Here is a 56,394-nt window from a genome sequence, read left to right on the forward strand (position 1 = left end):
CGGGGATAGTTGGTGCCAGCCAGCCCCCTCAATGCAGATGCAAAAGGTGCGGCTGGAGCAGGCCGAGCAGCGTCATCACGACGCCGGCGAGTGTCACGAGGCCGGACACCCAGGCCAGTGCGGCGATGCCGGTGATGATGGTCGCGGACGCCAGCACGATGGCGATCTGGAAGGCGGCGGAGGCAAGCTCGAAGTGATGATATTTCGCGGTGGCCTCGTCGCGCTCGTGCTCGGAGTGCTTGGCGCGTTCGGAGAGTTGCTCTGAACCTTCGCCCGTCTCCGGCTCCGAGCGGTAGCGTGCCGCGGTCTTCTGCCAGTCGTCGATCTGCTTCTGCAGCGCGGCCTTGGCCGCCTCGTCGGTGGTGGTCGCGAGGTTCAGCTTGCCCTGTTCGGCTGCGGTCTGCACCGCGGTGCGGCGGATGCTCTTGGCCTGGAAGAAGGCCCAGAGGTTGGAGGCTTCGACGTTCTTGCTGATCGATTCGGTCTGGGCGCCCTTGCCGAGCGTTTCCGAAAGCGCCAGGCAGAGCGCGATCACGGCGATCAGGAGGGCGATCTTCTTGTTTTCGCTCGACGCATGCTCGGCATGCTCCGCGTGCTCCATACTTTCTTGTGCGCTCATGATTCCCCCTCCGGATGAGACCGCGCCACGATTGCTGAATGCGGCGCACAAGGCAAGTGCCGAGCGATTTGTGGCAGCCGTATGAATATGAACGGCGCAAGATGAACGGCGCATTGATGCCGGCCCCGCGCCGTATTTTGAACCCAGGTCCGGGTGCTCAGCCGCGCGGGTGCGCGGAGCGATAGACTTCCAGCAGGCGCTCACTGTCGATGCCGGTATAGATCTGTGTGGTCGACAGCGATGCGTGGCCGAGCAATTCCTGGATCGCGCGCAAATCGCCGCCGCGGCTGAGCAGATGGGTGGCGAAGGAGTGCCGCAACGCATGCGGCGTTGCGCTGTCGGGCAGGCCGAGCGCGCCGCGCAGCCGCTCCATGGTGAGCTGGATGATGCGCGGGCTGAGTGGGCCACCGCGCGCACCGACGAACATCGGTCCGGTCGGGCCGAGCTGATGCGGACAGATCGCCGCATAGTCCGCGATCAATTGCAGCACGTTCTGCAGCACCGGCACCATGCGGGTCTTGTTGCCCTTGCCGGTGACGACCAGCACATCGCCTTCGCCGGGCTTCGGCACGTCGCGCCGCTTCAGCCCCAGCGCCTCGGAGATACGCAGGCCCGAACCATAGAGCAGGGCCATGACTGCGGCGTCACGCACCAGGATCCAGGTCTCGCGGTCCTCATCCGCGCGCTCGTCGGCGTCGGCAAAGCGCTTCGCGGCTTCCATATGGATCGGCTTCGGCAGGCTCTTCGCCACCTTGGGCGCGCGGATCGCCGAGAGTGCGCCGACCTTGCCCTTGCCTTCGCGTTCCAGGAAGCGTCCGAACGAGCGCAGGCCTGCCAGCGCCCGCATCAGCGATCGCCCGCCGATCTCGTCCGCGCGGCGCATCGCCATGAAGGCGCGCACATCGCTCGCCTCGAGCGCGGAAAAGGCCGCAAGCGTCACGCGCGCGCCCCAGTGTTCGGCCAGGAAGGCCAGGCATTGCCGTACGTCGCGGGCGTAGGCCTCGAGCGTCTTCGGCGACAGCCGCCGCTCGGCGCGCAGATGCGACAGCCAGCGCGTCATTTCCTGCGTCACTGATGTGTCGGCGCAGTCGAACTCGAGCGGTTGCATGGGCTGATCGGTCCGGGCCATCTGTAAAGGGCTATTGGCGCTGCTAATCTCCTGATTATATCGCACTGCCTTCGTTTACCGTTCGCTAAGAGAGCGCAGCGGTGCTAGCCCGGCTCAAAGCTCTGATTCCAAAGCTCTGATTCAATGGACCACACCGCGCGCCCCAGCCCAGCCTCTGCATCGACGACGGGGGTCGTCGACGTGCTGGTGCCTGTCGCGCTGAACCAGACCTATTCCTACCGTGTGCCGCGCGGCATGGAGCTTGCGCCCGGCGACGTGATCTCTGTTCCGCTCGGGCCGCGCGAGGTCGTGGCCGTGGTGTGGGCCGAGAATGCCAGGCCCGATCCGCGGCTGCACAACCGGCTCAAGGACGTCAGCGAGAAGCTCGATGTTCCGCCGCTCAGAGCGGAGCTGCGCCAGCTGGTCGACTGGGTCTCCAACTACACGCTGTCGGCGCGCGGCATGGTGCTGCGGATGACGCTGCGGATGGGCGAGAACCTCGGGCCGGAGCGGATGCGGCTCGGGGTGCGGCTGGTCGGCGAGCCGCCGCGGCGTCTGACCCCGGCACGCCGCAGGGTGATCGAGGTGCTGTCGGACGGCTTGCTGCACGGCAAGTCGGAGGCGGCGCGGGAGGCCGGCGTCAGTTCCGGCGTGATCGACGGCCTGGTCGACGAGGGCACGCTGACGGTCGAGGCGATGCCGCCGCCGGCCGCGCCGCCCGTTCCGGATCCCTCCTATGCGCAGCCGGATTTCTCGCGCGAGCAGCGCAGCGCGGTCGACGTGATGCGGACGCTGGCGGCGAGCGGCAGCTTTCATGTCGCGTTGCTCGACGGTGTCACCGGTTCCGGCAAGACCGAGGTCTATTTCGAGGCGATCGCCGAGAATATCCGCCGCGGCAAGCAGACCCTGATCCTGATGCCGGAGATCGCGCTGACCGGCCAGTTCCTCGACCGTTTCGCGCAGCGCTTCGGCGTGCGGCCGCTGGAATGGCATTCGGAGCTGACGCCGCGCACGCGGGCGCGAAACTGGGCCGCGATCTCCGAAGGCAAGGCGCCGGTCGTGGTCGGCGCCCGCTCGGCGCTGTTCCTGCCCTATGCCGATCTCGGTCTCATCATCGTCGATGAGGAACACGACCAGGCCTACAAGCAGGACGACGGCGCGCATTATCACGCGCGCGACATGGCGGTGGTCCGCGCCCATATCGCAAAGATCCCGATCGTGCTGGCATCGGCCACGCCGTCGGTCGAGAGCGAGGTCAATGCGCGCAAGGGGCGTTACCAGCGGGTGGCGCTGCCGTCGCGCTTCGGCGGCCAGCACATGCCGCACATCGAGGCGATCGACATGCGTCGCGCGCCGCCGCCGCGCGGGCGCTTCATCTCGCCTGTGCTGGCCGAGCAGATTCGCCATGCGATCGAGCGCCGCGAGCAGGCGCTGCTGTTCCTCAATCGGCGCGGCTATGCGCCGTTGACATTATGCCGCGCCTGCGGCCATCGCTTCGCCTGCACGATCTGCGACGCGTGGCTGGTCGACCATCGCTTCCGCCAGCGGCTGGTCTGTCATCACTGCGGTTTCTCGATGCCGCGCCCGAACATCTGCCCGCATTGCGCGGCCGAGGAATCGCTGGTCGCGGTCGGTCCCGGCGTCGAGCGTCTACAGGAAGAAGCCGCGAGTATCTTCCCCAAGGCACGCACCATGGTGCTGTCGAGCGATCTCATCACCTCGATCGAGACCATGCGCAGCGAGCTCAACGAGATCGCGGAGGGCCGCGTCGACATCATCATCGGCACGCAGCTGGTGGCGAAGGGGCACAACTTCCCGCGGCTCAATCTGGTTGGCGTCATCGACGCCGATCTCGGGCTGAGCAACGGCGATCCGCGCGCGTCCGAGCGCACGTTCCAGCTGTTGAACCAGGTGGTCGGCCGTGCCGGCCGCGAGCAGGGCCGCGGCGTCGGCTATCTGCAGACCCACCAGCCGGAACACCCCGTCATCAAGGCGTTGATCGCCAACGACCGCGAGGCGTTCTACGCCAGCGAGATCGACATCCGGGAGCGCACCGGCTACCCGCCGTTCGGCCGGCTGGCGAGCCTCATCATCTCCGCCGGAGACCGTCCGACGGCGGAAGGGTTTGCACGCAAGCTCGCCGCATTGGCGCCGCTCGATGAGCGGATCCAGGTGCTCGGCCCCGCCGAGGCGCCGCTTGCGGTCATCAAGGGTCGTTACCGGTTCCGCCTGCTGGTGAAGTCGCTGCGCAATGTCGACCTGTCGCAATATCTGCGCGAATGGCTGGAGGCCGGTCCGAAGACCAAGGGCAATCTGAAGCTCGAGGTCGACGTCGATCCGCAGAGTTTCTTGTAATTTCCACACCTGTCATTCCGGGACGCGCCCCTTGGCGCGGGCCCGGAATCCATACTCACGATCGTGGTTATGGATTCCGGGCTCGTCGCTTCGCTCCGCCCCGGAATGACGAGAGGGGGCAAAGAAAAAGCCTGCCGTCATTCGCGACGGCAGGCCTTTTGGCGCGAGGCAGGCCTCGCGGCCGTTACGCAACGCAACGCTTACTGAAGAGCTTAGGAAACGACCTCGGCAGTGACGCGGCCGACGCCGGCACCGGTCAGGCCGATGGCGCGGGCTGCGCCGGTGGAGAGGTCGAGCACGCGGCCGCGGATGAACGGGCCACGATCGTTGATGGTGACGACGACGCTGCGGCCGCCATGGGTGACGCGGACCTTGGTGCCGAACGGCAGCGAGCGGTGGGCTGCGGTCATGGCGTTCTGGTTGAAGCGCTGGCCGGAAGCGGTGCGGCTGCCCGACTCATTGCCGTAGAACGAGGCCATCCCCGAGAACGCGTGGCCGCCGGACGGCTGGATCGATGCATTGGCGTCGCGCCAGGACGAGCCTTCGGCGCGAGCGTGATGATGGTGGTGACGATGATGCCTGGACTTCGCGGACGCCTCGGTCACGCTGCCCCCGACCAGGATAGTTGCGGCGACAAACGCAAGCGCCGTACGCGACCGGGTGACATTGCCCAGTGTCGCCTTCTTGATATTCAGCATTGATAAGACCCTCAGACAGTATTGCCGCTAACGCAGCAAGTGGAACCCCCGTCCCTTCGTTGACCAAGGCCGTTTGGTTTCGCAATGAGGCACGAATTGGGCAGTAAATCCCGATTGTCTCGTGCTGAAATATCTTGTTACCGCTTTGGGGTATTCAAGCCAGGTTCCGTAACCTTGCTCGTTAACTGATTTTTAACCAAAGTAATACGGACCAATACTGATTAACCGGGCGGCGGTAAGTTTTAAGTAAGTAATCGCCAAATGAAACGATGGCGCGCGTCGGGTTCCTTGCGCGCTCGGCCATAGGCCCATGCAAATTTCGATGGAACAAAATCGCGACGGTGCGAATCGGTGCCCGTCGCGCTGAATTTCCGCGCGCCGAATTTCATGATTCGGTCGCCGGCCACGATCGCCGAAAACCACGTGCGACAAGGCGGCTCTCACGATGCCGTCATGTTGCACCTGCGCGATGGCTATGTTAGCAAAGCCGCGATTTTAACGATCCCGGCACGTCCTGTGCCGGTCGAAAATCGAAGTCCCGCTTGAATTCCAAGGGCTTGGATCGCTAGGCGCTGCTTTGGTGGCGACGGTTTTTCCCTTGCGAATTTGACAGCAAAAAAGAGCGAGCTCGTGGCTGCTGAAGATCCGTCCGTTTCGGGAGTGTCCGGTCGTTACGCAACGGCCCTGTTCGAGTTGGCACGCGACGAGCAATCCGTCGATCAAGTCAGGGCCGACCTCGACAAGTTCGAGGCCATGCTCAACGAGAGCGCCGATCTCAAGCGCCTCGTGCGCAGCCCGGTGTTTTCCGCGGATGCCCAGCTGAAGGCGCTGACCGTGGTGCTCGACAAGGCCGGTATCTCCGGCACGTCGGCCAAATTCCTCAAGGTGCTCACCGCCAATCGCCGGCTGTTCGCAATTGCCGATGTGATCCGCGCCTATCGCGCGCTGGTGGCGAAGTTCAAGGGCGAGGCGACTGCGGAAGTCACCGTCGCCGAGCAGCTCAGTGACAAGAATCTCGACGCCCTGAAGACCGCACTGAAGTCAGTGACGGGCAAGGACGTCGCGCTCAACGTGAAGGTCGATCCCTCCATTATTGGTGGCCTGGTGGTCAAGCTCGGCAGCCGCATGGTGGATAGTTCGCTTCGCACCAAACTCAATTCGATCAAGAACGCGATGAAAGAGGCAGGCTGATGGACATCCGCGCCGCAGAAATTTCTGCGATCCTCAAGGACCAGATCAAGAATTTCGGCCAGGAAGCCGAGGTCACCGAAGTTGGCCAGGTGCTGTCGGTCGGTGACGGTATCGCCCGCGTCTACGGTCTCGACAACGTCCAGGCCGGTGAAATGGTCGAGTTCGAGAACGGCACGCGCGGCATGGCGCTCAACCTCGAAACCGACAACGTCGGTATCGTGATTTTCGGCGCCGACCGCGAGATCAAGGAAGGCCAGACCGTCAAGCGCACCCGCGCCATCGTGGACGCGCCGGTCGGCAAGGGCCTGCTCGGCCGCGTCGTCGACGCGCTGGGTAACCCGATCGACGGCAAGGGCCCGATCCAGGCCACCGAACGCAAGCGCGTCGACGTCAAGGCGCCCGGCATCATTCCGCGCAAGTCGGTGAACGAGCCGATGGCCACCGGCCTGAAGGCGATCGATGCGCTGATCCCGATCGGCCGCGGCCAGCGCGAGCTGATCATCGGTGACCGTCAGACCGGCAAGACCGCGATCGCGCTCGACACCATCCTGAACCAGAAGCCGTTGAACGCCCAGCCGGACGAGAACCTCAAGCTGTATTGCGTCTACGTCGCGATCGGCCAGAAGCGCTCCACCGTCGCGCAGTTCGTCAAGGTGCTCGAAGAGCAGGGCGCGCTGGAATACTCGATCATCGTCGCGGCCACCGCGTCCGATCCGGCGCCGATGCAGTACATCGCGCCGTTCACCGCCTGCACCATGGGCGAGTACTTCCGCGACAACGGCATGCACGCCGTGATCATCTATGACGATCTGTCCAAGCAGGCCGTCGCCTACCGCCAGATGTCGCTGCTGCTGCGCCGTCCGCCGGGCCGCGAAGCCTATCCGGGCGACGTATTCTACCTGCATTCCCGCCTGCTCGAGCGCGCCGCCAAGCTCAACAAGGAGCATGGTTTGGGCTCGCTGACGGCGCTGCCGGTCATCGAAACCCAGGCCAACGACGTGTCGGCCTACATCCCGACCAACGTGATTTCGATCACCGACGGTCAGATCTTCCTGGAAACCGACCTGTTCTTCCAGGGCATCCGTCCCGCTGTGAACGTCGGTCTGTCGGTGTCGCGCGTCGGTTCGTCGGCGCAGACCAAGGCGACCAAGAAGGTCGCCGGCAAGATCAAGGGCGAGCTCGCGCAGTACCGCGAAATGGCGGCGTTCGCGCAGTTCGGCTCCGACCTCGATGCCTCGACCCAGCGCCTGCTCAACCGCGGTTCGCGCCTGACCGAGCTCTTGAAGCAGCCGCAGTTCTCGCCGCTGAAGATGGAAGAGCAGGTCTGCGTGATCTGGGCCGGCACCAACGGCTATCTCGATGCGCTTCCGCTCAACAAGGTGAAGGCTTTCGAGGATGGCTTGTTGTCGCTGCTGCGCGGCAAGCACGTCGAAATCCTGAACGCGATTCGCGACAGCCGCGATCTGTCCGACGACAGCGCCGCCAAGCTGAAGGCGGCGGTCGACGGCTTCGCCAAGACGTTTGCATAACGAATGGGGCGTCGCCCGGCTCGCTGCCGGGCGTGACGAACAGAGGCTTGCGATCTGACCATTGTGGTCGGATCGCCGGGGTGAACGAAGAATGGCGTCACTAAAAGACATGCGGGTCCGCATCGCCTCGACCAAGGCGACGCAGAAGATCACCAAGGCCATGCAGATGGTCGCAGCCTCCAAGCTGCGCCGCGCGCAGAACGCCGCCGAAGCGGCGCGGCCCTATGCCACCAAGATGGACGCGGTGATTTCCAACATCGCTGCCGCAGCCAATGGCTCGCCCGGCGCGCCGGCGCTGCTCGCGGGCACCGGCAACGACCAGGTCCACCTGCTTCTGGTCTGCACCGGCGAGCGCGGCCTGTCCGGCGCTTTCAACTCCGCCATCGTGCGCCTGGCGCGCGAGCGGGCGAACGCGCTGCTCGCGCAGGGCAAGGAAGTCAAATTCTTCTGCGTCGGCCGCAAGGGCTACGAGCAGCTGCGGCGGACGTTCGAGAAGCGGATCGTCGAGCATCTCGACCTGCGCTCGGTGCGGCAGATCGGTTTCGTCAACGCCGAGGACATCGCCAACAAGGTGCTGGCACGGTTCGAGGCCGGCGAATTCGATGTCTGCACGCTGTTCTATTCGCGCTTCCAGTCGGTGATCGCGCAGATTCCGACCGCGCAGCAGATCATCCCGCTCGAGGTCGCTGCGCCCGCGGCCAATGCGGCGCCCGCGACCTCGTACGAGTACGAGCCCGAAGAAGACGAGATTCTCGGCAGCCTGCTGCCGCGCAACCTCGCGGTGCAGGTCTTCCGCGCACTGCTTGAGAACAACGCCTCGTTCTATGGCGCGCAGATGAGCGCGATGGACAGCGCGACCCGCAATGCCGGCGAGATGATTCGCAAGCAAACCCTGATTTACAACCGAACCCGTCAGGCCCAGATCACGAAGGAGCTGATCGAGATCATCTCCGGCGCTGAGGCGGTCTAAGGCAGATTTTCGAAGGAGAACAGTCCATGGCTACAGCAGCCAACCAGATCGGTCGCGTTACCCAGGTCACGGGCGCCGTGGTCGACGTGCAGTTCGAAGGCCATCTTCCGGCGATTCTGAATGCGCTCGAGACCAAGAACGGCGGTAACCGCCTGGTGCTCGAAGTCGCGCAGCATCTCGGTGAATCGACCGTCCGCACCATTGCGATGGATATCACCGAAGGTCTGGTGCGCGGCCAGGAAGTGACCGACACCGGCGAACCGATCCGGGTGCCGGTCGGCGAAGGCACGCTCGGCCGCATCATCAACGTCATCGGCGAGCCGATCGACGAAGCCGGTCCGATCAAGTCCGAAGGCCTGCGCGCCATCCACCAGGAAGCGCCGAGCTATACCGATCAGTCGACCGAAGCCGAAATCCTCGTCACCGGCATCAAGGTCGTCGACCTTCTTGCTCCGTACGCGAAGGGCGGCAAGATCGGCCTGTTCGGCGGCGCCGGCGTCGGCAAGACCGTGCTGATTCAGGAGCTGATCAACAACGTCGCGAAGGCGCACGGTGGTTACTCGGTGTTCGCCGGCGTCGGCGAGCGTACCCGTGAGGGCAACGACCTCTATCACGAGTTCATCGAATCCAAGGTCAACGCCGATCCGCACAATCCGGATCCGAGCGTGAAGTCGAAGTGCGCGCTGGTGTTCGGCCAGATGAACGAACCGCCGGGCGCCCGCGCCCGCGTCGGTCTGACCGGCCTGACGGTTGCCGAGCACTTCCGCGACCAGGGGCAGGACGTGCTGTTCTTCGTCGACAACATCTTCCGCTTCACCCAGGCGGGTTCGGAAGTGTCGGCGCTGCTCGGCCGTATTCCTTCGGCCGTGGGTTATCAGCCGACGCTCGCGACCGACATGGGCGCGCTGCAGGAGCGCATCACCACCACCCAGAAGGGCTCGATCACCTCGGTGCAGGCGATCTACGTGCCGGCCGACGACTTGACCGACCCGGCGCCCGCCACCTCGTTCGCGCACTTGGACGCCACCACGGTGCTGTCGCGCGCGATCTCGGAAAAGGGCATCTATCCGGCGGTGGACCCGCTCGACTCGACCTCGCGCATGCTCTCGGCGCTGGTCGTCGGTGAAGAGCACTACAACACCGCGCGTCTCGTCCAGCAGATCCTTCAGCGCTACAAGTCGCTGCAGGACATCATCGCCATTCTCGGCATGGACGAACTGTCGGAAGAGGACAAGCTGACGGTCGCCCGCGCCCGCAAGGTCGAGCGCTTCCTGTCGCAGCCGTTCCACGTCGCCGAAATCTTCACCGGTTCGCCGGGCAAGTTCGTCGACCTCGCCGACACCATCAAGGGCTTCCGCGATCTCTGCGAAGGCAAGTACGACCATCTGCCGGAAGCGGCGTTCTACATGGTCGGCACCATCGAAGAAGCCGTCGAGAAGGGCAAGAAGCTCGCCGCCGAAGCGGCATAAGCTTTGGGATGTCGTCATCGCCGGACCTGATCCGGCGATCCATCGCACCAGAAGCATTTGACTGATGGACCCGCGGGCCGAGCCCGCGGGTGACAGCGCAAAGAACGGAAAGACCATGGCCACCTTCCACTTCGATCTCGTCTCTCCCGAAAAGCTCGCCTTCTCCGGCGAGGTCGATCAGGTTGACGTTCCCGGTGTGGAGGGTGATTTCGGTGTGCTCGCCGGACACGCTCCGGTCGTCGCCACGGTTCGTCCGGGTATCCTGACGATCACGACCGCCGGCAAGCGTGAGAAGGTGATCGTGCTCGGCGGCCTTGCCGAGGTGTCGGACAAGGGGCTCACCGTGCTCGCCGACGTCGCGACCGCGATTGCGGATCTCGATCGTGCGAAGTTTGCCGAGACCATCGCCGAGATGCAGGAAAAGCTCGCGGAGCACGAGGGCTCCGAGCTCGACCACGCGATCGAGCGGCTCGATCACTTCAAGAGCATCCAGCACGAGCTCAACGCAACGGCTATGCACTAGGGCGCGGTTGCTGACCAGCGATCGCGCCTTTGCGTCGAGTGAGCCGGCTCCCTTTCTGAAATCGCTCACACCTTTCCAGTCATCGCCTGCAGAGGCTTGAACGATTCAACGCCCGCCGCACCTTGCGGGCGCTGAATGCTTGTTGCGCCTGCGAGCGTCTGGCGGCATTCTCTCGGCATATTTTCTGGGTTCCGGGGCTGGCACTCATGAAGCGCAAGATCGCAGCGATCTTTGCGGCCGATATTGCAGGCTATAGTCGATTGGTTGCCGAGGATGAGGAAGAGACGCTGCGGCGGCTCGCCTCCTATCGGCAGGTCACCGACGACTTCATTGCAAAGGGCGGTGGCCGCATCTTCAACACCGCGGGCGACGCGGTGCTTGCGGAATTTCCCAGCGCCGTCGAAGCCGTGCGTTGCGCGATCGACATCCAGGAAAGCCTGCGCACGCGCAACATGGCCTATCCGCCGAGCCGGCAGATGTCGTTCCGGATCGGCATCACCATCGGCGACGTGGTCGAGCGCGACGGCGATCTGCTTGGTGATGGCGTCAATATCGCAGCAAGGCTCGAGGGCCTCGCCGAGGTCGGCGGCATCTGCGTGTCGCGCGCCGTGCATGAGCAGGTCGCCAACAAGCTGTCGGTGCAATTCGCCGATATCGGCGCGCAGGAAGTGAAGAACATCCCGACCCCCGTGCACGCCTACATGGTGGCGATGCGGCGCGAGGACGGCAGCTACGCGACGCCGCAGGTCAAGAAGCCGATCAAGGTCCCACCGCCGGGCGCGCCGGCATGGATGTGGCCCGCTGGTATTACCCTGGTGCTGTTGGCTGCGATCGGCGTCGGCGGCTTCCTCGCCTACACCAAGCTGGAAACTTCGGCGAATAAGCCTGCAGTCGTGGCCAGTTCCGTTCCGGCATCCGCGCCCCTGGTATCAGCTTCACCCGCACCGTTGGTCGCACCGGCGCCGTCTGCGAAGCCCGCGCCGACGCTGGTCGCGCCGGCATCCCCACCGCCGCCTTCGATCGCATCAGGTGACAAGCTCGCCACCGACATCATTCCGTTCGTCAGCGACCGCACCCGAAATGTGCTCGCGACCGAATATGCGCCCGCGAACGATTTCAAGGCGATTGCCCTCAACATCAACGGCTTCGTGGGATCGAGCGTGGCGCAGCCGAGCGAGGACGCGGCGAAGACGTCAGCCCTCGAGCAGTGCCAGAAGCGCGCCGACAATGCGGGCTCACCGCGCAAATGCGAACTGTACGCCGTCGGCAATACGGTCGTGTATGCCCATGGCCTGCCGCCGGTGCCGCCTCTGCCATGGGTCAAGCGCGATGCGCTGGTCGAGAAGCCGTACGCTACCAAGGACGTTCCGCTGCTGCGCGAGGCGGCCAGGGCCAGGCTCGACAGTCTGTTTGTGCCGGGGCGCAAGACACGAACCATCGCGCTCGGTCCGGGCGGTCACTACTTCTTCAACGCGGGCATCGATTCGCTGGAGGAATCGGCGCGGCGCAACCTGCAGGCCTGCGGCGCGGTCGCGGGCGTGCCCTGCACGATCGTCGCGGTCGACGACGTCTTCGTGGTGCCGGTTCCGGCCACGGTGCGCGTGACCGGCTTCTTCAAGGCGGCGGACAGCTCGGTCATCACGCCGGGCGAGCGCAGCGATGTCGCACGGAGGCTTGCCGACGCGACGGCAGGCTGGAATGCGGTCGCAGTCGGCACGCAAGGTCGGCCGGGATTGGGATTGAAGGCGGAGAACGAGCAAAGCGCCGTCAATGCTGCGCTCGCTGACTGCGCCAGGCGCGACAGCGATTGTCATGTCATCGCGATCGGTCCGTTCACGGTCGGCCCGAACTAAAGCGCGATCCGGAGAATGTGAAGCAGCTTACAGCGTGGATCGTGCACAGGTGACAAGCTGCGGCGCGATGACGAATCGACCTGGTCGCATCGCGATTTTACCACCGACATAACGGACACGATGCTGTGCTGACTTTCTCCACCGAGGCTCTCCGCCCGCAAGACCGATTTGAGCATTGGTGCGACGTGCGCGGCAAAAGCCTGTTCGGGGTCACCATCGAGCTCGATCGCGACAGGCGGCCCGATTTCCGCGGGCGCTTTTCCGCGACGCCGGTCGGCGATGCCATGCTGGCGGAAATGTCGGCGTCCTCCTACCGCGTCAGCCGGACCTCGTCCGACATCGCCCGCGTCCCGAGCAACAGCCTGCATCTCGCCTGGCAGGTGCGCGGCCCAGGCCACATGAATATCGGCCGCGACCGCGTTCAGTGGGTGGGCAACGGGGATCTGGTGTTCGGCCACTCCAATCTTCCGTTTGCGTCAACGCCCGACCGGACGGATGGCTTCCACTTCTTCAGCCTCAAGATTCCCGTCACCAGCGACTTCGTGCTTGGTGCGCGGATCGAGGACGTCCCGCCGGTCATGCTGGCGCGTGATGCGGGCCTGACGCGCCTTGTCGGCGCCATGTTCCGCTCCATGACACGCGATCCGGCGCAAGCCGGGCAGTTTGCCGGCGAGGTCACGCATATGGTGCGCCTGGCGCTGCTCGCGCGCGGGCGCTTGCGGCCGCGCCAGGATGAAATCCGCGCCGCGCTGCATGCGGGCTATCTCCATGCCGCGCACGAAATCCTGCTGCGCGATCTGCATCGCGCCGCGCTCACGCCGGCCGCGGTCGCCACCGAGCTCGGCATTTCGCTGCGGCAATTGCATGCGCTGTTCGAGCCGACCGGCCTGTCGTTCGCGCGGACACTGACGGCGACGAGGTTGCAGGAGGCGAGGCGGCTTCTCTACGCTGCGCAGGAGCGCGGCATCGACGAGGTCGCGTTTGCGTGCGGCTTCGACAGCATCGCGACTTTCTATCGCGTCTTCCGCGCGGCCTACGGGATGACGCCGGGCGATGCGCGGCGCGTTCCGCCGCCAGATCGGGATGACGTTTCTTCGAATCGTCATCCCGCCCTGGCTCTTTAATTTGAGCATGCTCTTTTCGGAAAACCGCTACACACTTTTCCGGATCATGCTCCAGATCAGCCGGCGAATTCCGCGAACCGGGTCGCGACCGTGCGATAGACGTCGCGGCGGAACGGCACCACGAGATCGGCGACGCGGTCGAGGCGCTCCCAGCGCCATTGATCGAACTCGGCCGGCTGGCCGTTGCGTGGCGTCAACGGGTCGATCTCCTCGTCGCGTCCGGTGAAGCGCAGCGCAAACCATTTCTGGCGCTGGCCGCGGAATTTGGCCAGCCGGTGCGATGTCGGTCCGTCATAGGCAGGGAATTCGTAGGTCATCCAGTCGGTCTCGCCGAGATAGTCGGCGCTGACCGCTCCGGTCTCTTCCCACAATTCGCGCATCACGGCCTGCCGCGGATCCTCGCCCGCATCGATGCCGCCCTGCGGCATCTGCCATTCGAGGCCGGGCAGCACGATCTCCGGACCGTCGTCCTTGATCCGGTGACCGATCAGCACGCGTCCGTCGCCGTTGAACAGCGCGATGCCCACATTGGGGCGATAGGGCTTATCTGATGACATCTCGATACGTGTGCGTCGTGGGTCTATTTGGCCGCCAGACCGGCGAATTCCTTCACGACGCGCTCATAGACCGGGCGCTTGAACGGCACAATCAGCTCCGGCAGATTCTTCATCGGCTCCCAGCGCCAGGTGATGAATTCGGCCTTGTGGCCGCCGCCGGGGTTGGCGACGTTGATCTCGTTCTCGTCGCCGGTGAAGCGCAACGCGAACCATTTCTGCCGCTGGCCGCGATAGCGTCCCTTCCAGGCCCGGCCGGCGACGGTGCGCGGGATATCGTAGATCAGCCAGTCCGAGACCTCGCCGAGCTTCTCCACCGACTTGATGCTGGTTTCTTCGTAGAGCTCGCGCCGCGCGGCCTGAAACGTATCCTCGCCGGGATCGACGCCGCCTTGCGGCATCTGCCAGACATGCGCATCGTCGACATGCTCGATGCCGCCCGCACGGCGGCCGATGAAGACCAGTCCGGCTGCATTCAGCAGCATGATGCCGACGCAGGTTCGATAGGGCAGGTCTTCATAACGTGCCATGCTGCCGCTACCTCGCAGTTCCCGGTGCCGCCGGACCCGGCCCCCCGGCAAGGTCTCGGACTGCACCAACAGATTGATCTCTAGCCCGATTTTGATTTCAGCATCGCCGTTGTCAATGGCACAAGCATAATGCCCTTGGAGTCCAGGGTCTTGAGCCAGGCGCCGAGCCGCTCGATCGAGACCGGCAGCGCCGAGGCGACACCCACGGCGGCGCCGCGTTCCTTGGCGATGGTTTCCAGCTTGACCAACGCACGGTCGATTTCCGCCGACGTCGGCACCGCGTCGATGGCGAAATCGGCCTTGGCGAACGGTAGTGACTGGCCCGCCGAGAGCGTCTGCGCGACGCTGCGCGGGGTGGAACCGTCGTCGAAAAAGCTCAGGCCGCGCTTGGCCGCCTCGCGCACGATGGGCTGCATCACGGGATCGGTCGCGACGAACCGGGCACCCATGAAGTTGGCGATCCCGGCATAGCCCTGCAGGCGGCTGAGGTGCCAGTAGAGGCGGTCGAGATTCTGCTCGCTGCTCAATGTGGTCAGCAGCGTCTGCGGGCCCGGATCGTTGTCGGGATAGTCGAACGGCTCCATCGGGATCTGCAGCAGGATCTCGTGGCGCTGCGTCCGGGCGCGTTCCGCAAGCTTGCCGGGGTCGGCGCCATAGGGCGTGAAGGCCAGCGTCACGGCCGGCGGCAGCTTCATGATGGCGTCGGTGGTCTTGGCGGCGCCGACGCCGAGGCCGGCGACGACGATGGCGACCACCGGCATCCGGGCGGCCTTGGTGCGGTCGGCCTCGGCCGCATAGACGGTGAACGGCTTCAGGCCATCGGCAACTGCCGGGATCATGCCGTAGCGCGATTTTTCCAGGAGGCGCGGGTCGATCCCGGTCATCGCGACCGGTGGCGAATCGCCATCCGCCTTCTCAGCGGGATCGCCGGCGCCGATCACGACGTCCTGGCGCTTGCCGCTGGAGCCGTCGATGATGGTGACGGTTTTGGCGTCGCTGGCTGCGGCCGGCGCCTTGGCGACGGATTTGACCGCCGGCTCGGCCGTCTGGCCGGCAGGGGCATGCTTGTCGTCGGTGGCTGCGGGCGGGGGATTACGCAGTGTGACGCGGGCCATCGGCTCGCCGCCGAGCGGGTTGTCGTTGAACAGCGCGACGCCGGCGAAGCCGACCAGCACGAGACCCAGCAGCACGGCGAGCGCCTGCATCGCCGTGAATGGCAGGCGGAAACGGCGCGTCCTGCCCAGGGTGTTCTGCCCAAGCGGCGTGCTCAGTTCGTCGGCCGCTTCTGCCATGCCCCTCCCCGAATCAACAGCGCGAACGATAGCACGATGCGGTGCATTCCCGCGCACCGGCCGCCCCGTCAAAGCACGGTTACGGGTGGACATCCGAAAACAGAAAGGGCGGCCCGAGGGCCGCCCTTTTCGCCGAATCGATTGGATTGGATTTAGTTCGCGGACTTGTTGGCCGGCTTGTCGACGGCGGCCTTGTCGCCGGGCGCCTTGTCACCGGACGGGGTGGCCGGTGCCGGCGTGGCGTTCGAGGTCGACTTGATGCCGTGCAGCAGGTCGTCGGCCATCTTCAGCGCCTTGTCGTCCTTGGCGTCCGGCGGGACGTAGGACTGCGAGCCGGTCTTCTCGTCGCCATCGTTCTTCAGATGGCCGCGCAGCGAGGCCTCGCCCTTGGTGTCGGTGCGCGCCTTCAGCTCTTCCGGCACGTCCTGCAGCACCTCGATATCGGGCACGATACCCTTGGCCTGGATCGACTTGCCCGACGGCGTGTAATAGCGCGCGGTAGTCAGGCGCAGCGCGCCGTTGCCCGAGCCGAGCGGGATGATGGTCTGCACCGAACCCTTGCCGAACGAACGGGTGCCGACCAGCGTCGCACGCTTGTGGTCCTGCAGCGCGCCGGCGACGATTTCGGAAGCGGACGCCGAGCCGCCGTTGATCAGCACGATGACCGGCTTGCCCTTGGTCAGGTCGCCCGGATGGGCGGCGCGGCGCTGGGTTTCCTCGGCATTGCGTCCGCGGGTCGAGACGATCTCGCCACGCTCCAGGAAGGAGTCGGACACCGTGACCGCTTCTTCAAGCAGGCCGCCGGGGTTGTTGCGGAGGTCGATGATGTAGCCCTTCAGCTTGTCGCCGATCTGGCCCTGCAGGTTAGCGACCTCCTTCTTCAGGCCTTCGGTGGTCTGCTCGTTGAACGTGGTGATGCGGATGTAGGCGATGTCGTCGGCCTCCACCCGCGCGCGCACCGAGCGGACGCGGATGTTGTCGCGCACCAGCGTGACGTCGATCGGATTGTCCTGGCCCTTGCGGATGATCTTGAGCTTGATCTTGGTGTTGACCGGACCGCGCATCTTCTCGACGGCCTGGTTCAGCGTCAGGCCCTGCACGGCCTCGTCGTCGAGGTTGGTGATGATGTCGTTGGCCATGATGCCGGCCTTCGAGGCCGGGGTGTCGTCGATCGGCGAAACAACCTTGATCAGGCCGTCTTCCATCGTGACCTCGATGCCGAGGCCGCCGAACTCGCCGCGGGTCTGCACCTGCATGTCGCGGAAGCTCTTGGCGTCCATGTAGCTCGAGTGCGGGTCGAGGCCGGACAGCATGCCGGAGATTGCGGATTCGACCAGCTTGCTGTCATCGGGCTTCTCGACATAGTCGCTGCGCACGCGCTCGAACACGTCGCCGAACAAATTGAGCTGGCGGTAGGTGTCCGACGTCGCGGCGCGCGCGCTCGATCCCATCAGCACAGCGCGGGGCTGCGTGACGAAAAGCGTCAGGGCCGCGCCGGTGGCGGCGCTAAGGAGAATTACCGAAGTCTTGCGCATCATCCGCGAACCTTTTCGCCTTCATTTGCGGCCCACCATGGACCTGGATCGATTGGAGTGCCGTCTTTCCGGAACTCGACATAAAGCACTGGCTGGCTCGCATTGGTCGCGAGAATGGATGCGACCTGGGATGTCGACCCCATGGTCGCGACCGGCTCCCCCGTAAGTACAAACTGGCCGATGTTTACCGAAATTCGCTCCATCCCGGCGATCAGGACATGATACCCGCCCCCGGCATTGAGGATCAAGAGTTGTCCATAGCTGCGGAAAGGACCAGCGTAAACAACCCAGCCGTCACACGGGGTTGTGACCTGGGCGCCCGGCTTGGCTGCCAAAGAAATGCCTTTTTGTACGCCCCCCGCGCCGTCGGAACCGCCAAATTCGCGAATCTTGGTGCCGTTTACGGGATAGGAGAACAGGCCTTTGGCCGAGGCGAAGGCGACCGCCGGGCTCATGCGGGCCGGGTCCTTCAAGGCGCCCAGATTCGGCTTGCCGTTAACCGTCGCCGGGGCCCCCTGGAGGCTGGCCGTGGCGGCTGCCTTGGCCGCGCTCTTGAGGTCCTGCTCCATCTTGGCGATCAGGCTCTGCAGGTCGGCGGCCTGCTTGGACAGCCCAATGGCGCGGGCGCCTTCGGCCTCCATGTCCTTCTCGGCCGTGCTCTGCTGCCGCTGCCGCTCGTCGACCAGCGCCGCAAGGCGAGTCTGGTCTTCCCTCAGCTTGTCACGATCAGCCGCCATGGCATCGCGCTCGGTCGAGATGGTCTTGCGCAGCGCGACCAGCTCGCCGAGATCGGCCGCAAGCTTTTCTGCGCGGACGCGCAACTCCGGCACCACGGCGCCGAGCAGCATCGCGGTGCGCAGCGATTGCAGCGCGTCCTCTGGCCGCACCAGCAGCGCTGGCGGGGTCCGCCGCCCGGCGCGCTGCAGCGCGGCCAGCACCTCGATCACTTCGGAGCGGCGTGAATCGAGCGAGCTGCGGATCTCGCGCTCGCGGCCATCGAGCGGCAGCAAGCGTGCCTCGGCATCCGCGATCCTTGTCTCGACGCCGCGTACCTGGCCGGCAATGTCGATCAGCTGCTGATTGAGCTTGCTGCGGTCCTGGCCCATCGCGGCGATGTCGGCCTTCAGCTTCTCCTGCAACTCGGTCGCCTTGCGCTGCTGCTCGCGTGCGGCTTCGAGCTCCTGCTCGCGCTGCTTGATGGCGTCGGGCGATGTCTCCGCGGTTGCGGCCTGCTGTGCCGGCGGCGCGGATTGTTGCGTTGATGGTGCCGCTTGCGCATGCGCCGCTGACTGTGGCTGTGCGGCGAGCAGGGCGACCGACAAGGGCAGCGATGCCAGCAGCCCGCGGCGGCGCGCGGTGCCGAAAAACGAAGCTGTGTCCCGCTTGTGCTGCATTCGCGTGCGTTCAGCGCTTTCGACTGTCCGTCACCGCGCCTCAAGCGCGATGATAGGGATGGCCGGCCAAAATGGTTGCGGCCCGATAAATCTGTTCCAGAAGCATGACGCGGACCATTTGGTGCGGCCAGGTCGCGGAGCCGAATGCAATACGCAACGAAGCCTTGCGCTGCAATTCCGGCGAAAGTCCGTCCGCGCCGCCGATCACGAAGGCCGTATGCGCCAAACCCTCGTCGCGCCAGCGGCCGAGCTGCTGTGCAAAGCTCGCGCTGTCGACGCTCTTGCCGCGTTCGTCGAGTGCCACCAGCGCGTATTTGTCGGGCAGCCGCGCCGAGATCGCCGCGGCTTCTTCGGCAATGCGTGCGGCCGAGTCGCGCGCGCGGCTTTCCGCAATCTCATGGATCTCAAGGCCGCGAAACCCGAGCTTGCGGCCGATATCTTCGAAGCGCTCGCGGTAACGCTCGGCGAGCTCCCGTTCAGGGCCCTGTTTCAGGCGGCCGATGCAGATGACGACAAGACGCATGAAAGCGTTTTCCGGCAAAGTGGAGGCCGGTTTGCCGCAGAAAACGCGTCAAGTCCACGGCTCGCGCGCTAGAAGCGCGCGTGCAAGCTATATGCGCTGCAGCCGATTCGCATCGGCTTCGATACGCCTTAGACCGCCGCGACCGCCGGGTTCTGAGTCCACAACCGCTCGAGGTTGTAGAACTCGCGCACCTCAGGCCTGAACACGTGCACGATCACCTCACCGGAATCGATGAGCACCCAGTCGCAATTGGGCAAGCCCTCGACATGGATGTTCTTGACCCCGTTTTCCTTGAGGCTCTTCGTCACATTTTCCGCGATCGCGCCAACGTGCCGGTTAACCCGGCCGGTGGTGACGATCATGTAGTCGGAATATGCGGATTTGCCGCGAAGGTCGATGGTGACCGTCTCTTCCGCTTTCATATCCTCGAGGCGGGAGAGGATCAGGCTCAGCGTCTTGGGGGCATCCGGTTTGTCGGCATCCGGTTGCGCCTGCAAGGCCGCGGTTTTCGTCGATGTTTTACGCGCAGTCTTTGGAACCTTGGGTAAAACAGACTTTGACAATACAGATGTGGCCAGGGACCATTCCTTTCACTGTATCGCGGGGGCCGAATCCTCGGCGCCCACGGACCATACTACGCATGTGGGGTTAATGGTTTCAATATTCCAGTAACCCTTTTGCGCTTCACGCCGTTCTCCAGCTCCCGTCCGGGTTCCGGAGTCCGGTCGAAGACAGATTGGATTTCATTCCTGTCAGGAAAACCCAGGCGGGCGCCCGTTGGTCCGCCAGCCGTGTCGCCTGATTTTCGGGCATGCGATAGCGCATGAGCGCCTGCGCCGCCGGTGCGGCAAGGGCACGGAAGCTTTGGGGCGGTCGGTCGATCACGGCAATCGGCACATCGGACGCGATGCGCCGCCAATCTTTCCAGCGATGAAATTGCGCGAGATTGTCAGCGCCCATGATCCAGACGAAGTGCACGCCGGAGACACGGCGGCGCAAGTGGATGATCGTGTCGGCAGTGTAGCGCGTGCCAATGACAGCTTCGAGACAGCTGATGTCGATGCGCGGATCGTCGGCAACGCGGCGCGCGGCGGCGGCGCGTTCGTTGAGCGCATGCAGGCCGTCATGGTTCTTCAGCGGATTGCCTGGCGTCAGCAGCCACCACACGCGGTCGAGCTGCAATCGCTTCAGCGCGAACAGGCTGATGGCGCGATGCGCGGCGTGCGGCGGATTGAACGAGCCGCCGAGCAGCCCGATACGCATGCCGTTGGTGTAGAACGGCAGGGCCTGGGCTGCGGACAACGACACGCGTGAGGCTTGCCGCAATGGTCTACCGTGCGCGTGCGATCGTGATCACGGCCGTGTCTGCCCGGTGCCGTGGACACGATACTTGATGCTTGTCAGCTGCTCGGCGCCGACCGGCCCGCGGGCGTGGAATTTGCCGGTGGCAATTCCGATCTCCGCGCCGAAGCCGAACTCGCCGCCGTCGGCGAATTGCGTCGAAGCGTTGTGCAGCACGATCGCCGAATCGACCTCATTGAGGAATCTTTGCGCGGCAGTCGTGTCTTCCGTCACGATCGCATCGGTGTGATGCGAGCCGTGATTTTGAATATGCGCAATCGCTTCATCGAGGCCGTCGACGATTTTCGCGGAGATGATCGCGTCCTCGTATTCGGTGTTCCAGTCCTCGTCGGACGCAGGCTTCACCCTGGCATCGGCGCCTTGCACGGTGTCGTCGCCGCGCACCTCGCAACCGGCGTCGATCAACAATGCGACCAGCGGTTTCAGCTTCGTCGCGGCAGCGTCGCGATCGATCAGCAGGGTCTCGACGGCACCACAGACGCCGGGACGGCGCATCTTGGCGTTGAGCACGACCGACTTCGCCATATCGAGCTTTGCACTGGCATCGACATAGATGTGGTTGACGCCCTCGAGATGCGCGAACACCGGAACGCGTGCCTCCGCCTCGACGCGCGCGACCAGGCTCTTGCCGCCGCGCGGCACGATCACGTCGATGCCGCCGTTCAATCCGGTCAGCATCAGGCCGACGGCCGCGCGATCACGGGTCGGCACCAAAGTGATGGCGGCCTCGGGCAGGCCGGCTTCGCGCAGGCCCTGCACCAGGCATTCATGGATCGCGCGGCAGGAGCGGAAACTGTCGGAGCCGCCGCGCAGGATCACCGCGTTGCCGGCCTTCAGGCACAGCACGCCGGCATCGGCGGCGACATTGGGCCGGCTCTCGAAGATCACACCGATGACGCCAAGCGGTACCCGCACGCGCTCGATGGTCATGCCGTTCGGACGCTGCCAGCTCTCGGTGACGGCGCCGACCGGATCGACAATCTCGCGCACGGTCGCAACACCGTCGGCCATCCCGTCGATGCGCCCCTGCGTCAGTGTCAGGCGGTCAACGAAGGCGGAGGTCATGCCGCCCGCGCGCGCCTCGGCAACGTCCTCGGCATTGGCAGCGAGGATCGCCGGCGCATTGGCGCGGATCGCGCGTTCGATTGCCGCGAGCGCCCGGTTCTTCTGCTCCGGCGGCGCCAGTGCCAGCACGCGCGCGGCAGCGCGCGCCTTGGCGGCGAGGTCGGTCATCAGGGCGGCGAGATCGGCGTTGCCGTCGATTGCCTTCAGGGGGGCACTCATGGAAGTCCCAGTCCTTGTTTGAGCATGATCTCTTCGGAAAACCGGTGTCCACTTTTCCGGATCATGCTCTAAGGCCATGTTCTAGCATGGCAATTGAGGGGTGGCGAGGCGCGGAACCGGCATGGCAGATGGGCGGCAGGCCGGATGTCGGCCCGGTGGGCGATTTGGGCCTACTTGGCCGGGATCGCCCCGGCCGGGCCGATCACGAGATCGTCGCGATGGATCATCTCGGACCGGCCGCTGATGCCCAGAATGGTCATCACGTCTGGCGAGGAGCGGCCCTTGATCTTCTCGGCGTTCTCGGCGTCGTAGGCCACCAGGCCGCGGCCGATTTCATGGGTGTCGGGGCCGCGCACCACCACGGCGTCGCCGCGGGCGAACTGGCCGTCGACCCGGATCACGCCGGCCGGCAGCAGGCTCTTGCCGGCGCGCAGCGCGGCCACCGCACCGGCGTCGATGGTCAGCGTGCCCTTCGGCTCGAGCGAGCCCGCGATCCAGCGCTTTCGCGCGGTGACGGGATTGGCCGGGGTCAGGAACCAGGTGCAGCGGCCGCCATCTGCGATCGCCTGCAAGGGGTGCTCGATCTTGCCGGAGGCGATCAGCATGTGGGTGCCGGCGGTGGTCGCGATCTTCGCAGCCTCGATCTTGGTGGTCATGCCGCCGCGCGACAGCTCGGAGCCGGCGGAGCCTGCCATCCCCTCGATTTCCGAGGTGATGCTTTCGACCACCGGGATCAGCTTGGCGTCGGGATCGACCGCGGGCGGCGCGGTGTAGAGGCCGTCGATGTCGGACAGCAGCACCAACAGGTCCGCACTCGCCATGGTGGCGACGCGGGCGGCGAGGCGATCATTATCGCCGTAGCGGATCTCTGTCGTGGCGACCGTGTCGTTCTCGTTGATCACGGGCACCGCGCCCCATTCGAGCAGCTTTGCGATGGTCGAACGCGCATTGAGATAGCGGCGGCGCTCCTCGGTGTCCTGCAGTGTCACCAGGATCTGCCCGGCGCCGATGCCGTGATGGCCGAGCACCTCCGACCAGATCCGCGCCAGCGCGATCTGGCCGACGGCTGCGGCAGCCTGGCTCTCCTCGAGCTTCAGCGGACCGCGCGGCAGCTTCAGGCGGCTGCGGCCGAGCGCGATCGAGCCCGACGACACCACCATGACCTCGCAGCCTCGCTTGTGGAGCTTCGCGATGTCCTCGACCAAAGCGGCCAGCCACGATGCGCGCACCTCGCCGGCCTGCGAGTCGACCAGCAGCGATGAGCCGACCTTGACGACGATGCGGCGAAAGTTCTTGAGCGCGGGGCGTTTCATGGGGTCGGTCTGGCAGGAAGGTGGAAGCAAGAGGCGCCACAATGTGGCTTGGGAAGTCTGGTTGCCGCTCAGCCCTGCGGCAGCGGCGTCGCCCACGGCTCGGCCTGGCCGCCCTTGGCCTTGTTGGACACCGGTGCCTCGCCGATCACCTCGACCAGTGCACGCAGCGCATCCTGCACGCCTTCGCCGGTCGCGCCTGAGAGCAGCAGCGGCGTCTTCTTCGCCGCCCGCTTGAGGCGGTCCTTCTGTTTCTTCAACTCGTCTGGCGTGACCGCGTCGATCTTGTTGAGTGCGACGATCTCGATCTTGTCGGCGAGCTGGCCTTCATAGGCTTCGAGCTCGGTGCGCACCGTCTTGTAGGCCTTGCCGGCATGCTCGCAGGTCGCATCGACCAGATGCAGCAGCACGCGGCAGCGCTCGACATGGCCGAGGAAGCGGTCGCCGAGGCCTGCGCCTTCATGCGCGCCTTCGATCAGGCCGGGAATGTCGGCGAGCACGAATTCGCGGCCGCCGTAATTCACGACGCCGAGCTGCGGATGCAGCGTGGTGAACGGATAGTCGGCGATCTTCGGCCGTGCCGCGCTGACCACCGAAAGGAAGGTCGATTTGCCGGCATTGGGCAGGCCGACGAGGCCGGCGTCGGCGATCAGCTTCAGCCGCAGCCAGATCCAGCGTTCTTCGCCTGGCGCGCCGGGATTGGCGTTGCGCGGCGCGCGGTTGGTGGAGGATTTGAAGTGCGCGTTGCCGAAGCCGCCATTGCCGCCTTCAGCGAGCACGAATTTCTCGCCGAGCTCGGTGAAGTCGTGCAGCAGGGTCTCGCGGTCCTCGTCGAACACCTGGGTGCCGACCGGCACCTTCAGCACGATGGGCTTGCCGTTGGCGCCATGGCGGTCCTTGCCCATGCCATTGGTGCCCTTCTGCGCCTTGAAGTGCTGCTGGTAGCGGTAGTCGATCAGCGTGTTCAGTCCGTCGACGGACTCGATGATGACGTCGCCGCCGCGGCCGCCATTGCCGCCGGACGGACCGCCGAACTCGATGAACTTCTCGCGCCGGAATGCGACGCAGCCGTTGCCGCCGTCGCCCGAGCGAATATAGACCTTGGCTTCATCGAGGAATTTCATGATTTTCACTAGTTAGGGCAGGGGGGCCGCGGCGGCAACCCGGAAAGGCCCTGACTTCAGCGAAAAGCCTTAATTTTCGGGCCTTTTTACGGCCCTCGCGGCTAAGTGGGCCGCCTCCGGACCAGGAATTTCTGCAACCCCTCCAGCACCAGCTCGCGGCGCTGGTTGTGCACGGTGGAGCGCAAGGTCACGACGCCGGTGGTCTTGCCCGGCGACAGCTCGATCACCTCCAGCGCGGGGTAGATGGTATCGCCGGCATAGACCGGCTTCAGGAACTTGCTCGATTGTTCCAGGAAGCCGACCAGCGACTCCTCGACGACATAGGGAAACAGCCCCGCCCCGGGCGCGGTATGCACCAGGGTCTGGAAGCCGTGCGCAAGCAGATCGGGCATGCCGCGCGTGCGGCAATATTCGACGTCGTAATGGATCGGATGGGTGTCGCCGCTCGCGGTCTGGAACGCGGCGAACACCGCCGAGGTCTGGGTCCGGCTCGGAATCACGAAGCGCTCGCCGAGCACGAAATCCTCGAACCAGCGCTGCGCCGGGACCATGCGATGCTGGGTGGGGTCGAAGTCGCTCATGCGGCGTTTCCTGCTCTGTTTTTTGAAGGGCTGGCCTACCGGTAGCGCAGGCGCCGGACTGCGACAATTGGTTCGATCTGCCGCCGCCGGGGTTGTCCTGCACCGCCACGTCGGTAAAACCGGCGATACGACCGGCCCGACTCAGAGGCGGCGACAACAAGACGACTAATGAGCCTGTTCGCAAAACTGTCCTCCTACGACGATCGATCGGCGCGGCTCGCCGGCATCGGCCTGATGCTGCTGTCGATCTTCATGTTCTCGTTCGGCGACGCGATGGGCAAATTCATCGTCGCCACCTATTCGGTCGGGCAATTGCTGTGGCTGCGGGCCTGCGCGGCGCTGCTCGTGCTGCTGCCGATCGTGTGGAAGCGGCGTGCGGATTTCCTGCATCTGGAGCGTCCGTGGCTGCAATTGCTGCGGGTCACGCTGTCGACGCTGGAAGTCGCGGCCTTCTTCCTGGCAACCGTCTATCTGCCGCTCGCCGACGTCATCACCTACTATCTCGCGGGGCCGATCTTCGTCACCGCGATGTCGGGCCTCGTGCTCGGCGAGCATATCGGCTGGCGGCGCTGGACCGCGATCCTGGTCGGCTTCTGCGGGGTGCTGATCGCGCTGCGGCCGTCGGCACAGACCATCAGCTGGCCGGCGATGATCGCGCTCGGCGGCAGCCTGTCGTTTGCGGTGCTGATGCTGATCACCCGATCGCTGCGCGCGACGCCTGATATCGTGCTGGCGACATCGCAATTCGGCGGCACGTTCATCCTCGGCCTCGTGCTCTCGCCGATCGGCTGGGTGACGCCGACCCCCGGCAGCCTCGTACTGTTCTTCACCGCCGGCATCATCTCGGTCGCGGCGCTGCTCTGCGTGAACCGCTCGTTGAAGCTCGCGCCGGCGAGCGTCGTGGTGCCGTATCAGTATTCGATGATCGTCTGGGCGGTGATCTTCGGCTTCGTGGTGTTCGGCGACGTGCCGTCCTGGGCCACGATCATCGGCGCCGCCATCATCATCGCGGCCGGCCTCTACATCTTCGTGCGCGAGCAGCAGCTCGGGCGCCCGGACTCCGCGGTGAATCCACCGGCGTAGGGTTGCTGCGTAGGGTGGGCAACGGCGCTCCCGCATAACGGCTGTCGTCCCTGCCTAGTGCGCAATTGCGCACGGGAGCAGGGACCCATAACCACCATTGCTTGTCGTCACCTGCGCTGGAGCCACAGCTCGGCCGAACAATGACCATCTGTGGTTATGGGTCCCCGCGTTCGCGGGGACGACCACCGGAATTGCGGAGCGGTCGAGCCTTAGCTCTCCCGCCGGACCGAGTTGTTCCAGCTCTTCAGCGAGGTCCAGACGCCGCGCGACAGGCGGAAGCAGTCGACCGGGCTCGATGAGCCCAGCGCGTCGAAGCGATGCAGCTCGACGCCGCCCCACTGGAAGCCGCACTTCTCCAGGATGTTGCGCGACGACGGATTGACGACGCGGGCGCCGAGATCAGCTGGTCGAGATCGAATTCCTCGAAGAAATAATCGATCACCGCCCGTGCGGCCTCGGTACCGAAGCCCTGGCCCCAATGGTCGACGCCGAGCCAGTAGCCGAGCTCGGCGCTGTTTTCCTCGCGCCAGTCGATGCCGACCATGCCGATCGGCGTGTGATTGTTCTCGATCAGGAAAACGGTTTCGCGGCCGCCGGCGCCGAGCGCGCGCACGAAGTCGATGGCGTCGTCCTGGGTATAGGGATGCGGCAGGCGGCGGGTGTTCTCCGCGATGCGGCGGTCATTGGCGAGGCGTGCGATTGCCTTTACGTCCGCGAGCGTCGGCTTGCGCAATGTCAGCCGTTCGGTCTCGAGGACGCAAGCTCTTGCCTCGCGCAAGGTCGGCGTCGGGATGTCCTGCAACATGTCGAGCTCCTGTGATGCGACAATCGGTACGCAACGCTTGGAATGTCACGCGCGGTCGAACCGGATCGCGCGCAACAAAAAGGGGAGGCCGGTTATCCCGCCTCCCCTTGGAGCCCTTTGCGACTCCGCCGGTTCAACAGGACCCGGCGGACTCATGTGTGTCCACCGTCTACTCGGCCGCCTCTGCCATCGGAACAACCGATACGAATGTGCGGCCATTGGCTTTGGCACGGAACTCGACATGACCCTCGACCTTGGCGAAGAGAGTATGATCGGTGCCCATGCCGACATTAAGGCCAGGATGCCAGGTGGTGCCGCGCTGACGCGCGATGATGTTTCCGGGGATCACGCGCTCGCCACCGAACGCCTTGATGCCAAGGCGCTTGCCCTTGGAATCACGTCCGTTGCGCGATGAACCGCCTGCTTTTTTATGAGCCATAGCTCGTCTCCGACTTCGCTTTGATCTCTAGATCAATTCCTTGACGGAATCATTTCACGTTTTGTCACGCTTCAAATCTGAAAGCGCGACGATCACTTCTTCTTAAGCCTTGGCCGCGGCCTTCTTGGCCGGAGCCTTTTTTGCGGCCGGCGCCTTTGCGGGCGCCTTCTTCTTGGCCGCCTTCGGTGCTGCGTCCTCGCCATCATCGGCGGGCGCTGCGACCTTTTCCTTCTTCGGCCGCGGGCCGATGGTCGGCTTGGCGTTATCGGCGAGGATCTCGGTGATGCGAAGCACCGTGAGCTCGTCGCGATAACCGCGCTTGCGGCGTGAATTCTTGCGGCGACGCTTCTTGAACGCGATCACCTTGGCGCCGCGCTTGTGCTGCAGCACTTCGGCTGCAACGGTCGCGCCTGCGACGGTGGGCGTCCCCAGCACCGGCGTGTCACCGCCGAGCACCAGAACTTCGCCTAGCTGCACGATCGTGCCGACATCGCCGGCGATCTTGCCTATCTCGAGTACATCATTCGGAACGACACGGTATTGCCGGCCGCCGGTTTTGATGACTGCGAACATCGTTTGATTCCTTCGTGTTCGGTTCCGGCCTCGGACCGATGGTCCGGGTCGGCTTTTTGTTCAGTCGCTATGGGTTATGTGTTTCGCGCGAAGGGAATGAATTCCCAAATGGTTCGCACAAAAACAATCGGCGCGAGAAATCCCCGCGCCGGATGGGCGGACTTATAGCCGCAAACGACGGGGAGTCAAGGTAAAGCAGGGCAAAAACCGGCCAAAGATGAAGGGTTTGGCGCGATTTTGGCCCGGATTAACGGTTCAAGCCGCGGTCTGCGCCGCAGCCCGTGCGTGGCGGCGGATGGCCTGCGGCGGCTGCCCCAGCACCCGCAGGAACGCCCGCCGCATCCGTTCGCGGTCGGCAAAGCCGGTCTCGCCGGCGATTTCGTCCATCGAATGGCGGCCATCGCCGATCAATTCGCGGGCGGCCTCGACCCGGAGCTGCTCGATCGCCTTGGCGGGCGACTGGCCGGTCTCGGCGCGGAACGCGCGGCTGAACTGGCGCGGGCTGAGCCGTGCCACCTCGGCCAATTCCTCCACCGACAGTTCGTTGCGCAGATGCGCCTTGGCGTAGTTGAGCGCGTTCTGGACGCGGTCGGATTTCGGGGCGAGCTCGAGCAGCGCGGAAAACTGCGACTGGCCGCCGGTGCGGCGGTGATAGACCACGAGCTTGCGCGCCACCGACCGTGCGACCTCGACGCCGAGGTCATGCTCGACCATCGCCAGCGCAAGGTCGATCGTCGCGGTCATGCCGGCCGAGGTCCAGATCGGTCCGTCGATGATGTAGATGCGGTCCTGCTCGACCTTGAGCCCGGGAAATCGGGCCTGCAATTCGGCGGCGAATTGCCAGTGCGTCGAGACGCGCCGGCCGTCGAGCAAGCCGGCTTCAGCCAGCGAGAAGGCACCGATGCAGGGCGCCGCGATCCGCTGCGATGCCGTCATGGCGCGGCGGATATAGCCGATCAACTTCGGCGACGCCGGATGCAGCTCGTGGCCGGCGCCGATGAACAGCGTGTCGAAGCTGCGCTCGCCGAAGGCTTCGGTTTCGACATTGAAGCCGGCGGATGACCGCACCGGGCCGCCATTCTCCGACAGCAGCGTGACCTCGTAGAAGGGCGCGCCCGCGATCAAATTGGCAACCTCGAAGGCGGTGATGGCGGTGAAGCCCATCACCTGGAAATCCGGGAAATGACGAAGCCGATCTCCTTCATGGAACCCTCCGGCGGCAATCTGTGTCCTAAAAAGGTGTATATATGACATTTGAGACATGCAAGGGGGTCGGTAAAACCTGAGCAGCGGCCAAAACCGGCCGTTTGGGTCAAACAGGAGACCAACATGACCAAGTCAGCCAAAGGAACGGCGCTCGTGACCGGTGCGTCGTCCGGAATCGGTGCCATCTACGCGGACCGGCTCGCACGGCGTGGCTACGATCTGATCCTCGTCGCACGCAATCGCGAGCGCCTCGATGGGCTCGCCAAGCGTTTGTCGGCGGAGACGGGCCGATCGATCGAGATCGTCGCCGCCGACCTCACCAAGCGCGCCGACGTTTCGCGGATCGAGTCCATTCTGCGCAGCAACGCCGGCATCAGCGTGCTGGTGAACAACGCCGGCGTCGGTGCGACGGCACCTCTGCTCGCATCCGATGTCGACAAGATGAGCGACTTGATTGCGCTCAACGTCGACGCGCTGATGCGCCTGACCTATGCGGCGGTGCCGGGGCTCGTCGCGCGCGGCGGCGGCACCATCATCAACATCGCCTCGGTCGTCGGCGTGCAGCCGGAACTGCTCAACGGCGTCTACGGCGGCAGCAAGGCTTTCGTGCTGGCGTTGACCCACTCGCTGCAGCACGAGCTGAAGGACAAGAACATCCGGGTCCAGGCCGTGTTGCCCGGCGCCACGGCCACCGAGTTCTGGGGCATCGCGGGTACGCCGGTCGAGCATCTGCCGGGCGAGATCGTGATGAAGGCCGAGGACATGGTCGATGCGGCGCTCGCCGGCTTCGACCAGGGCGAGGTCTTCACCGTGCCGTCGCTGCCGGAGGCGGCCGATTGGCAGGCCTATGAGGCGGCCCGCCAGAAGCTGATGCCGAACCTGTCGCGCAGCACACCTGCGGCGCGTTACGGGGTGAAGGCCGCCTGAGACCATTCTGAGGTCTTTGCGAAATTGCGTCCCGCGCCGGCCGAAGCGCCGCAGCGCGGGACGCAACCATTTGAGTTCCGCTTCGTTAATGCTGGGAACCTCAAGCGGGCAGGCACGGGCGAATGGCTGAAGACGCTGCACTGACCACGGGCATCGCACATCACGGTGCCGCGCGGCTGCCGTCGGTCGATATCGACAGCTTCAACATCGAGCTGAAGGACGACGACGGTTTTCTCGGCGATCGCGCTTCCAAGGGCGCGTTCCGCAAGATTTTCGACCGCTGGCGCAAGCCGCTGCGCAAATCCGGCGAGGATCCGTTCGGCGACGAGCCGTCGGACAAGATCAGCAAGAAGAAGCTCGATGAGATACTCGTCGGCGACGACACCGAGGCCTCCGCGGTCGTGCACAGCGCGATCGAGGAGTTCGCCCAGGAGCTCGCCCATGTGACGCGGCGCTTCCTCAACACCAAGGACTGGGCCAGGACCGAGCGCATCGTGGTCGGCGGCGGCTTCCGCGACTCCAGGCTCGGCGAGCTCGCCATCGCACGCACCGAGATCATCCTGAAGTCGGAGGATTTCAAGGTCGACATGGTGCCGATCCGATTTCATCCCGATGATGCCGGGCTGATCGGCACACTGCATCTGGCGCCGTCGTGGATCTTCGAGGCGCATGACGGCGTGCTCGCGGTCGACATCGGCGGCACCAACATCCGTTGTGGCGTGGTCGAGACGCGCTGGAAGAAGGCGCCCGACCTCTCCAAGGCGGCGGTCTGGAAATCGGAGCTGTGGCGGCATGCCGATGACGAGCCGACGCGCGAAGGCGCGGTGAAGCGGCTGGTGAAGATGCTGAAGGACCTGATCGCCACGGCCGAGAAGGAAAATCTCAAGCTCGCGCCGTTCATCGGCGTGGCTTGTCCCGGCGTCATCAACGAGGACGGCTCGATCGAGAAAGGGGCGCAGAACCTGCCGGGCAATTGGGAGAGCAGCAAATTCAACCTGCCGGCGAGCCTGGTCGAGGCGATCCCGCAGATCGGCGATCATGACGCCGCGATCGTGATGCACAATGACGGCGTGGTGCAGGGACTGGCCGAGGTCCCGTTCATGCAGGATGTCGCGCGCTGGGGCGTGCTGACCATCGGAACCGGGCTCGGCAATGCCCACTACACCAATCGCAAGAAAGACAACGGCAAGGACGAGAAGGCCGAGAAGAAGGACAAGGACAAGGACGACGACGGCGACAAGAACGGGAAAAAGGCCAAGAAAGCCAGGAAGGCCGACGCCTGAGCCATCGGGATTCGGCGATCGCGCGGTAAGGTTGATCGGTTAGGTTAAGATCGGCTTCGCGTTGCCGTTTCGGCGTCGGCCGCTACCGTGGACCGTGTCGCTCCCGCCGACCGGCGAAGCCGCACTTCCCGGCCTGCAATACTAAAAGGCGGCACGGGACCGCCAGTTTTTGTCGCGTCCTGGCGGTCCCACCACCTTCTACCTCCAATTGATCCGCTCGAAGAAGCCTCCGATCTCGGCGGCCGCGCGATCGGGGTCCTCGCGATGCGGGAAATGTCCGACATCGGGAAACATCTTCAGATCCAGGTTGGAGAAGGTCTCGCCCAGCCGATCGGTCCATTGATAGGGAAACAGCGGGTCGTGCTCGGCCCAGCGAATGCAGGTCGGCACATCGATCGGCGGCAGCGCGGGCGCCTCGCCCTGCATCATCTTCACGCGCCCCGCATGTGACGCGCGGTAATGCGCGAAGCCGCCGGCGAGATTGCCCGGCTTGAAGAAATTGTCGGCGAAGTCCTCGATCACGTCGTCGAACGCAGCCTTGCGGTGGGTCCAGTTGTGCAGGAAATGGCCGATGTAGGTGCGGCAGCTGTCCCTGTTAGCACCGACCAGCGCGGGCGCCATCTCCATCTGGTGGAACGACTGGTACCAGATGTGCTTCAGCCGGTCCGGCGCGGCCATGCGCGCCCCGATGCCGGGATAGACGAAATCGAAGAAAAACAGTCCGGCGATCCGTTCGGGCGCCTTGCGGGCGAGCGGCTGCATCACCGCGCCGCCGACGTCGTGGCCGACCGCGCCGGCCTTGTCGATGCCGAGCGCATCAAGCAGCGCCAGCATGTCGTCGGCATGCTGATCGGGGCCGTAAGGGCCTTGTGGCTTGTCGCTGTCGCCGAAGCCGCGCAGGTCGGGCGCGATCAGGGTGTAGCGGTCGGCCAGCCGCGCCATCACCGGCTCCCAGGTCAGCCAGAATTCCGGCCAGCCATGCAACAGCAGCAGCGGCCTGCCGCTCCCGGTCCGGACGACGTGGAACGCCGCACCGTTGGCTCGAATCGTCACATGCTCCATGGTCCGCTCCTGCTGTCTCTGGATCGCCCGCGCGCCGATCGAACCAGAGCCTTCCCGCTAGCGCTTTGTTTCCGCGCGCTTTCTTGCGCCGTCCCGGTGCTTCGGTGGCGCGCGGCGCCGGTGACGGAAATATTATTGCAGCGCCTTGTCTGGACCGCCATCCTCGCCTAGAACACGCCCGACCGCGGGTGGTGCAAATCACCTGGGCCGCTGGAGAGGTGGCAGAGTGGTTGATTGTACCGCACTCGAAATGCGGCATAGGTGCAAGCCTATCGGGGGTTCGAATCCCCCCCTCTCCGCCATCCACGACCTGAACCGAGACCGCCAAACCATCCGGCTGTGCCGGATCAGCAGGCCGGCCGCTGGCCGCGGCACGTGCCAGCCAGCCATGACCGACGAAATTCCAACCCTCAGAACTGCTCGCCTGACGCTTCGTCCGCAGACGATCGCGACCTTCCCGCCTATCTGGCGTTCCTGGCTTCGCAGCGCTCCGCCGACATGGGCGGGCCGTTCGATGTGCGTTCGGCGTGGGAAATGTTCTGCCACGATCTGGCGTGCTGGCGCTTGTTCGGCCATGGCGCGCTGAGGATCGAGCTCACGGCTTCGAAGCAGTGCGTCGGCCAGGTCGGCATCAACCGCGGGTCGCTGTTTCGGAGAAGGGGCTCGGCTGGCTGCTCTATGACGGACACGAAGGATACGGCTACGCCACCGAAGCCGCGCGTGCCTTGCGCGACTGGGCCTTTGCGACGCTGAAGCTGCCGACGCTGGTCAGCTACATGTCGCCCGACAATGCGATGTCTGCCGCGGTGGTGAGGCGATTGGGTGGTGTGCTCGATCCGTCTGCGCTTCGGGAAGATCCCGACGATCTGGTTTATCGCTATCGGCTGCGCTGAGCGGAGATGCGTAAGGCGTTCACGTCAGCGGCTCGAACAGCCTTGGCGAGAAAACTATTGATCCGAAGCGGCCAACTGCGCCGTTTGGCGTCCGCCGTTGATCTCTCTCAACTGGTTTACGTATTCCTCAGGCTTCAACAAGTGGAATGGAGCCTTCAGACCCATGAAGTTAGCTATACGACCAATAAAGGCCGTGCAGTTGGTCGTTTCTGCGTTCCAAAGAGGCGAGGTCGCCTGGAGGTGCTTGATGTACGCGAAAACCTTGTTCGCGTCGGCCTCGCTCAAGTACACGCGATAGCTGGCCGTCAGATACTGCTCGTCAAGGTCACCGTAGCTCGCTCCGGTCTCGGAGGGCACCCAGGTAAGGTGTCCCAGCACATAAGGCAGGACATCGCCCGCCGGGTGCAGCCCCGCGACCTCGACCTGCTTCTCGCTTGTCTTGCCGTACCAAACAAACGCATGCCCATAAGAAGCCGCCGTGCGGGCACGAAAGTCGACGTAGTATGGCCCTTTGACCGAAGACCTTCGAACCGGCTTCGCGGCTGCTCCGGAAGCGGGACCGTTTGGACCAGCGACGGCCGCCGCCACAACCGACCTCGACGACGGCTTACGCGGCTTGTCCTGCTGCAGCGGCGCCTGATCCGTTTGCGCAGCCATTTGCTGCGCATGACCGATGCCGGCTCCCAAAGTCGCGGAAGCCATAACGACACCAATTCCGGCAAGCAGCCGCAGGCCGCTCCGTTTCCGATTGGATTCTGGCACGTTCAAGCCCTCACAAGGGTAGTCAGCCCCAGGCAGCGCCTTCAGCAAACTGAAGGGTGCGCTGCCTGAGCGATCCTCGAGCTAACCCTTCGTCACGATCGGAGCAGGAGCTTTTCCAACCGGGTACTTGCCGACGGGGTACTTGCCAACCGGATACTTGCCGATCGGCATCTTGCCAACCGGAGCCGTAGCAGTAACCGGCTGCGGATGAGGAAGGTCTGCCGCGCTGGCGGCAGCCACAAAACCGAACGTCGCAACTCCAGCAACCAGGAACTTCAACATCGTGATCTCCGAGATGGGTAGCGTGAATATGAACAGCCTACCCTCTAACGGCTATGGCGTAATTAACGCTGTAGCAAAACTGGCGCTTGCGCGGTCGTTTCCTTGCCGAGTGTGACAAAAACGGCACGGGATTGTTGCTTTGGATGAGTATCCGGACGCGAGATCGGCGAGAGGATCCTTACCGGCTCAGAACAGCCTCGGCAAAAGGCGTCCGGTCCGGGCCATATACTGGCGATACTCGTCGCCGAAGGCGTCCACCATCATCTGCTCTTCTTTGGCAATCCGCCCGAAAAACAGGGTTCCAAATCCGATCAGGCCAGCGAAACCAGCCACCCAGTTCGGCAGCAGCAATGCCTGAGCAACAGCCCAAAGCCAGAATGCGGTATACATCGGATGGCGAACACTCCGATAAATACCGTCGGTGATCAGGCGATGATTTTCCCGCACGTCAAGACTGACGGACCAATTCCGACCAAGAGCTCGATGGGTCAGCCGGAACATGACCAGCGCCGCAACCGCGACGAAAACACCGAGCCAGGCTTGAGCCGGCCGGAAGGCGTATGATGCGAAATGAGGCATGGCCGTTGCGATGTAGATGAGCGGCACAATGCCAAGACCCGTGAGCGATATCAGCAGCAGGGTGTTTTCGCGCGAGCCTCGGGCGCTCCTCTCGACCTTTTCACGGCGAGCTCGACGCGCGTATCTGTAGCGGATGAGATACCAACCGACCGCCATCATCACGAACACGAACTTGGCAATACCGGGCGTCATCGTGGACCACGCGCTTGTTTCGCTGGCGCGGCATCTTCGCCGATCATCGAAAGGGTACCATCCTTGGCGAGCGTCTGAGATCTGACAAAAACAGGTCCACAGACCGGCATGAACCAATCATACAGGGCTTGCGGGTCGTTTCCACCGATTAGTTGGCAGCCCGACAGGTGGATCCAGGGTGGATGCGTTGTCGGGTTTGCACTATTGAGCCGGATAGCACAACGCCGGCATGGCAAGGCTTTTTTTATCTCGCGCGCGGCGAAGCCGCGGTGGCTCTCCGGTCTATCTCCAACACTCGCGGGAGCAACTGCGAGGCAATGAAAGCATGCCCGGCGTCCGTGAGGTGAATGAGGTCGAAAGCGTAATACTGCGCAGGTATCTCTTCGTCGTACAAAATAACCTTGATGGCGCGCTCACGGAGCCGCCGCTCCATCGCCGCGATGTTGGCCGCCCGCTGCTCCTTCGTGACAAGGAAGCGCCTATCGTTGCCTCCAGGCTGCAAGATCACGATGTCGGTTCCCTTCGGCACGTCGCTATCAATGCGCTTGAGCATGCCGGCGGTGGTGTCAAAGGGAACTCCGGCATTGGCGACGGTCGCATTGACGCCCTTGTCTCTCAGCAGGGCTTCCAGCTTGGCCGGATAAGCGCCCTGCTTCCCAACGTACCAGCCTTGGGTGTTGCTTGCGCCGACTGCCACGATATGAATCGGCTTCGTGAAGGCTGCACACACGGTCGCCACGCAACACACGGCGATGGCGACTGAGAGTTTTCCAAATGGCGTCACCGACTGCCTCTCCCGGCTTGAAGTGCTAAAGAAAACAACACCGACACCGGGCTCCTGCAGGGGCCTGATCTAAAGCCTCACATCTTGCGTCAACACCAACTTCAAACTGTCTTTTGGGCGGTATGCTAAGAGTTGGTCGAAGCTTGGGCTGCAGGTGAAACCAGGTTCGAAGGACCCTGATTTTTTCGTGGGCGCGCGACAGCCGATCCGATTGCCCTGATCTTTCGTATGACCATGCTATGCAACGCCGCGTCTTTATCGATGTTGAAGTGAGTGACGTTTGCATCACGAACATAATAGTTCGTCAGCTCGCCGCGGAAGCCGGGTCCGCGACTTATTCTAACGCTTTCATTTTTGTACAGATTCAGAACGCGCCCTACGTTGGCCGATGCCACATGCGACGATGTGCCGTCGAATGGAACAACCAAGGCAACCGGCACGCCCATTTGGCCAAGGTACTCTGCCATCGACATCACGGCATCTGCACCAAGAGAGTGTCCCACCAGTATGATAGGCCCGCGCTGGCCGGCTCTATATTTTACGATGATGTCGTCGGCGACGCTTCTCCATTGGGTGTGATTTGCGACAGCCGCGGCAACGCCAGCCGCTTGCAGCTGGGCGGCAAGGCCGTCCATGCCCAAAGAAAAAACGTTCAACAGTCCGCGAAATAAATAAACATGCGCCGCAGAAGAGTGCAGTCGAGCGGGCGAATTTGTCGATCTAAGCGCCACCGCCGTTCCGGGCTTCGCCTGAGCCCCCTTGTTCAAAAGCAAACTGCTTGCAAAAAAAATCGTCAAGCCGGCGCAAATCAGCGCCATGCTGTAACGCAATCTCTTCATCGTCAGAATCCTTCGCCACCTTAAGTCGAGCCGCATTAAATCAGACTTACGAATCGTGACAATCATGAACGGCTTCGAAAACCGCGTTGAGGCGCGCAATTGGCTCACTGTCGCGGATTTGCCACACGAAGAAAGCGATCGTGTCGCGACCGTCAGGGTCCTCCATGGCCAATGACTCCTGGCACCCTGCACTTTTTTGCTCAAAGCCAAACTCAACGAGTGCCACCCCGCGGACGAAGTGGTAATTTTACAGGCCGAGATCCGCATCACCCATGTCAGGTTCACCGGACTGCGGTCAACGAGGAGCGTCGCCTAAGTGTCCATCCATTTCCGTTTTACAGAATGAGCGCCGATCAATATCTTTACAGAATTCGAGTTGCTGGATGATTCGACGGCGGCACGTCTTCCACATTGGTGGTTACGATCCAATCACCCCCGAAGCGCAGGTCGAACGCTTGCGGCGCTCGCTCTCGAGCTTCCAAAAGATTTGGGGCGCTTCTTCGCGGCTGTCGGAAATATCGAACACGTCTGCAATCAGTGCTTCATGCAGCCTGGAAGCATGGGGGCCGAACTGGAAAACTCACGCCACCTTCGAAATGCTCCGCTGGGATGATCTCATCCGGTGCGATTCGAAAGTCGGCTTCGTGCATCGTCTCGTTCAATCCTTGAAAGCGCTATTCGATTTCATCGTAACGGGAACGATATTCAGGTATGCGATCGCAAGCTGGAAGTACGCTCTCTTTTTCATCTTTCCATATTGCTGTTTGCTATTGATCGCATTTTGCAGCGTTGGGCTGTCATACCTGTTGATCAGGCTCATACACGTTCCATTTTGGATGGAATTACTGCTTGGACTTTTCTTGTCGCTTGCCATCTTCGTCGGCGCGATGCTCTGGATCGGACCAAAGCGCAGGATAAATCACATTCTCGATGATGCCATTTTCTCCCACCAATTTCTTTACGGGCAGAAAAGCGAACTTGATAAGCGGCTCGACGCTTTTGCGAGCCTGATATCAAGAACGGTTCGGGCCGCAGAAGTTGATGAAGTTCTGATCGTTGGCCACTCCCTTGGCGCGGCGCTCACAATTGCGGCGGTGGCGCGCGCGCTGAAATCGAATCCTCCGCTCGAAACGAGCGGGCCCAAGCTATGCATTCTCACGGTGGGCGCCACTATCCCTAAATTCTCGTTGCATCCGATGGGCGGCCAAATACGGGAAGCGGCGCAACTCGTGGCCGGAACGCCGGCGATAGACTGGGTCGAATACCAGGCGCGAGATGACGCAATCAGCTTCTATCGCTTCGACCCCGTCACTCTGAAACGCGTCAGTCGAGACCATTCAGGTGACCACCCGAGGATTCGGCGTGTCCAAATACATTCAATGGTAAGTCCAGCCCGCTTCAAACGTCATCGCTTCAACTTTATGCAGATCCATTATCAGTTTCTGATGGGAAACGATCAGCGCTCGGTCTACGACTATTGCATGATTGTTTGCGGGCCGCTCGACTTCGACGTCGCGACGTCACCGTCTGGAGCGGTTGGGCTGTTCGAGGCGGACGGTTCGGTGGCGACGACCGAAGTTGATGGTCGGCTCGATCCGTCATGTCGAGAATAGCGAAGCAGGTTGCCGGCTGCCTCTGCCGGCAGTTGCCGGCACCAGGTTGTTGAGCGGGAGAGCGTGATGACCTTGCACGGCCATGTTGGCTTGTGATGCTGACGCCGGGTCTGGTGCGTAGGCGGTATGATAGACGATCGCGATCAGGATGCGACCGCCGCCGGTTCCGATAGTGTGCATGGTAGCGCGTCCAAACGTGACATGCGCTGCGAACTTTCGTCCGGCGGATGTTGTTCCAATTGACCGCCACTCAGGCTGGAGGGGTGGCCGCGGGCTACTTTGCATGGGGTTGTTTTCGACATTTTGCTGGGAGCCGCACCGACGGGCGCGATCGACCCGAAGGATGACCCCCGACAATCCCATCGATCGTCACCTTGTATCGGCACCGAGGTCGAACCTGCGGGTGATTGCGATCGCGTCGAGGAAGGTCTCGTCGTGGCTGACGACCAGCAGAGCGCCGTCATAGGCGCGCAACCCGGCCTCGACCGCTTCCATGGATTCGATATCCAGATGGTTGGTCGGTTCGTCGAGGATCAGGAGCGGCGGCGGCCGCACGCCACCCAGAACGCAGGCGAGGCCGGCGCGGAGCAACTGGCCGCCGCTGAGGCTCGCGACGGTTTGCAGCGCTGCATCGGCGCGAAACATGAAGCGCGCCAGCGCGGCGCGACAGGCGTTCTCGCCGGCATCCGGATTGATGCGCCGGAAATTATCCAGGATGGAGGCCGAGGCATCGAGCAGGCTGACTGCCTGATCGAACATCGCAAAGCGGGTCATCACCTCGACGCTACCGCGCGCCGCGGTCAAGCCGCCGCTGACGAGCTTGAGCAGTGTCGTCTTGCCGGCGCCATTGGCGCCTGTGATCGCAACACGCTCCGGGCCCGAAATGGAGAAGGTGAGATCACGCAGGATCGGCGCGTCCGCGGTGTAGCCGACATCGGCGGCCTCGATCCGCAGCACCATCCTGCTCGCCGGCAGATGTATCGACGGCAATTGCACCGAGAATGGTTGCAGCACCTCGATGCGCTGGCGCGCCGTGGTGGCCAATTCGAGCGCTTGGGTCCGCCGCCGCTCGGCGAGCCGGGCCTTCTCGCCGCCGGTGTCCTCGCTGCGATCCCTGCGCAGCCCGGCGGCGATGCGCGGCATGTCGCCCTTGGCGCTTTTCTTCGCGCCGGCGCCATCCTTGCGCGCTTGCCGTTCGGTCGTTTGCCTCGCCTTGCGGTCGATCTCGGCGACGCGCTTCTCGGCATCGGCCAGATCGTGGCGCGCCGCCGAAAGCTCGATGGCCTTGCGCGCACGATACTGGCTCCAATTGCCGCCATAGCGCCGCGCGTCCAGCGAGGTCAGTTCGACGATCGCATCCATGGCCTCGAGCAGCTCGCGGTCGTGGCTGACGATGATCGCGCCATGCCGCCAGTCCGCGAGCAGGTCGATCACCGCCTTGCGTCCGGCGCGGTCGAGATTGTTGGTGGGCTCGTCCAGCAGCAGAAAATCAGGCTGTGCGAAGGTGAGGGCCGCAAGGCGCGCCCTGGTGGCCTGCCCGCCGGACAGCATCGCCAGCGGCGCGTCGAGCACGTCGTTCAGTCCGACGCGCGCGAGCGCGGCCGCGATGCGCGTATCGAGCGTCCAGTCGACATCCGCAAGCTCCTCAGTGGTCGCAAGGCCCTGTTCGGCACGGCGCAGTGCGGCCAACGTGTGGCGCGCATCGAAGAGGTCGATGACGCATTCGTCCGGCGCCACCTGAACCGTCTGATGCAGCATCCCGATCCGTCCCTGAACCGTGACCGCGCCGGATTGCGGCGTGCGCCGGCCTGCGATCAGGTCGAGCAGCGTCGTCTTGCCGACGCCGTTGCGGCCGACAAGGCCGATGCGTTCGGGTGTGAAATTGAGGTCGATATTGGAAAGGAGAACCCGACCGTCAGGCGCGGAAAGGGTCAGATTGGACAGCGCGATCGATGCTGGCATGGATATCCCCGTGGGCAAGGCTGATAGGCATTGCTGTCAGGGTGAAATCCATGGTCGTCGGCATCCTCAGGCGTTGATGATTGAATTGATGTATTGGCCTAATGCGCCGGGATCAAGGCGCGAAGCCAAACGTCAGGCCGCTTCGGCGAAGGTCCAGCGGTCGGGATCGGCCAAGTGGCCGATCAGGGCGAGACCGTAGGCGATCGATTCGAACTGATCCGCCGAGGTAAGCCGCGCTTCGCCAAAACGCTCGGCAAACAGGCGCTGCACCGCCGGCACGAACGAAGTGCCGCCGGTCAGGAACACCTTCTCGACGTCGCGTGCGGTGATGCCGGATTTCGCCAGCGCCTCGTCGACGGTCGCGCCCAGCCGCTCGATGTCGTCGGCGATCCAGGATTCGAAATCGTCGCGCGTCACGGTCGCGCCGATATCGATGCCTTGGCGGGCAAAGCGGAACTCGACGCGATCGTTGCTCGACAGCGCGACCTTGGTGTCGGACACGGCGCGGTAGAGCGCGAAGCCGAGATCATGGTCGACGATGGTGATGAAATCGTTCAGCGGTGCCGGGTCAATCGCGGTGCGCGCGAGCTGCTGCAATTCGCGCAGGTCGCCATTGCCCCTCATCATCGCGAGCTGATGCCAGCGGGCAAGGCTCGAATAATAGTGATTGGGGATCGGCAGCACCTTGTCGAACGAGCGGTAATTGGTGCCCTTGCCGAGCCGCGGCGAGACGATGTGGTCGACGATGCGGTAGTCGAAGGTGTCGCCGGCGATGCCGATGCCGGCATGTCCCAGCGGCTCGGCGCGCAGCACGCCGCCCTTGCGCGAGAAGCGCATCACTGAGAAGTCGCTGGTGCCGCCGCCGAAATCGGCGACCAGCACCGTGGCGTCGTGGTCGAGGCTGCGTGCAAAGGAGAACGCCGCGCCGACCGGCTCATAGACATAGCGCGCATGGCCGGCGCCGAGCCGCTCGAACGCGGCCCGGTAGCGCTGCATCGCGAGCTCGTCATTGGGATTGCCGCCGGCAAACTTCACCGGGCGGCCGACCATGATGGTCGGTGCGCCCAAATCGAAGCCTTCGCCGGCGTGGCGCGTCAGCGTGCGCAGGAACGCCGCCAGCAGATCCTCGAACTTGTAGCGCTGCCGGAAGATCTGGGTGGTGTTGAAGGCCGAGCTCGCTGCAAACGTCTTGAACGACTGGATGAAGCGATGGATCGTCCGCCCCTCGAGGAACTGCTCGATCGCCCACGGACCACCCTCGGCGTGCGGATGCAGGCCGGCGCCGGGCCGTTCCTCCCAGAAGCACAGCGCAGACACATAGACGCTATGCGTGCGGCCGCCATGGTCGAAGCGAACAGCCTCGACGCGGCCGTCGCCGTCGGACAGCGCGACAACGGTGTTGCTGGTGCCAAAATCGACGCCAATCGAGACGGCGGGCGGGGCGCTCGACATGTCATGCTCGGAATATGATGTGAAAGGGGGCGGACCTTTAGCGGCTTTGGCCTGACTTGCCAACCCTTACTGAGGTCGCGGAACCCATTTCGAGCACGATGTCTCATCACCACCGCGTCATCCGGAATGCGACGCTTGCCGCATTCCGGATCGGCTTAGTCCTTCAATGCGTAGGCGATGACGTAGTCGCCGCGCTTGGTGCCGAACGAGCCGTGGCCGCCGGCGGCAGTGACGACATATTGCTTGCCGTCGACCTCGTAGCTCATCGGTGTCGATTGGGCGCCGGCGGGCAGGCGATCTTCCCAGATCACCTTGCCGTCGCGCACGTCGTAGGCCCGGATCGTGTACTCATAGGTCCCGGTGTAGAACGCGACGCCGCCAGCGGTGGTGATCGGCCCGCCCAGCATCGGCACACCCATCTTGAAGGGCAGCGGCAGCGGCGTGGTGTCCCGGATGGTACCGTTGGGATGCTGCCAGACGATCTTCATCGTCCTGAGATCGATCGCGGCCATCGAGCCCCATGGCGGCCGGTAGCACGGCACGGAGAGCGGCGAGAGGAAGCTCGAAATATCCACGCCGAACGGCGTGCCGTACATCGGCTGCGTCCCGACCTCGCTGCCGACCGGCTTCTCGGCGGTCGGCGCCGGAGGATTCTGCGGGCCGCGCGGAATGAGCCTGGAGGCGAACGGCAACGACATCGGATTGGCGATGGCGATCTGCCTAACAGGATCGATGGCGATGCCGCCCCACTCGAACATGCCGAGATTGCCGGGGAAGACCAGCGTGCCCTGCAACGACGGCGGCGTGAACGTGCCCTCGTAGCGCAGCCGGTGGAACATGATCCGGCACAGCAGCTGGTCGAAGATCGTGCCGCCCCACATGTCGGCGCCGGTCAGCTTCGCCTCGGGCCGGAATGTCAGTTCTGAAAACGGCTGCGTCGGCGCAGAGCGGTCGCCGGGCGCGGGTCCTTGCGGCACCGGACGTTCCGGCGCCGGCACGATCAATTCGCCGGTCCTGCGGTCGAGCACGAAGATGTTGCCGACCTTGGTCGGCTGGATGATCGCGGGCACGATACCCTTGGCCGTCGTGACATCGACCAGGCTAGGCTGCGAGGGAACGTCCATGTCCCAGAGATCGTGATGCACGGTCTGGTACGACCAGGCGCGCTTGCCGGTGTCGACGTCAAGCGCGACGATCGAGCTGGAATAGCGCTCGACCAGCGCATCGCGATTGCCGCCCCAGATGTCAGGGCCATTGTTGCCGGTCGGGATGTAGACCAGATTCAATTTCGGATCGAACGAGGCGGTGATCCAGGAGTTCGGCGAGCCGTTGGTGTAATGCCGTGTCGGTGACGGCAGCGCGTTCTCGTCGGCGGCGGCGGAGTCCCAGGCCCAGACCAGTTTGCCGGTGAAGACATCGAAGCCGCGGATCACGCCGGACGGCACCTCGACCGCATAATTGTCGATCACCGCGGCAGCAACGACCAGGATCCTGTCACTGACGACTGGCGGCGACGTCGGTTCGAAGAAGCCCGCCGTCTTGATGCCCATCCCTTGTTGCAGGTCGAGGATGCCGTGGTCGGCAAAACTCTCGCACGGCTTGCCGCTGTCGGCATCGAGCGCGATCATGCGGCCGTCATTGACCGGCAGGAAGATCCGCCGCGGGCATTCGGGCGGCGCCGGATTGCCGCCAGAGTCGACGGCGCCTGGTGCGGTCTCGTGATAGGAGACCCCGCGGCAGGTCATGTGCTGGAACGTCTTGTTGTGCACGAGCTTGGGGTCGTATCGCCAGCGCTCGGTGCCGGTCTTGGCGTCGAGCGCAAACAGCACCTGATGCTGCGAACACAGATAGAGGGTGTCGCGCACCTTGATCGGAGTGACCTCGAACGTGGTCTCGCCGGAATCCTCCGGTGTCTTCACGTCGCCGGTGCGGAAGGTCCAGGCGACCTTGAGCTTGCCGACATTGTCGGGCGTGATCTGCTTCAACGGCGAATAACGTTGCCCGAACTGCGTGCGACCGTATGCGCGCCAATCGCCATCCGGCTGCGGGTCAGCTTCGCTTTGCTGCACGGCCGCGCCGGCTTCGGCAATCGTGCCATTGATGTCGTGATAGCTCGTCAGCAGCCCGGCCACGAGCACGACTGCGGCCGCCATCACGCCGATCCAAAGCGGCGCCGTCGCGCGCGCGTAGGATACCGGCGCATCTCGCACCAGGCCGCGAACGATCACCGGCGTCAAAAGCCAGAGCGCCATCGGGAAGATGACATCGCCACGCGCCGCGAGCGGCCACCAGTCGAATTTCACTTCGTAGACGGCCCATGCCAGCGTGCCGACCAGCACGATCGCAAACAGCCAGAGCGCCTGACGGCGCTGCGCCAGCAACAGCGCAGCCGTGGCGAGAATGCCGATGCCGATGACAATGTAGATGATCGATCCACCCAGCGCGGCGAGCCAGATGCCGCCGCCTGCGAGGATCAGGCCGATCAAGGCGTAGACAATACCCGTGATGAAGACGGCGCTGGATCGCTGCATGGCTGCACCAGTGCGGAAGAGGCACCGGGCTTGTCCCGCGCAAGCGCAACAGACCGCGTCCGCTTTCAAGAACTGTGGTTCAATCAACAGTAACTTGCAACCGGGAACTGCGACGTTGATACAACACAAGCGTGTAAAGTTGCGATATTGGTTCCTGCCGAAGCAAGGTCATTCAAGGTGCGCGCACCTTGTTCAACAAGGAGCAACGCGGCACTGACGCAAAGGTGACGGGTCTTCATCGCATTTTGAATCGACGCGCACTTCCAGTTCTGTGCAGGCGCTGCTCTATAGCGTTCGACAGGTCTCATCGGCGGAAGCCGGCTGGCAGGAGAAGCGACCATGACACTGAATCCGACGGCCCGGAATTATAGCGTCGCTGTGGCCGCCTACGAGGCGGGCCGACCCAACTACCCCGCGGAGATCGTCGCCGCGCTGCCGCTGCAAGCCGCGCGCTGCGTTGTTGATCTCGGGGCGGGAACAGGCAAGTTCACCCGCCTGCTGCTTCAGCATCTCCCCACCACCGCGCGGCTGGTCGCGGTCGAGCCGGTTGCGGAGATGTCGGCCAAGCTGGCCAAGGAAGCGAGGGTGGAGGTCATCAACACGCGCGCCGATGCGATCGATCTCGAAACCGGCAGCGTCGATCTCGTCACTTGCGCCCAGGCGTTCCACTGGTTCGATAATGAGGCGTCGGTCGCCGAGATCGTGCGCCTCCTGCGGCCCGGCGGGACGCTGGCGCTGGTCTGGAACAACCGGGATGATCGTGCGCCATGGGTCGACGCATTGTCGGTCATGATCGAAGGCTACGCCGGAGATACGCCCCGGCAACGCTCGGGGCACTGGCGCTGGATCCTGAAGGACCCCCGCTTCGCGATCGAGAAGGAAATCGTGCAGGACCATCCGCACCGGATGCCGCGCCAGGGCGTCTATGAACGTGTTGTGTCGACGAGCTATGTTGCCAATCTTCCCGATGCCGAAAAGGCGGTGCTTCGCGACAAGACCGACGCCATCCTGCGTGAGGCCGGTCTCGGCGATGCCGACGACGTGGTGTTTCCCTATGTCACGCAGCTGTTCTTGCTGAAGCGGACCTAGACCAAGCTATTGCGCGATGTGTCCTTGCTCGACGACCTGCTTGAGCCGCGGCAGCGTCATGCGCCAGTAGAACGCGACATGCTTTGCGCCGGAGTCCGAGCCGATCTCCCATCCGTTGCCGCGGCGGATCGGTGACGGCGGCACCTGCTGGGTGACCGTCAGCACCGTCTCGCCGCCGTCGGCCGCGAGCGTCAGCGTGATCGTCGCATAGGATTGCGGAACGTCCGGCAGGCCAGAGACCTGCGACCAATAGGAGTATGCAAGCCGCATTGGCGGCTCGACATGGAGGACGCGGCCCTTGTCGCGATAGCGCTTCGCGCCGATCTCCGCCTCGATCTCGATCGCTGCGCCGATCTGCCAGTCGGTCGTGAAATGCGCGTTGCGCCACGTCTCGCCCGCCTTGGGATCCAAGATCGCGTTCCACACTTGCGTCGGCTGTGCAGCGATGCGGATCGATTCGGTGACGGCCTGGAATGCCGAGGTTTCGTTCGTCATCGCATAATCACTTGTCGCCCACGATCTTCCATTTCCCATCCGCGCCACGCCGCAGCGCCGGATCGCCGATGCGGATGTGTTGTGCCAGGAAATCGATGAAGGCGCGCACCCGGGCCGGCAGCGGACCGGCATGCCCGACATAGACCGCGTGGATGTCCTCGCGGTCGCCGGGATTGAGGTTTTGCAGCACCGGCACCAGACGGCCGGCTTCGATGTCGGGACCGATGTGGAACAGCGCCAGCCGGGCGACGCCGATGCCGCCGAGCGTGAGCTGGCGCGCGGTCTCGCCGTCGCTGGCGCGGGCGACCGGCGGCGGCAACGCTTCCTCGATCTTTTCGGCGCGGCGAAACGGCCAGCCGCGGATGCTGCGCGGAAAGGTCCAGCCGATGCCGCGATGGGCGGCGAGGTCGGCCGGCGTCTTCGGCGTGCCGAAGCGCGCGAGGTAAGACGGTGCGGCGACCACCGCCATGCGGCTCGTGCCGAGCTTGCGCGCGATCAGCCGCGAGGCGCCGAGTGGGCCGGCGCGGATCGCGACGTCGGCACGCGCCTGCATCAAATCGACCAGCGTGTCGGTCAGCACGATGTCGAGCGTGATGTCGGGATGCTCGCGCATGAAGCGCGGCAGCAGCGGCATTACATGCAGCATGCCGAACGGGATGTTGCTGTTCACGGTGAGATGGCCGCGCGGCACGCATGAAGCGGCCTCGCGTTCGGCCTCGTCGATATCGGCGAGGATGCGCTGGGCGCGCTGGTAGAAGGCCTGGCCTTCCTCCGTCAGTTGCAGCTTGCGGGTGGTGCGGTTGACCAGCCGCGTGCCGAGCCGGGTCTCGAGCCGGGACACCAGCTTGCTGACGCCGGATGGTGTCTGGCGCAGGCTGTTGGCGGCAGCGGTGAAGCCGCCGAGATCGACGACGCGGACGAACACGTCCATCTCGCCGGAGCGGTTGGTATCTGTGCGGGACATCTTGAATTCAAGTCACAAATGATTGGATTGCGGCCATTCTAATCCTTCCTCGCCCGGACCGCTATCTCGCATTGCGGAATCCTCACCCGGAGCGACACATGCCTGCTGCAGTCCTTGCCTTGACCGCCGGTGCCTTTGGCATCGGCACCACCGAATTCCTCATCATGGGGCTGTTGCTGCAGGTCGCCGCCGACATGCATGTGTCGGTTTCCGCGGCGGGGCTTTTGATCTCCGGCTATGCGCTCGGCGTGTTCGTCGGTGCGCCGATCCTGACGCTCGGGACGCGGCGGATGCCGCGCAAGGCGGTGCTGCTGGCGCTGATGGCCATTTTCACACTCGGCAACGCCGCCTGCGCGCTGGCGCCGAACTACGAGCGGTTGATGGCGGCGCGCATCCTCACGTCGCTGGCGCACGGCACCTTCTTCGGCGTCGGTTCGGTGGTGGCGACCAGCCTCGTCCCTGAGGACAAGAAAGCATCGGCGATCGCCACGATGTTCATCGGCCTCACGGTCGCGACCCTGCTCGGCGTGCCCTTCGGCGCCTGGTTCGGCCTGATGCTCGGCTGGCGCGCGGCGTTCTGGGCGGTGGCTGCGATCGGCGTGGCCGCGTTCATCGTGCTGGCGGTGCTGGTCCCCGGTCATGTCGGCGCCAACGACAAGCCCGCGCCGCTGCGCGAGGAGCTCGCCGTGCTCGGCCGCCCGCAGGTCCTGCTCGGGCTTGCCATGACGGTGTTCGGCTTCGGCGGGCTGTTCGCGGTCTTCACCTATGTGCAGCCGATCCTGACCAGGCTGACCGGATTCTCCGACGCCGCGGTGTCGCCGATCCTCTTGGTGTTCGGTGCTGGCCTTGCGATCGGCAATGTCGCCGGCGGCCGGCTCGCCGACAAGGGACTCGCGCGGGCATTGCTGGTGTCGCTCGGCGGCCTTGCCGTCGTCCTTGTCGCTCTGGCCGCGGTGGTCTCGATCAAGGCGTTGGCGGTCGCGCTGCTGTTCGTGCTCGGCATCGCGTCGTTTGCAACCGTCGCCCCGCTGCAGCTTCGCGTGCTCGAAGCCGCCGGCGTGGAAGGGCGGACGCTGGCCTCCAGCCTGAACATCGCGGCGTTCAATCTCGGCAACGCGCTCGGCGCCTGGGCCGGTGGCGTCACCATCGATCGCGGCCTTGGCCTCGGCGCGCTGCCGCTGGTGGCCGCAATCATCACCGCGGTCGGGCTGTTGCTCGCGCTGTGGAGCCTGCGCCTCGACCGGCCGGTCGCGCTCGCCTCGCAATGCCCGGCCGAGTGAACGACATCAAAAGGAGTTTCGTCATGGAATATCGCAATCTCGGTGCGTCCGGCCTGAAGGTCCCGGTGCTCAGCTTCGGTACTGGTACGTTCGGCGGCCAGGGACCGTTGTTCTCGGCCTGGGGACGCAGCGACGCCGTCGAAGCGCGGCGGTTGATCGACATCTGCCTCGAGGCCGGCGTCAATCTGTTCGACACGGCCGATGTCTATTCGAATGGTGCGTCCGAAGAGATCCTCGGTGCTGCGATCAAGGGCCGCCGCGACAAGGTCTTGATCTCGACCAAGACCGGTCTGCCGATGGGCGACGGCCCGCTCGACGCCGGCACGTCGCGATACCGCCTCGTCGCCGCGGTCGACGCCGCACTGCGCAGGCTCAACACCGACTATATCGATCTGCTGCAGCTTCATGCCTTCGATGCCTTCACGCCGGTCGACGAAGTGCTCTCGACGCTCGATACGCTGGTGCGCGCCGGCAAGCTGCGCTACGTCGGCGCCTCGAATTTCTCCGGTTGGCACTTGATGAAATCGCTTGCCACCGCCGAGCAGCAGGGCTGGCCGCGCTACGTGGCGCACCAGGTCTATTATTCGTTGGTCGGCCGCGACTATGAATCCGAGCTGATGCCGCTCGCGCTCGATCAGGGCGTCGGCGCGCTGGTCTGGAGCCCGCTCGGCTGGGGCCGGCTCACCGGCAAGATCAGACGTGGCCAGCCGCTGCCGAAGCACAGCCGCTTGCATGAGACCGCGCAGTTCGGGCCGGCGGTCGACGACGAGAAGCTTTTCGCGATCGTCGATGCGCTGGACACGGTGGCCATAGAGACCGGCCGCAGCGTGCCGCAGATCGCGATCGCCTGGCTGCTGACGCGCCCCAGCGTCTCATCCGTGATCATCGGCGCGCGCGATGAGGCGCAGCTTCGCGACAATCTCGGCGCTGTCGGCTGGTCGCTCTCGCCGGACCAGATCGCGCATCTCGACAAAGCAAGCGCGGTGATGCCGCCCTATCCCTATTATCCCTACCGAATCCAGGAAGGCTTTGCGCGGCTGAATCCGTCGCCGGTCTGAGGTCGGCGCAGCAGCGACGTGCTCGCCTCGCGGTTCACCACGAATTGTGGTTACATGAGCCATGTCAAATGATCACATGGCTTTCCGCCAGCCAGTTCCTGCCGTGCCAAGCTATCGGCGCGGCTGGGTCGATGAGGCCGTGTCCGCGATCGAGGCAGATCAATGCCGGACCGCGGATACTCACTTGATGCGGCTGGTCGTGCCGGCGCTATCCGGCATCGACATTTACCTGAAGGACGAATCGACTCATCCGACCGGCAGCCTCAAGCATCGCCTTGCAAGGTCCTTGTTCCTTTACGCGCTGTGTAATGGCCATATCCGCGAAAGCACTGCCGTGGTGGAAGCATCGTCCGGGTCGACGGCGGTCTCGGAGGCTTATTTTGCGCAGATGATCGGCGTGCCGTTCTGCGCGGTGATGCCGCGAACGACATCGGCCGAGAAAATCGCCGCGATCGAGCATTACGGCGGTAACTGCCATCTGATCGACGATGGTCGTGCGCTCTACACCGAGGCGGCCGCGCTCGCCGCGCGTCTCGGCGGTCACTACATGGATCAGTTCACGTTCGCGGAGCGCGCGACGGACTGGCGCGGCAACAACAATATCGCCGAGTCGATCTTCACCCAGCTCAAGGGCGAGCAGCGTCCGTTGCCCGAATGGATCGTGATGAGCGCGGGCACCGGCGGCACATCCGCAACCATCGGGCGCTATCTGCGCTATCGCCAGTTTCCAACCAGGCTCTGTGTCGCCGACGTCGAGCACTCCGCTTTCTTTGATTGCTTCCGCGCCCAGGACCGCTCCCTGGTCTGCGAACGTCCCTCGCTGATCGAAGGCGTTGGCCGGCCGCGCTGCGAGCCGTCGTTCGTGCCGGGCGTGGTCGACCGCATGATGAAGATTCCAGATTCCGCATCGATCGCCGCGATGAACGTGCTGTCGCGCCTGCTGCGCCGATCGGTCGGCGGCTCAACCGGCACCAACTTCCTGGCGCTTTGCCGTCTTGCGTCGGAGATGCGCCGTGCGGGTGAGAGCGGTGCGCTGGTGACGTTGATCTGCGATTCCGGCGAGCGGTACCGCCAGACCTATTATGAACCCGCGTGGCTGGAGTCCCGCGGGCTCGATCCGGCTCCTTATGAAGCGGAGCTGAATGCATTCCTCGGTGGTGCGCATCCACTCGGCTTCACGGTCGAGGATGTCCAAAATCCGCGCGACCACTCGAATGATGCCGCATGAACATAGGTCAACTCGCCAGCCTGATCGCTGCGTCAAAGCCGGTCAACGCGCGGCGATATCCGGTCGATCAGCAGGACGGATCAATTTTCGGGAATACCATGCGCATGCAGGCGCCGCCGGACGGCGCCTGATCGACCTCGATCCGGCCGCCGTGCAGGCGCATGATGGTCTGCACCAGGTCGAGACCGAGGCCGGCGCCGCGCCCGCCCGGATGCAGCCGGCGGAACGGCTCCAGGATCTGCTCGCGCTCGTCGGGCGGAACGCCGTCGCCGTCGTCGCAGACCTCGATCCGGCCTGTCTTCGTCACCCGAACCAGGATGGTGCCGCGCCGCTGCCCGTGATCGATGGCGTTCTGCACCAGATTGGTGAGCGCGCGTTCGAGCGCGGTCTGGTCGCCCGTCACCACGATCGTCTCGTCCTGCTGCTCAAAGGACATTTCATATCCCGCCGCGAAAGCCAGCGGCGCGAGATCGAGCACCACCTGCCGCGCGACGCCGACCAGATTGACGGGGCCGAACGTGTCGGCGCGTTGATCGAGCCGTTGCAGGTCCAATAGCTGACCGGCCATGACGCTGAGGCGAGTGGCGTCCTCGAGCAGATGGGTCTTCTCCGGTCCCGCCTGCAATGACGCGACCCGTGTCGAGAGAATCGCGATCGGCGTGCGGAGCTCGTGCGCGGCGTCGGCGAGAAAGCGGCGATGGCGCTCGTAGCCCCTGTCGAGCCGGTCGAGCGCGGCATTGATGGCCTTGACCAGCGGGGTGATCTCGATCGGGACCTTGTCGAGCGGCAATTGCACGCCGCGCTGATCGATGTCGATGCGCTCGGCTTGCTTGGCGACCTGGGCGAGGCCTGTCATGGCCCGGCGCACCACGAATGGGGTCGCGACCAGCGTCGCCAGCGTCATCAGCACGATGATCGGCAGGATCATGTTGAGGAACAGCAGGGGTGTGCTCTCGAGCGCGCGCCACATCGAAAGCTGGCCGTATGTGCCGGTCAGGATCTGGATACGTCCTGCCGACGTATCGACCCATTTGACGAGACCCGCGGGGCGCGCGGCTTCCGCGGCGTTCCATTTGAGCCGCGCCTCGCTGACATGATCGAGGGCTGAGGCGATCGGCAAAAATTGCGTGGGCACCGCGCCCTCGGACAGCTGGTGCCCTTCGGCGTCGCGGATGACGAACCAGAGGTCGGCGTGCTCGGCGCGCAATGCGGCCAGTTCCGGCGATTGGCGCAACGTCAGGCCGCCTGCTTCATCGCGTATGATGGCGTCGCGCAGCGTGTCGAGCGTGCTGCCTTCGTACTCGCCGATCAGCAGCCCCGCCCGCAGCAGCCCGATCGCGGCGGCCCCGATCAGCAGAATCAGCAGGGTCAACGTGACCGCCTGCAGGCCCGCAAGTCGTCCGACCAGGCGCCAGGTGAGAGATCGCGGTCGCAGCACGCTCACGGTGTCTCCCGCAGCACATAGCCGAGGCCCCGAACGCCGTTGATCGTGACGCCGGCGTCGGCCTCGGCGAGCCGGCGGCGCAGACGCGACACATGGGTATCCAGCGCATTGGGCTGCACGTCGTCGTCGAGGCCGTAGACCGCCTCCATCAGCGCGGAGCGCTGCACCATGCGTCCCATCCGATGCAGCAGCGTCTCGAGCACCAGCCGTTCGCGGCGCGGCATCTCCAGGGGACGTCCGTCGACGCTGGCCTCGCGATGGGCGAAGTCGAACGACAGGCGGCCGATCCGCGCGGCGTGTTGCTGGACATTCGCCGGCCGACGCAGCAGCGCCCGCAACCGCGCCAGCAGTTCCTCGAACGCAAACGGCTTGCCGAGATAATCGTCCGCGCCGCTGTCGAGGCCCGAGATCCGGTCCGCGAGCTCGCCGCGGGCCGTCAGCACCAGCACCGGCACGGCGTTGCCGCTCGCGCGCAATTTCGGAATCAGCGTCAGCCCGTCGCCGTCGGGCAATTGCCGGTCGAGCACGATCGCGTCGTAGTTTCCCGCCGCGGCAATCGCCTCGGCTTCCAGAAGGTCCGGCGCATGATCGACCAGCATGTCGTGCCGTGCGAGCGCCGCACGTAGCGCCGCGACCATGTCCGGCTGGTCCTCCACCAACAGCACCCGCATTCGTTGTCTCGATCCCCGCATCGGTTCGTCATTCGATCTGCCGGGTTTATGTCGCATTCATTGCGGCAACCTTGCGGCCTGTCAGCTCAAATGCGTCGCCGGCCAAAATTTCGTCCGCGCGCAGATTCGCGACAGGCTGACGCAAGCTTCGCATGAGACAGACACGTGCTGGGGGCACCTGCAATGCGAAAGACACGTGAATGACCTTGCCAACTAACTTCCGCCGCGACGCCGGCAACGCGCTCATCATGCGGGAGCCCCAGCATGCCAGCCGCTGACATCCTGCCGTTCTTCCGCGCCTGGGTGCGCAATCCGCTGCGTGTTGCCGCAGTCGCGCCGTCCGGGCCGGCCGTCGCGTCCCTCATGACGCAGGAGATCACGGCAGACACCGGTCCCGTGATCGAGCTCGGTCCCGGCACGGGCGTCTTTACCGATGCCTTGCTTCGCCGCGGCGTGAGGCAGCGGGATCTGACGCTGGTGGAGTGCGGCTCCGAGTTCATCCCGCTGCTGCAGGGGCGCTTCCCGGGTGCGCGGGTGCTCTGGATGGACGCTGCGTGGCTGAAGAGAGAGAGGCTGTTCGAAGGGGCGCCGGTCGGTGCGGTCGTGAGCGGCCTCGGGCTTCTCATCATGCCACCCGAGAAGGTCACGACGATCCTCGATGGCGCGTTCGGCTATCTCCGCGCCGACGGGGCGTTCTACCAGATCACCTATGGTCCGCGCTGTCCTGTCGCAGACGTGATCCTCGATCGCCTCGATCTGCAGGCGACCTGCATCGGGCAGACATTTCGCAACCTGCCTCCGGCGTCCGTCTATCGGATCAGCCGCCGCCACCCCCACGCTTGATCGAGGTCGCCATGGACACGTCGAGCACGATCGCAATGTTTCTGCATTTCGGCCTGGTGGGAGTTGGCTGCCTCGCCGTCGCCGAGAAGTTCATTCCGCTGTTGCCGTCCTACGTGCTGCTGATGCTGCTCGGGCTGACGGTCTCCGACGGCACCACGCTCGCGATGACCATCCTGGCGACCAGCGCGGGATCGGTCGTCGGCGCGATCGGCTGGTACGGGCTCGGCCGCGCGCTCGGCTCGCGGCGTATTGAAGGGCTGGTGACGCGCTTTGGCAAGTTCGTCTTGCTGCGGCCTTCGCTCTATCGACAGCTCACCGATGCCTATCGCGGCAATCATTTCTGGGTGACGCTGATCGGTCAGACCCTGCCCACCGTGCGGATCTATCTGGCCCTGCCCGCCGGCGTGCTGCGGCTGGAGCCCCGCGCCTTCGTGATGGCGACGGCAATCGGCACCCTGATCTGGAACATGCCGTTCCTCAGTCTGGGCTATGCGCTGCGCGGCAGCGGCCACGATCCCGTCAGCCTCGGCTTCTGGGTGGTGGTGGTGCTGATCGCGGTGGAGATCGCGCTCTTCCTCGGATTTCGGTTCTACAAGCGCTCGCTCGCGCCGCCGCGTCTCGCGGAGCCGCGCGCTCTTCCCTCACGCTTTCCGGTAGAGGAGGGCGCATGAAAATCCATCTGTCACGTCTGTGGCCCGGTTCGGACGCCCTCGAACGGGCGGCCGCGACATTGCTGGTCCTTGCCGCAAGCTATCAGTTCGGTGTCGCCGCTTCGACCGGACGATATCGCGCGGCCGAGTTCGCGCTGCTGGTCCTTGCCGGAGGCATCTATTGGCATCGCTCGATCTTCCGGCGATGTGCCAGCCGCGATGTCACGAAGGTCCTCGCAGGATTGGCCGAGGCCATGGCGATCGCGTTTCGGCGGGACGCCCAAACTCCGGTGTGTGGTGATCGCGCGAGCGTGGCGCGGCTCTCGGCGCGGCTACCCGTCAAGGTCAGAAGCCTCTTCATCTCCGATATCCATCTCGGAACCAGGGGATGTCAGGCGGAGCGGTTGATCGACTTCCTTCGTCACTATGATGCCGAAACCCTATTCCTGGTCGGCGACATCGTCGACGGCTGGCGCCTGCGGTCGAGCTGGTATTGGCCCACGGCGCACAACGCGGTCGTGCGGGAGCTGATCGCTTTCGCGCAAAGCGGCCGCCGCCTGGTCTACATTCCCGGCAATCACGACGAATGCCTGCGTGACTACGCCGGTGCTGCGTTCGGCGCCGTCGAAATCGTCGACCGGGCGATCCATCGCGGCCTCGATGGCCGCGACTATCTCGTCGTTCACGGGGACCATTTCGATGTCGTGGTACGGCACGCGCGCTGGCTCGCTCTGCTCGGCGATTTCGGCTACCGGGCCGCACTGGCCTCCAATGTCTGGCTCAACTGGATCCGGCGCCGGTTCGGGTTCGGTTATTGGTCGTTCTCGTCCTGGGCCAAGTTGCGGGTCAAGAATGCGGTCAACCACATCGGCCGGTTCGAGGAGGTCCTGTCATCCGAGGCGAGGCGTTGCAACGTTCAGGGCCTGATCTGCGGTCACATCCACCACGCGGCGATGCACGACGATTTCGGTGTCCGCTACATCAATACCGGGGATTGGGTGGAGTCCTGCACCGGCGTGATCGAGCGCTACGACGGGCAGTTCGAAATCGTCCGATGGACCGATGCGCAGGTGGAGTTGGACGCGGCGGGCTTCGCGCCGCTCGCGGAGGCCGTCGCCTGATGCGTGTGCTGGTGGCAACCGACGCCTGGCGTCCGCAGATCAACGGCGTGGTCCGCTCGCTCGAATACCTCGCCAGCGAGGCGCCGTCGCTCGGCGCCGAGATCACGTTCCTGACGCCGGCCGATTTCCGCACCATACCGTTGCCCGGCTATCCGGAGATCCGGCTGGCGCTGCCGTCGGTCGGGCGGATCGAGCGCGCGATCGCGGCGGCGCGCCCGCACTCGGTCCACATCGCGACCGAAGGCCCGATCGGCTGGATCAGCCGACATGTCTGCCAGACGCGGGGCTATCCGTTCACGACCAGCTATCACACGCGCTTTCCCGAATATCTCGCCGCGCGGCTGCCGGTCCCGCTGCGGTGGAGTTATGCGGCGCTGCGCCGCTTCCACAATGGCGGCGACGGCATCATGGTCGGCTCGCCGTCGCTCGAGCGGGCGCTGAAAGCCCACGGCTTCCGCAAATTGATGCCATGGTCGCGCGGCGTCGATGCCGAGCTGTTTTGCCCCCGCGTGGAGCGGCCGCTGGCTTTCCCCGCGCCGGTGTTTCTCTATGTCGGCCGCGTCGCGGTCGAGAAGAACCTCGATGCCTTTCTCGGTCTCGACCTGCCGGGCTCGAAAGTCGTGGTCGGGGATGGGCCGTTGCGCAGCAGCCTGCAAGCCCGATTTCCGCAAACGCACTTCCTCGGCACGCGAACCGGCCGGGCGCTGGCCGATGTCTATGCGTCGGCCGACGTCATGGTGTTTCCAAGCCTGACCGATACGTTCGGGATGGTGATCCTCGAAGCGCTGGCCAGCGGCCTGCCGGTTGCGGCCTATCCGGTGATGGGACCGCTCGACGTCATCGGCAAGTCCGGCTGTGGTTGTCTCGATCACGATTTGCGCCGCGCAGCGCTCGGCGCGCTGCATGTGCCGCGCGAGAAATGCCGCGCCCACGCGTTGACCTTTACCTGGCAGGAAAGCGTGCGGCAGTTTCTCGACAATATCGGACGGGCGCACGCCATGCCGGCACGCACAGCCGTCGCGGGAGGATGACGCCGCGCTCGATTGCAGATCGACTAGCTGCCCAGCAGCTCCGTGATCAGCCCCGCCGCCTTGATCCCGGTGCCGCTGATGATGACGACAGTGCGTTCCGCCGGCCGGATCGCGCCGCGCTGCTTCAGGACGTCGAGTGCGGCGGCGGCCGAGGCCGAGGTCGGCTCGACGAACAGGCCGGTGCGCGCGAGCCGCTTCAAGGCGGCGACGATGCCGTCTTCGGGAACAGCGACCGTGCCGCCGTCGCTCTCCTTCAGCGCCGCGATCATCTGCTTCAGCCGCAGCGGATGCTTGATCGCGGTGCCCTCGGCGATGGTCTTGTGGA

The 56,394-nt window shown here is 64.5% G+C and carries 51 protein-coding genes, 1 tRNA gene and 3 pseudogenes (1 of these 55 only partly in view); 22 read left to right on the top strand and 33 right to left on the bottom strand.

All coding sequences use genetic code 11. From position 1 onward, the window contains the following. Positions 1-28 precede the first annotated feature (28 nt). Positions 29-619, bottom strand: coding sequence for a DUF4337 domain-containing protein (locus H8A95_RS10275; RefSeq protein WP_229183066.1), 591 nt, complete (start codon positions 617-619; stop codon positions 29-31). Positions 620-776: 157 nt separating this feature from the next. Continuing rightward, positions 777-1,727, bottom strand: a complete 951-nt coding sequence (locus H8A95_RS10280) for a tyrosine recombinase XerC (protein ID WP_229183067.1) — start codon at positions 1,725-1,727, stop codon at positions 777-779. Positions 1,728-1,871: 144 nt separating this feature from the next. Here H8A95_RS10280 and H8A95_RS10285 point away from each other — a divergent pair, with 144 nt between their 5' ends. Further along, the gene (locus tag H8A95_RS10285; RefSeq protein WP_229183068.1) at positions 1,872-4,082 is read left to right on the top strand and encodes a primosomal protein N'; all 2,211 of its coding nucleotides are present in this window, start codon (positions 1,872-1,874) and stop codon (positions 4,080-4,082) included. 212 nt (positions 4,083-4,294) lie between these two features. Here the strand turns inward: H8A95_RS10285 and H8A95_RS10290 are convergent, their stop codons facing one another. Then, positions 4,295-4,780 (bottom strand): septal ring lytic transglycosylase RlpA family protein, encoded by a 486-nt coding sequence (locus tag H8A95_RS10290; protein WP_229183069.1) that lies wholly within the window; start codon positions 4,778-4,780, stop codon positions 4,295-4,297. A gap of 630 nt (positions 4,781-5,410) precedes the next feature. Between H8A95_RS10290 and H8A95_RS10295 the strand changes: the two genes are divergently transcribed. The 7 genes from H8A95_RS10295 (at position 5,411) to H8A95_RS10325 (ending at position 13,439) form a co-directional block, all read left to right on the top strand. Then, on the top strand, positions 5,411-5,971 hold the full coding sequence (locus H8A95_RS10295) for a F0F1 ATP synthase subunit delta (protein ID WP_229183070.1): 561 nt from the start codon (positions 5,411-5,413) through the stop codon (positions 5,969-5,971). Next, positions 5,971-7,500 (top strand): F0F1 ATP synthase subunit alpha, encoded by a 1,530-nt coding sequence (gene atpA / locus H8A95_RS10300; RefSeq protein WP_229183071.1) that lies wholly within the window; start codon positions 5,971-5,973, stop codon positions 7,498-7,500. The genes H8A95_RS10295 and atpA overlap by 1 nt, the downstream gene beginning before the upstream one ends. Before the next feature lie 91 nt (positions 7,501-7,591). After that, the gene (locus H8A95_RS10305) at positions 7,592-8,470 is read left to right on the top strand and encodes a F0F1 ATP synthase subunit gamma (RefSeq protein WP_229183072.1); all 879 of its coding nucleotides are present in this window, start codon (positions 7,592-7,594) and stop codon (positions 8,468-8,470) included. A gap of 26 nt (positions 8,471-8,496) precedes the next feature. Beyond that, the gene (atpD, locus tag H8A95_RS10310; protein ID WP_229183073.1) at positions 8,497-9,939 is read left to right on the top strand and encodes a F0F1 ATP synthase subunit beta; all 1,443 of its coding nucleotides are present in this window, start codon (positions 8,497-8,499) and stop codon (positions 9,937-9,939) included. A gap of 115 nt (positions 9,940-10,054) precedes the next feature. Then, complete coding sequence (locus tag H8A95_RS10315; protein WP_229183074.1) at positions 10,055-10,462, top strand: F0F1 ATP synthase subunit epsilon; 408 nt, start codon at positions 10,055-10,057, stop codon at positions 10,460-10,462. 206 nt (positions 10,463-10,668) lie between these two features. Then, a complete protein-coding gene (locus H8A95_RS10320) occupies positions 10,669-12,315 on the top strand; it encodes an adenylate/guanylate cyclase domain-containing protein (protein ID WP_229183075.1) in 1,647 nt (548 codons plus the stop codon). Positions 12,316-12,440: 125 nt separating this feature from the next. After that, positions 12,441-13,439: a helix-turn-helix transcriptional regulator gene (locus H8A95_RS10325; protein ID WP_229183076.1), complete on the top strand. Its 999-nt coding sequence runs from the start codon at positions 12,441-12,443 to the stop codon at positions 13,437-13,439. A gap of 56 nt (positions 13,440-13,495) precedes the next feature. Here H8A95_RS10325 and H8A95_RS10330 read toward each other — a convergent pair whose 3' ends face one another. The 12 genes from H8A95_RS10330 to H8A95_RS10385 form a co-directional block, all read right to left on the bottom strand. Then, on the bottom strand, positions 13,496-13,996 hold the full coding sequence (locus H8A95_RS10330; RefSeq protein ID WP_229183077.1) for an RNA pyrophosphohydrolase: 501 nt from the start codon (positions 13,994-13,996) through the stop codon (positions 13,496-13,498). A 23-nt stretch (positions 13,997-14,019) separates the two neighbouring features. Further along, on the bottom strand, positions 14,020-14,523 hold the full coding sequence (locus tag H8A95_RS10335; protein ID WP_229183078.1) for an RNA pyrophosphohydrolase: 504 nt from the start codon (positions 14,521-14,523) through the stop codon (positions 14,020-14,022). Positions 14,524-14,603: 80 nt separating this feature from the next. Then, positions 14,604-15,815 (bottom strand): divergent polysaccharide deacetylase family protein, encoded by a 1,212-nt coding sequence (locus H8A95_RS10340; RefSeq protein WP_229183079.1) that lies wholly within the window; start codon positions 15,813-15,815, stop codon positions 14,604-14,606. 152 nt (positions 15,816-15,967) lie between these two features. Beyond that, entirely contained in the window at positions 15,968-17,353 is a 1,386-nt protein-coding gene (locus tag H8A95_RS10345; RefSeq protein ID WP_229183080.1) for a S41 family peptidase, read from the bottom strand. Then, complete coding sequence (locus tag H8A95_RS10350) at positions 17,350-18,744, bottom strand: murein hydrolase activator EnvC family protein (RefSeq protein ID WP_229183081.1); 1,395 nt, start codon at positions 18,742-18,744, stop codon at positions 17,350-17,352. The genes H8A95_RS10345 and H8A95_RS10350 overlap by 4 nt, the downstream gene beginning before the upstream one ends. Before the next feature lie 40 nt (positions 18,745-18,784). Beyond that, a complete protein-coding gene (gene rlmH / locus H8A95_RS10355; RefSeq protein WP_229183082.1) occupies positions 18,785-19,267 on the bottom strand; it encodes a 23S rRNA (pseudouridine(1915)-N(3))-methyltransferase RlmH in 483 nt (160 codons plus the stop codon). A 128-nt stretch (positions 19,268-19,395) separates the two neighbouring features. Beyond that, on the bottom strand, positions 19,396-19,764 hold the full coding sequence (gene rsfS, locus H8A95_RS10360) for a ribosome silencing factor (RefSeq protein WP_229183083.1): 369 nt from the start codon (positions 19,762-19,764) through the stop codon (positions 19,396-19,398). A 187-nt stretch (positions 19,765-19,951) separates the two neighbouring features. Then, the gene (locus H8A95_RS10365; RefSeq protein WP_338027819.1) at positions 19,952-20,575 is read right to left on the bottom strand and encodes a nicotinate-nucleotide adenylyltransferase; all 624 of its coding nucleotides are present in this window, start codon (positions 20,573-20,575) and stop codon (positions 19,952-19,954) included. A 45-nt stretch (positions 20,576-20,620) separates the two neighbouring features. Continuing rightward, positions 20,621-21,913 (bottom strand): glutamate-5-semialdehyde dehydrogenase, encoded by a 1,293-nt coding sequence (locus H8A95_RS10370; RefSeq protein ID WP_229183084.1) that lies wholly within the window; start codon positions 21,911-21,913, stop codon positions 20,621-20,623. Positions 21,914-22,083: 170 nt separating this feature from the next. After that, a complete protein-coding gene (gene proB, locus H8A95_RS10375) occupies positions 22,084-23,226 on the bottom strand; it encodes a glutamate 5-kinase (RefSeq protein WP_229183085.1) in 1,143 nt (380 codons plus the stop codon). A 68-nt stretch (positions 23,227-23,294) separates the two neighbouring features. Then, complete coding sequence (obgE, locus tag H8A95_RS10380; protein WP_229183086.1) at positions 23,295-24,347, bottom strand: GTPase ObgE; 1,053 nt, start codon at positions 24,345-24,347, stop codon at positions 23,295-23,297. 101 nt (positions 24,348-24,448) lie between these two features. Continuing rightward, positions 24,449-24,928, bottom strand: coding sequence for a MaoC family dehydratase (locus tag H8A95_RS10385; RefSeq protein WP_229183087.1), 480 nt, complete (start codon positions 24,926-24,928; stop codon positions 24,449-24,451). A gap of 168 nt (positions 24,929-25,096) precedes the next feature. Here H8A95_RS10385 and H8A95_RS10390 point away from each other — a divergent pair, with 168 nt between their 5' ends. After that, a complete protein-coding gene (locus H8A95_RS10390; protein ID WP_229183088.1) occupies positions 25,097-26,011 on the top strand; it encodes a DMT family transporter in 915 nt (304 codons plus the stop codon). A gap of 209 nt (positions 26,012-26,220) precedes the next feature. On the opposite strand, the pseudogene H8A95_RS10395 reads toward H8A95_RS10390, so the two are convergent. The 4 genes and pseudogenes from H8A95_RS10395 to H8A95_RS10410 all read right to left on the bottom strand — a co-directional run bounded on the left by H8A95_RS10395 (position 26,221) and on the right by H8A95_RS10410 (position 29,033). Next, positions 26,221-26,816 (bottom strand): annotated as a pseudogene (locus H8A95_RS10395) (GNAT family N-acetyltransferase). A 169-nt stretch (positions 26,817-26,985) separates the two neighbouring features. Beyond that, the gene (rpmA, locus tag H8A95_RS10400; RefSeq protein WP_212020076.1) at positions 26,986-27,255 is read right to left on the bottom strand and encodes a 50S ribosomal protein L27; all 270 of its coding nucleotides are present in this window, start codon (positions 27,253-27,255) and stop codon (positions 26,986-26,988) included. 102 nt (positions 27,256-27,357) lie between these two features. Then, positions 27,358-27,828, bottom strand: coding sequence for a 50S ribosomal protein L21 (gene rplU / locus H8A95_RS10405; protein ID WP_229183089.1), 471 nt, complete (start codon positions 27,826-27,828; stop codon positions 27,358-27,360). Positions 27,829-28,083: 255 nt separating this feature from the next. After that, positions 28,084-29,033: pseudogene (locus H8A95_RS10410) on the bottom strand (GlxA family transcriptional regulator). A 124-nt stretch (positions 29,034-29,157) separates the two neighbouring features. Here H8A95_RS10410 and H8A95_RS10415 point away from each other — a divergent pair. Continuing rightward, entirely contained in the window at positions 29,158-29,961 is an 804-nt protein-coding gene (locus H8A95_RS10415) for an SDR family NAD(P)-dependent oxidoreductase (protein WP_229183090.1), read from the top strand. 122 nt (positions 29,962-30,083) lie between these two features. After that, positions 30,084-31,244: an ROK family protein gene (locus H8A95_RS10420; protein ID WP_229183091.1), complete on the top strand. Its 1,161-nt coding sequence runs from the start codon at positions 30,084-30,086 to the stop codon at positions 31,242-31,244. A gap of 198 nt (positions 31,245-31,442) precedes the next feature. On the opposite strand, the gene H8A95_RS10425 is transcribed toward H8A95_RS10420, so the two are convergent. Then, positions 31,443-32,306 carry an alpha/beta fold hydrolase gene (locus H8A95_RS10425; RefSeq protein ID WP_229183092.1) on the bottom strand — a complete coding sequence of 288 codons (864 nt, stop codon included), beginning with the start codon at positions 32,304-32,306 and terminating at the stop codon, positions 31,443-31,445. Between the two features lie 212 nt (positions 32,307-32,518). On the opposite strand from H8A95_RS10425, the gene H8A95_RS10430 reads away from it, so the two are divergent. Further along, positions 32,519-32,608, top strand: a tRNA-Ser gene (locus tag H8A95_RS10430). An 86-nt stretch (positions 32,609-32,694) separates the two neighbouring features. Next, positions 32,695-33,199 (top strand): annotated as a pseudogene (locus H8A95_RS10435) (GNAT family N-acetyltransferase). Positions 33,200-33,253: 54 nt separating this feature from the next. Here the strand turns inward: H8A95_RS10435 and H8A95_RS10440 are convergent. The 5 genes from H8A95_RS10440 to H8A95_RS10460 all read right to left on the bottom strand — a co-directional run bounded on the left by H8A95_RS10440 (position 33,254) and on the right by H8A95_RS10460 (position 36,703). Further along, on the bottom strand, positions 33,254-33,961 hold the full coding sequence (locus H8A95_RS10440; protein ID WP_420839366.1) for a hypothetical protein: 708 nt from the start codon (positions 33,959-33,961) through the stop codon (positions 33,254-33,256). Between the two features lie 81 nt (positions 33,962-34,042). After that, complete coding sequence (locus H8A95_RS10445; protein ID WP_057020971.1) at positions 34,043-34,243, bottom strand: hypothetical protein; 201 nt, start codon at positions 34,241-34,243, stop codon at positions 34,043-34,045. A gap of 186 nt (positions 34,244-34,429) precedes the next feature. Further along, on the bottom strand, positions 34,430-35,014 hold the full coding sequence (locus H8A95_RS10450) for a protein-S-isoprenylcysteine O-methyltransferase (RefSeq protein ID WP_229183093.1): 585 nt from the start codon (positions 35,012-35,014) through the stop codon (positions 34,430-34,432). A gap of 244 nt (positions 35,015-35,258) precedes the next feature. Beyond that, the gene (locus tag H8A95_RS10455; RefSeq protein ID WP_229183094.1) at positions 35,259-35,798 is read right to left on the bottom strand and encodes an SGNH/GDSL hydrolase family protein; all 540 of its coding nucleotides are present in this window, start codon (positions 35,796-35,798) and stop codon (positions 35,259-35,261) included. A gap of 125 nt (positions 35,799-35,923) precedes the next feature. After that, positions 35,924-36,703: an alpha/beta hydrolase gene (locus H8A95_RS10460; RefSeq protein ID WP_229183095.1), complete on the bottom strand. Its 780-nt coding sequence runs from the start codon at positions 36,701-36,703 to the stop codon at positions 35,924-35,926. A gap of 317 nt (positions 36,704-37,020) precedes the next feature. Between H8A95_RS10460 and H8A95_RS10465 the strand changes: the two genes are divergently transcribed. Further along, positions 37,021-38,250: an alpha/beta hydrolase gene (locus H8A95_RS10465; RefSeq protein WP_229183096.1), complete on the top strand. Its 1,230-nt coding sequence runs from the start codon at positions 37,021-37,023 to the stop codon at positions 38,248-38,250. A gap of 369 nt (positions 38,251-38,619) precedes the next feature. Here the strand turns inward: H8A95_RS10465 and H8A95_RS10470 are convergent, their stop codons facing one another. The 3 genes from H8A95_RS10470 to H8A95_RS10480 all read right to left on the bottom strand — a co-directional run bounded on the left by H8A95_RS10470 (position 38,620) and on the right by H8A95_RS10480 (position 44,195). Beyond that, positions 38,620-40,212 carry an ABC-F family ATP-binding cassette domain-containing protein gene (locus H8A95_RS10470; RefSeq protein ID WP_229183097.1) on the bottom strand — a complete coding sequence of 531 codons (1,593 nt, stop codon included), beginning with the start codon at positions 40,210-40,212 and terminating at the stop codon, positions 38,620-38,622. A gap of 132 nt (positions 40,213-40,344) precedes the next feature. Further along, on the bottom strand, positions 40,345-41,664 hold the full coding sequence (locus H8A95_RS10475) for an Hsp70 family protein (RefSeq protein ID WP_229183098.1): 1,320 nt from the start codon (positions 41,662-41,664) through the stop codon (positions 40,345-40,347). Between the two features lie 155 nt (positions 41,665-41,819). Continuing rightward, positions 41,820-44,195 (bottom strand): membrane-bound PQQ-dependent dehydrogenase, glucose/quinate/shikimate family, encoded by a 2,376-nt coding sequence (locus H8A95_RS10480; protein WP_229183099.1) that lies wholly within the window; start codon positions 44,193-44,195, stop codon positions 41,820-41,822. A gap of 339 nt (positions 44,196-44,534) precedes the next feature. Here H8A95_RS10480 and H8A95_RS10485 point away from each other — a divergent pair, with 339 nt between their 5' ends. After that, complete coding sequence (locus tag H8A95_RS10485; RefSeq protein ID WP_229183100.1) at positions 44,535-45,284, top strand: class I SAM-dependent methyltransferase; 750 nt, start codon at positions 44,535-44,537, stop codon at positions 45,282-45,284. 6 nt (positions 45,285-45,290) lie between these two features. On the opposite strand, the gene H8A95_RS10490 is transcribed toward H8A95_RS10485, so the two are convergent. Further along, on the bottom strand, positions 45,291-45,779 hold the full coding sequence (locus tag H8A95_RS10490; protein WP_229183101.1) for an SRPBCC family protein: 489 nt from the start codon (positions 45,777-45,779) through the stop codon (positions 45,291-45,293). Between the two features lie 7 nt (positions 45,780-45,786). Further along, positions 45,787-46,743: a LysR family transcriptional regulator gene (locus H8A95_RS10495; RefSeq protein ID WP_229183102.1), complete on the bottom strand. Its 957-nt coding sequence runs from the start codon at positions 46,741-46,743 to the stop codon at positions 45,787-45,789. 98 nt (positions 46,744-46,841) lie between these two features. Here H8A95_RS10495 and H8A95_RS10500 point away from each other — a divergent pair, with 98 nt between their 5' ends. The 3 genes from H8A95_RS10500 (at position 46,842) to H8A95_RS10510 (ending at position 50,309) form a co-directional block, all read left to right on the top strand. After that, complete coding sequence (locus tag H8A95_RS10500) at positions 46,842-48,023, top strand: MFS transporter (protein WP_229183103.1); 1,182 nt, start codon at positions 46,842-46,844, stop codon at positions 48,021-48,023. A 23-nt stretch (positions 48,024-48,046) separates the two neighbouring features. Beyond that, positions 48,047-49,081 (top strand): aldo/keto reductase, encoded by a 1,035-nt coding sequence (locus H8A95_RS10505; RefSeq protein ID WP_229183104.1) that lies wholly within the window; start codon positions 48,047-48,049, stop codon positions 49,079-49,081. Between the two features lie 76 nt (positions 49,082-49,157). Then, positions 49,158-50,309, top strand: coding sequence for a PLP-dependent cysteine synthase family protein (locus H8A95_RS10510; protein WP_229183114.1), 1,152 nt, complete (start codon positions 49,158-49,160; stop codon positions 50,307-50,309). Positions 50,310-50,376: 67 nt separating this feature from the next. Here H8A95_RS10510 and H8A95_RS10515 read toward each other — a convergent pair whose 3' ends face one another. Together H8A95_RS10515 and H8A95_RS10520 are read right to left on the bottom strand one after the other, a co-directional pair. Beyond that, positions 50,377-51,744: a sensor histidine kinase gene (locus tag H8A95_RS10515; RefSeq protein WP_229183115.1), complete on the bottom strand. Its 1,368-nt coding sequence runs from the start codon at positions 51,742-51,744 to the stop codon at positions 50,377-50,379. 5 nt (positions 51,745-51,749) lie between these two features. After that, positions 51,750-52,424, bottom strand: coding sequence for a response regulator transcription factor (locus H8A95_RS10520; protein ID WP_229183105.1), 675 nt, complete (start codon positions 52,422-52,424; stop codon positions 51,750-51,752). Between the two features lie 264 nt (positions 52,425-52,688). On the opposite strand from H8A95_RS10520, the gene H8A95_RS10525 reads away from it, so the two are divergent. The 4 genes from H8A95_RS10525 (at position 52,689) to H8A95_RS10540 (ending at position 56,069) form a co-directional block, all read left to right on the top strand. Next, the gene (locus H8A95_RS10525) at positions 52,689-53,267 is read left to right on the top strand and encodes a class I SAM-dependent methyltransferase (RefSeq protein WP_229183106.1); all 579 of its coding nucleotides are present in this window, start codon (positions 52,689-52,691) and stop codon (positions 53,265-53,267) included. An 11-nt stretch (positions 53,268-53,278) separates the two neighbouring features. Further along, entirely contained in the window at positions 53,279-53,938 is a 660-nt protein-coding gene (locus H8A95_RS10530) for a DedA family protein (RefSeq protein ID WP_229183107.1), read from the top strand. 233 nt (positions 53,939-54,171) lie between these two features. Beyond that, complete coding sequence (locus H8A95_RS10535; RefSeq protein ID WP_420839367.1) at positions 54,172-55,038, top strand: UDP-2,3-diacylglucosamine diphosphatase; 867 nt, start codon at positions 54,172-54,174, stop codon at positions 55,036-55,038. Next, the gene (locus H8A95_RS10540; RefSeq protein WP_229183108.1) at positions 55,038-56,069 is read left to right on the top strand and encodes a glycosyltransferase family 4 protein; all 1,032 of its coding nucleotides are present in this window, start codon (positions 55,038-55,040) and stop codon (positions 56,067-56,069) included. Before H8A95_RS10535 ends, H8A95_RS10540 begins: the two co-directional genes overlap by 1 nt. Positions 56,070-56,092: 23 nt before the next feature. On the opposite strand, the gene H8A95_RS10545 is transcribed toward H8A95_RS10540, so the two are convergent. Beyond that, positions 56,093-56,394, bottom strand: the 3' portion of a protein-coding gene (locus tag H8A95_RS10545; RefSeq protein WP_229183109.1) for a threonine synthase. The gene runs 829 nt beyond the window's last position; the window shows 302 of its 1,131 coding nt (coding positions 830-1,131); its start codon lies beyond the right edge, outside the window; its stop codon occupies positions 56,093-56,095.

Source organism: Bradyrhizobium oropedii, from assembly GCF_020889685.1.
In the GTDB taxonomy this organism is placed as follows: Bacteria; Pseudomonadota; Alphaproteobacteria; order Rhizobiales; family Xanthobacteraceae; genus Bradyrhizobium; species Bradyrhizobium oropedii.

What these genes read in the sequence shown, in the direction of transcription:
- H8A95_RS10275 (WP_229183066.1), bottom strand. Translation starts at nt 619, where the DNA reads ATGAGCGCACAAGAAAGTATGGAGCACGCGGAGCATGCCGAGCATGCG.
- H8A95_RS10280 (WP_229183067.1), bottom strand. Translation starts at nt 1,727, where the DNA reads ATGCAACCGCTCGAGTTCGACTGCGCCGACACATCAGTGACGCAGGAA.
- H8A95_RS10285 (WP_229183068.1), top strand. Translation starts at nt 1,872, where the DNA reads ATGGACCACACCGCGCGCCCCAGCCCAGCCTCTGCATCGACGACGGGG.
- H8A95_RS10290 (WP_229183069.1), bottom strand. Translation starts at nt 4,780, where the DNA reads ATGCTGAATATCAAGAAGGCGACACTGGGCAATGTCACCCGGTCGCGT.
- atpA (WP_229183071.1), top strand. Translation starts at nt 5,971, where the DNA reads ATGGACATCCGCGCCGCAGAAATTTCTGCGATCCTCAAGGACCAGATC.
- H8A95_RS10305 (WP_229183072.1), top strand. Translation starts at nt 7,592, where the DNA reads ATGGCGTCACTAAAAGACATGCGGGTCCGCATCGCCTCGACCAAGGCG.
- atpD (WP_229183073.1), top strand. Translation starts at nt 8,497, where the DNA reads ATGGCTACAGCAGCCAACCAGATCGGTCGCGTTACCCAGGTCACGGGC.
- H8A95_RS10315 (WP_229183074.1), top strand. Translation starts at nt 10,055, where the DNA reads ATGGCCACCTTCCACTTCGATCTCGTCTCTCCCGAAAAGCTCGCCTTC.
- H8A95_RS10320 (WP_229183075.1), top strand. Translation starts at nt 10,669, where the DNA reads ATGAAGCGCAAGATCGCAGCGATCTTTGCGGCCGATATTGCAGGCTAT.
- H8A95_RS10330 (WP_229183077.1), bottom strand. Translation starts at nt 13,996, where the DNA reads ATGTCATCAGATAAGCCCTATCGCCCCAATGTGGGCATCGCGCTGTTC.
- H8A95_RS10335 (WP_229183078.1), bottom strand. Translation starts at nt 14,523, where the DNA reads ATGGCACGTTATGAAGACCTGCCCTATCGAACCTGCGTCGGCATCATG.
- H8A95_RS10340 (WP_229183079.1), bottom strand. Translation starts at nt 15,815, where the DNA reads ATGGCAGAAGCGGCCGACGAACTGAGCACGCCGCTTGGGCAGAACACC.
- H8A95_RS10345 (WP_229183080.1), bottom strand. Translation starts at nt 17,353, where the DNA reads ATGATGCGCAAGACTTCGGTAATTCTCCTTAGCGCCGCCACCGGCGCG.
- H8A95_RS10350 (WP_229183081.1), bottom strand. Translation starts at nt 18,744, where the DNA reads ATGCAGCACAAGCGGGACACAGCTTCGTTTTTCGGCACCGCGCGCCGC.
- rlmH (WP_229183082.1), bottom strand. Translation starts at nt 19,267, where the DNA reads ATGCGTCTTGTCGTCATCTGCATCGGCCGCCTGAAACAGGGCCCTGAA.
- H8A95_RS10370 (WP_229183084.1), bottom strand. Translation starts at nt 21,913, where the DNA reads ATGAGTGCCCCCCTGAAGGCAATCGACGGCAACGCCGATCTCGCCGCC.
- proB (WP_229183085.1), bottom strand. Translation starts at nt 23,226, where the DNA reads ATGAAACGCCCCGCGCTCAAGAACTTTCGCCGCATCGTCGTCAAGGTC.
- obgE (WP_229183086.1), bottom strand. Translation starts at nt 24,347, where the DNA reads ATGAAATTCCTCGATGAAGCCAAGGTCTATATTCGCTCGGGCGACGGC.
- H8A95_RS10385 (WP_229183087.1), bottom strand. Translation starts at nt 24,928, where the DNA reads ATGAGCGACTTCGACCCCACCCAGCATCGCATGGTCCCGGCGCAGCGC.
- H8A95_RS10390 (WP_229183088.1), top strand. Translation starts at nt 25,097, where the DNA reads ATGAGCCTGTTCGCAAAACTGTCCTCCTACGACGATCGATCGGCGCGG.
- rpmA (WP_212020076.1), bottom strand. Translation starts at nt 27,255, where the DNA reads ATGGCTCATAAAAAAGCAGGCGGTTCATCGCGCAACGGACGTGATTCC.
- rplU (WP_229183089.1), bottom strand. Translation starts at nt 27,828, where the DNA reads ATGTTCGCAGTCATCAAAACCGGCGGCCGGCAATACCGTGTCGTTCCG.
- H8A95_RS10415 (WP_229183090.1), top strand. Translation starts at nt 29,158, where the DNA reads ATGACCAAGTCAGCCAAAGGAACGGCGCTCGTGACCGGTGCGTCGTCC.
- H8A95_RS10420 (WP_229183091.1), top strand. Translation starts at nt 30,084, where the DNA reads ATGGCTGAAGACGCTGCACTGACCACGGGCATCGCACATCACGGTGCC.
- H8A95_RS10425 (WP_229183092.1), bottom strand. Translation starts at nt 32,306, where the DNA reads ATGGAGCATGTGACGATTCGAGCCAACGGTGCGGCGTTCCACGTCGTC.
- H8A95_RS10445 (WP_057020971.1), bottom strand. Translation starts at nt 34,243, where the DNA reads ATGTTGAAGTTCCTGGTTGCTGGAGTTGCGACGTTCGGTTTTGTGGCT.
- H8A95_RS10450 (WP_229183093.1), bottom strand. Translation starts at nt 35,014, where the DNA reads ATGACGCCCGGTATTGCCAAGTTCGTGTTCGTGATGATGGCGGTCGGT.
- H8A95_RS10460 (WP_229183095.1), bottom strand. Translation starts at nt 36,703, where the DNA reads ATGATTGTCACGATTCGTAAGTCTGATTTAATGCGGCTCGACTTAAGG.
- H8A95_RS10465 (WP_229183096.1), top strand. Translation starts at nt 37,021, where the DNA reads ATGATTCGACGGCGGCACGTCTTCCACATTGGTGGTTACGATCCAATC.
- H8A95_RS10470 (WP_229183097.1), bottom strand. Translation starts at nt 40,212, where the DNA reads ATGCCAGCATCGATCGCGCTGTCCAATCTGACCCTTTCCGCGCCTGAC.
- H8A95_RS10475 (WP_229183098.1), bottom strand. Translation starts at nt 41,664, where the DNA reads ATGTCGAGCGCCCCGCCCGCCGTCTCGATTGGCGTCGATTTTGGCACC.
- H8A95_RS10480 (WP_229183099.1), bottom strand. Translation starts at nt 44,195, where the DNA reads ATGCAGCGATCCAGCGCCGTCTTCATCACGGGTATTGTCTACGCCTTG.
- H8A95_RS10485 (WP_229183100.1), top strand. Translation starts at nt 44,535, where the DNA reads ATGACACTGAATCCGACGGCCCGGAATTATAGCGTCGCTGTGGCCGCC.
- H8A95_RS10490 (WP_229183101.1), bottom strand. Translation starts at nt 45,779, where the DNA reads ATGACGAACGAAACCTCGGCATTCCAGGCCGTCACCGAATCGATCCGC.
- H8A95_RS10495 (WP_229183102.1), bottom strand. Translation starts at nt 46,743, where the DNA reads ATGTCCCGCACAGATACCAACCGCTCCGGCGAGATGGACGTGTTCGTC.
- H8A95_RS10500 (WP_229183103.1), top strand. Translation starts at nt 46,842, where the DNA reads ATGCCTGCTGCAGTCCTTGCCTTGACCGCCGGTGCCTTTGGCATCGGC.
- H8A95_RS10505 (WP_229183104.1), top strand. Translation starts at nt 48,047, where the DNA reads ATGGAATATCGCAATCTCGGTGCGTCCGGCCTGAAGGTCCCGGTGCTC.
- H8A95_RS10510 (WP_229183114.1), top strand. Translation starts at nt 49,158, where the DNA reads ATGGCTTTCCGCCAGCCAGTTCCTGCCGTGCCAAGCTATCGGCGCGGC.
- H8A95_RS10520 (WP_229183105.1), bottom strand. Translation starts at nt 52,424, where the DNA reads ATGCGGGTGCTGTTGGTGGAGGACCAGCCGGACATGGTCGCGGCGCTA.
- H8A95_RS10525 (WP_229183106.1), top strand. Translation starts at nt 52,689, where the DNA reads ATGCCAGCCGCTGACATCCTGCCGTTCTTCCGCGCCTGGGTGCGCAAT.
- H8A95_RS10530 (WP_229183107.1), top strand. Translation starts at nt 53,279, where the DNA reads ATGGACACGTCGAGCACGATCGCAATGTTTCTGCATTTCGGCCTGGTG.
- H8A95_RS10535 (WP_420839367.1), top strand. Translation starts at nt 54,172, where the DNA reads ATGGCGATCGCGTTTCGGCGGGACGCCCAAACTCCGGTGTGTGGTGAT.
- H8A95_RS10540 (WP_229183108.1), top strand. Translation starts at nt 55,038, where the DNA reads ATGCGTGTGCTGGTGGCAACCGACGCCTGGCGTCCGCAGATCAACGGC.